Source organism: Caballeronia sordidicola (assembly GCF_001544455.2).
Taxonomy (GTDB): domain Bacteria; phylum Pseudomonadota; class Gammaproteobacteria; order Burkholderiales; family Burkholderiaceae; genus Caballeronia; species Caballeronia sordidicola.
Genome location: NZ_FCOC02000008.1, coordinates 114,952 through 172,622, shown reverse-complemented (window position 1 = coordinate 172,622; position 57,671 = coordinate 114,952). Strand labels below are relative to the sequence as shown.

The window sequence follows — 57,671 nt, the reverse complement described above, 5'->3', positions numbered from 1 at the left end:
CCCCGTGCGATGGACCGAAACAATGGCGCGCGGCATTGCACGCGAACACAAGAGCAGTCAAGGAATACGCTGGGCATGAGCTATCACGAAGAACAAGAGTCACTTGAAAACCTGAAGGCCTGGTGGGCCAAATGGGGCAACTCCACGACCTGGATCGTGCTCGCGGTACTCGTGGTCGCGGCAGGCTGGAACGGCTGGAACTTCTGGCAACGCAGGCAGGCCGCCGAAGCCGCTGTCCTCTACGATCAGGTCCAGCAGGCTGTGGCCGCGGGCGACAAGACGCTGATTTCGCGCGTTTCCTCGGACATGGAAGACAAGTTCGGCGGTACCGCCTACGCGCAGATGACCGCGCTCGCCGCAGCCAAATCCCTATACATGAGCGGCGACAGCGCAGGCGCGAAAACGCAATTGCAATGGGTCATCGATCACGCAAAGGATGCTGAATACAAGCAGATCGCGAAACTGCGGCTGTCGTTGATTCTCCTCGATGAAAAAGCCTACGACGCCGGCCTGAAAGTGCTGGCCGACGAACCGCTCGACGCGTTCAAGGGCGTGGTGGCGGACCGTCGCGGCGATTTGCTGGCGGCGCAAGGCAAGCGCGACGACGCGCGCACCGCCTATAAACTGGCGCTCGATTCGCTGCCGCAATCCGACTCGTCCGCGCGCCAGTTGATCCAGTTCAAGCTCGACGCGCTGGGCGGCTAGCGCTGGATTGAGTCACGCATCAACCGTGGTCTTTATGCGAGTGCGTTGCTCAATGGGTTAAAGTCGCGGGTTCCCGGCTATTTCAAGCGGGTTTCGCGCAGCACACCGATCAACCGATTTCACCTTATCCATGTTGCGTCCACCGATGAATTTTCTGAAACGCTACGCTCTGCCGCTCGCCTGCGCGATGTCGGTCATGCTCACGGCCTGTGCCACCAAGGACGAGCGCCGGGTGCCGACTCCGCTTGTCGAGATCAAGCCCGTTCTGAATGTGGAGCAGGCCTGGAAGGCGAGCGTCGGCAAGGCTGGACGCTACATGTTCTCGCCGGTTGCCGTCGGCGACGCTGTGTTTGCGGCGGGTGCGAACGGCACCGTTGCGAAGATCGATGCGAAGACGGGTCAGGATGTATGGCGCGTCAAGCTCAAGGACGATCTGTCGGCGGGCGTGGGTACCGATGGCAACCTGACCGCGGTCGGTGGCCTGAAGGGCAGTGTGTTCGTGCTCGGACCTGACGGCAAGCAACTGTGGACGGCTACGGCGCCGGGCGAAATCATCTCGCCGCCGCTCGTGGGCAACGACCTCGTGATCGTCCGCACCATTGACGGCAAGATCGTGGCGTTCAATTCGCAAACGGGCGAGCAGAAGTGGATGTTCCAGGCGCGCGCGGTGCCGCTGAACCTGCGTGTTGCGGCCGGCATGACGTTCGCGGCATCGCAGGCGGTGTTGGCGGGTTTCCCGGGCGGCACGTTCGCGGCAATCAACCTGCAAACCGGCGACGCATACTGGCAGACGCCGGTTTCATTCCCGAAGGGCGTGACCGAAGTCGAACGTATCAACGACGTGACGGGTGCGCCGACGCTGGTCGGATCGGAGACCTGTGCGGTGACGTTCCAGGGCCGCATCGGCTGTTTCGATGCCAACTCGGGCCGTCCGCAATGGGAAAAGAACTTCTCGAGCGACAGCGGTCTCGCGCAGGACAATGAAGTCGTGGCGGCGGGTGACGACTGGTCGGTGGTCAACGCATTCAGCGCGATCGACGGCACCTCGCTCTGGAAGAACGACAAGCTGAAGAATCGCACGGTCAGCGTGCCGTTCATTCTGGGTCGCGCGGTCGTGATCGGCGACTATCAAGGTTTTGTACATTTCCTTTCCACGACCAATGGCGAATTTGTCGGCCGCGCCAAGACCGACGGCAGCGCAATCACGGCTGCACCGGTTCTGGCCGGCGACACGCTGGTGATCCAGACGCATGACGGCGGCCTGTACGGTTTCCGTCCGCGCTGAGGGTCTGGATTGAGCTGACGAGCGGGCCGGTTTTGCCGGCCGCTCGTGTTTCTACGGACTTTTTGTTTTTTTAAGTCCGCGCCGTGCGAATAGAATCGATTCATCAACGCTGCACATGACGAATCTGTCGTGCGGCAAATAAGCGCACAAGCAGCATTGGCAACGGCACACCGTTTATCCCGGCATCTGCATTCCTGCCGCTGGGCGCGCAAATTCATGTTTTCGACGGAGCGCTCAACGCGTTCCAGATGCGCCTCGAACGGGCCGGCAGGACCGATCAGCAGGAAGTTAAAAACAACCGCACATGCTGCATCCAGCGACCGATCCGCTGGAACCGTGCTAATTTTCGACACACCGCCGGATCGCGCACTCGCGGTTCGCCGTTTCCGGAGTGACATCCGGCGCACGCTGGGCCGGAATGATCCGCCTTGCGTTCAACCAAGAACACCATCTGATGAAACCCGTAATTGCCCTCGTGGGGCGCCCCAATGTGGGGAAATCGACGCTCTTCAACCGCCTGACGCGTTCGCGCGACGCCCTCGTCGCCGACTTGCCCGGTCTCACACGCGACCGCCATTATGGCGAAGGCCGCGTGGGCGACCGTCCGTATCTGGTCGTGGATACCGGCGGTTTCGAGCCGGTCGCGAAAGACGGCATCCTGCATGAAATGGCTCGTCAGACGCGTCAGGCGGTGGAAGAGGCCGACGTGGTCGTGTTCATTACCGACGGCCGCAACGGCCTCGCGCCACAAGACAAGGCGATTGCGGACTATCTGCGCAAGACGGGCCGGCCGCTCTTTCTCGTCGTCAACAAGGCCGAAGGCATGAAGTACAGCGCAGTGGCCGCTGACTTCTATGAGCTTGGCCTCGGCGACCCGCGCGCCATTTCGGCAGCGCACGGCGACGGCGTGACGGAAATGATCGGCGATGCACTCGAGATCGCGTACGCCGGCCAGCCGGAAGAAGACCCGGAGGAGAAGGCTGCGCGCGGTGTGAAGATCGCCATCGTCGGACGTCCGAACGTCGGCAAGTCCACGCTGATAAACGCACTGGTTGGCGAGGAGCGCGTGATCGCGTTCGACATGCCCGGCACCACGCGCGATTCCATCTATGTTGATTTCGAGCGAAGTGGCCGCAAGTACACACTGATCGATACAGCGGGTTTGCGTCGTCGCGGCAAGGTGTTCGAAGCGATCGAGAAGTTCTCGGTGGTGAAGACGCTGCAGTCGATTTCAGACGCGAACGTGGTGATCCTGCTGCTCGATGCGCAGCAGGACATCTCCGAGCAGGACGCGCACATCGCGGGATTCGTGGTTGAACAGGGGCGTGCGCTGGTGGTCGGCGTGAACAAATGGGACGGGCTCGATTCCCATGTGCGCGAGCGCACCAAGGCTGACCTGACACGCAAGCTCAAGTTTTTGGACTTTGCTAAATTTCATTACGTGTCGGCGCTGGAGAAAACCGGTATTAGCCAGTTGATGAAATCTGTCGACGACGCTTACGCCGCCGCCATGGCAAAGCTGCCAACGCCGAAGCTCACGCGCGCGCTGATTGACGCCGTGGAGTTCCAGCAGCCGCGGCGTCGCGGCCCGATCCGTCCGAAGCTGCGTTATGCGCATCAGGGCGGGCAGAATCCCCCGATCATTGTCGTGCACGGAAATGCGCTCGACGCGATCACCGACACCTATAAACGCTACCTCGAAGGGCGCTTCAGAGAAACTTTTGGGCTGGTTGGGACTCCATTGCGCATAGAGTTTCGTTCGAGTGCGAATCCTTACGCGGATAAGGGCTGAAGTCTGGCTGAATCCCGCGTGCATCAAGCGTTTCGCCGGGTTTTGGGCGGCCGGCGCGCGCTGGTGCGAAAATGAAAATCGGCTATAGTGTAGCGATTGACGGCGGATCTCTTTTTCTTCGTCGCAATCACGTTAACCTGCAAAAATAATACGGAGTTTGCTATGAGCAACAAAGGGCAATTGTTACAAGACCCGTTTTTGAACGCACTGCGAAAAGAGCATGTGCCGGTGTCGATCTATCTGGTCAACGGCATCAAGCTGCAAGGCAATATTGAATCGTTCGACCAGTACGTCGTGTTGCTCCGGAATACAGTTACCCAGATGGTCTACAAGCACGCCATTTCCACGGTCGTGCCAGCGCGTCCGGTGAATTTCCACCCGGATGCCGAAACGCCCTAAACCTCGCAGCGTCCGGTGCGACGGCATGAATAAACATGCTAATTCACCGGTCGCTTCAAAATGAAAACATCAATTTGATCAACGCAGCGCTTGTGGGTGTCGACTTCGGGAAAATCGATTTCGACGCCAGTCTCGAAGAACTCAGTCTGCTCGCACAAAGTGCGGGCGCCCATCCCGCCGTTACCCTGACCGGCCGTCGTTCCAGCCCTGATGCCAAGATGTTTGTCGGCAGCGGCAAAGTCGAAGAGCTGCGCCTCGCGTGCGTTGCCAACGACGTGGAACTCGTCATTTTCAATCACGCCTTGGCGCCCGCGCAGCAGCGCAATCTGGAAACCGCGCTGGAACTGCGCGTGATCGACCGGACCAGTCTTATCCTCGATATTTTTGCGCAGCGTGCCCGTAGTCACGAAGGCAAGCTGCAGGTCGAACTCGCGCAACTCCAGTACTTGTCCACGCGGTTGATTCGCGCGTGGACTCACCTCGAGCGGCAGAAGGGCGGTATCGGTTTGCGCGGACCGGGTGAAACGCAGCTTGAAACCGACCGCCGGCTGATTGGCGAGCGGATCAAGGCGTTGAAGGCGCGGCTGGCGAAGCTGCAGCGCCAGCACGGCACGCAGCGCCGCCAGCGCGAGCGCAACCGGACCACGTCGGTGTCGCTCGTGGGTTATACGAATGCGGGCAAGTCAACGTTGTTCAATGCGTTGACAAAGGCGCAAGCCTACGCGGCGGACCAGCTGTTCGCCACGCTCGATACCACTTCGCGCCGGATCTATCTCGGTGAGGAAGCGGGGCAGGCGGTGATATCGGATACGGTGGGTTTCATTCGCGACCTGCCTCACCAGCTCGTCGCGGCGTTCCGCGCGACGCTCGAGGAAACCGTTCAGTCCGACTTGCTGCTGCACGTGGTGGATGCGTCGAGCATGGTGCGGCTCGATCAGATCGAAGAAGTGAACAAGGTGCTGAGCAGCATTGGCGCCGACGGCGTTCCGCAGATTCTCGTGTTCAACAAGATCGATGCGGTGCCTGAGCTCGCGGCCCGCAACGATGCGGTTGAAAGGGACGAGTATGGTAATATTTTGCGCGTCTTTTTGAGCGCGAGAACGGGTCAGGGACTCGACGCGCTGCGCGCGGCAATCGCCGAATTTGCGGCTTCCGAACCTAAAGATAACAACGAGTACACGGAACTTCCGGACGGCACAATCGTGCCGGAGTCCATGGATAGCACATCCGACGACGGAACCACGCTACCGGAAGACCACCGGCCAGCCGACGAAAGTGAAGACCGCAAGGTCCCCGAGCACGGGCACTGATTTGTTCCGATTTGCATTGACCCGGCTGTCTAATGGTGAATCACCGAGTGAACGACTACAACGAGCGGAGTACCCGGCAGCTTTCGCATGCCGTCTTTTCGATCAACGATCCGCGCTGGGGGCGGGGCGACGGCAATGGCGACACTAAAGGCCAGGATCCGAAGCGTCCGCAGGAACAGAAGCGTCCATCGAAGGACAAGGACGGTGAGGGACCGCCGGATCTCGACGAGATGTGGCGCGACTTCAACAAGAAGCTCGCGGGCCTGTTCGGCAAGAAGCCGGCGGGCGGCGGTCCGCGTCCAGATAACGGCCGTGGCGCGAAGATCGGCTTCGGGATTGTTGTCGGTGCGTTGATTGCGATCTATCTCGGCAGCGGCGTGTTTGTCGTGCAGGACGGCAATGTGGGCGTCGTGTCGCGCTTTGGCAAGTACGAAGGCCAGGCCGAGCAGGGCGTGCACTGGCGCCTGCCATATCCGTTCGAGTCGCACGAGATCGTCAATACGTCGCAGATCCGTTCGGTGGATATCGGGCGCAACAACACGCTCACACATGCCAATGTCCGCGACGCGTCGCTGCTTACGCACGACGCGGATATTGTCGACGTTCGCTTTGCCGTGCAGTATCAGATCAAGTCGGCAACGGATTACCTGTTCCGCAATCTCGATCCCGAACAGAACGTGACGGAGTCGGCGCAGGCCGCCATTCGCGAGATCGCCGGTACGCACAGCACGGACGAGTTGCTCTTCAAGGATCACGAAGCATTGCGCGCAAAGCTGGTCGATCGCATTCAGGCATCGCTGGATGCTTACCAGACCGGCTTGCAGGTGACCGGCGTGACCATTCAAAGCGTGCAGGTGCCGGCTCAGGTTCAACCCGCGTTCGAAGAAGCGGCGAAGGTGCGCCAGGACAACGAACGCGCGGTGGATACCGCCAAGGCCTACGCTGACCAGCTTCTGCCGCGTGCGAAGACCGACGCGGCGCGCATGATCGACGAAGCCAAGGGCTATAGCAACCGGGCCGTTTCGCAGGCGCAAGGCAATGCCGAGCGCTTCAAGCAGGTTTATGCAGAATATTCGAAGGCGCCGGCAGTGATTCGTCAACGCATGTATCTGGAAACAATGCAGCAGATCTATTCGCGGGCGACGAAGGTATTCGTCGACAGCAAGAGTTCCAACAACGTGGTCTATCTGCCGCTCGACAAGCTCGTCGATGCAAACCGCCAGCGCGCGAATGCGGCCGCGCCGGCAAGCGGCGCGCCGGAGGCATCGGCTGCCGCGCCGAATCAGCCGGTTGGCGCTGCGCCCGCAGGTGTCGCCGGTATAGGCGGCTCGATCACGCAGGACGCGCGTGCCGAAAGCGCGCAGGCCGCGTCAGCGGTCGCGGCGCAAACCGCGTCCGCCAGCATCGCGGCGAGCGCGGCGGCTTCTTCCCCGGCGTCGGCATCGGCGAAAACGACCGGTGGTGATCCATTGCGCTCGCGCGACGCGTTCCGTTCGCGTTCGCGTGAAGACGACACGCAATGAGGGGCGCGATCATGAATCGAATCGTGGCTCTCGTAGTTGCCGTGGTGGTCGTGTTGTTCATCGGCTCTTCCATGATGTTCGTGGTCGACGAACGCCACGCCGGCGTGGTTACCGCGCATGGTGGCGGCGAGCCGAAGCTCGTCACGCCCGGCCTGCATTTCAAGCTGCCGCCGCCGTTCCAGACGCTTACGCTGATCGACACGCGCACGCTCACGCTCGATGAAGCGGGCACGGACCGTTTCAATACGTCCGACCAGAACGAGGTGATTGCCAATACGGTCATCAAGTATCGCGTCGCGGATCCGCTCAAGCTTTTTGAAAGCAACGAGAAGAACACGCAGACAGCGCAGGACCGGCTGGCCGCGCTCACGCGCACCGCGCTGACCTCGTCGTTCACCAAGCGGACACTTGGCGACGTGCTCGGCGAGCAGCAGGCTATTGGCACGGAAGCGCAGAAGGCGATCGAGCAGCCGGCAGCGGCGTTCGGCGTGGAACTCGTGGACGTGCAGCTCACGCGCATCGACTTCCCGGCCGCGGTGGCGGATTCGGTCTACAAGCGCATGATCGCGGCGCGCCAGCAGGCGGCGGCTGAAGAGCGCGCGAAGGGCACGGCCGACGCCGACGCCATCAAGGCCAATGCGGATCGCCAGCAAGAAGCCATTCTCGCCGACGCCTACAAGGAAGCGCAGACCATCAAGGGCGAGGGCGACGGCCGGGCTGCGTCGATTGCCGCCGACGCGTACGGCGTCGATCCGCAGTTCTACCAGTTCTATCAAAGCCTCGAAGCGTATAAAAAGACGTTCAATGCCGGCGACGTGATGGTTGTCGATCCGAGCAGCGATTTCTTCCGCTTCATGCGCAGCCCGAATGGCGCTGCGCCGAGCGCCGCCGATGCCACCACCCCGGCGCTCGCGCGCAAGCGCTGAGCTTCCGAAGCGCCGCGGTGCGAGCCGCGGCGCAATTTATCGAATGGACATGGCTGCATCGTTACTGCTCGCGATTGCGTTGATGCTGATTATCGAAGGGATGTTTCCGTTCGTCTTCCCGAACTCCTGGCGCGACACGTTCCGCCGGATCGCCCAGCGGCCGCCGCATCAGATTCGCATCGGCGGTCTGATCGCGATGGTGCTTGGCGTGATTCTGCTGCTGATTGCGACCTGAAATGCCGCCGGGCGAGCCGGCCCGAAACCGCCAGTAGCCGCCCGCAGATCAAAAGATTATCCTGACCGACCGGCGATGCCACGTCCACCCGCACCGCCGCGCTCAAAACGTTCCGTAGGAAACGCCCCGATGTCCACCTGGTTACTCCCTGAGAATATTGCCGACGTCTTGCCGTCCGAGGCGCGCAAGATCGAAGAATTGCGCCGCCGGCTGCTCGACCGTTTTCGTTCGTATGGCTACGAGCTCGTGATGCCGCCGATGCTTGAGTACATCGAGTCACTGTTGACGGGCGGCGGCCGCGACCTGGACCTGCGCACGTTCAAGCTTGTCGACCAGTTGTCCGGACGCACGCTCGGCATGCGCGCTGACATTACGCCGCAGGTATCGCGTATCGATGCGCATTTGCTCAACCGGCAAGGCGTGACGCGCCTTTGCTATGCGGGCAACGTGCTGCATACGCGGCCGCGCGGCTTGCATGCGACGCGCGAGCAGATTCAGATTGGCGCGGAAATTTACGGTCATGCGGGTCTTGAGGCGGATCTCGAAATCCAGCAGTTGATGCTCGATTCGCTGCATCTGAGCGGCCTGAACAAAGTGCGCCTTGACTTGTGCCATTCAGGTGTTCTGCGGGCTTTGCTCGAACTGGAACCCGCCGCCGCCGCGCTTGGTGAGTCGCTCTACGCCGCACTCGCGGCCAAAGACGTGCCGCGCCTGAACGAACTGACGGCGAAGCTCGGCGATGTCACCCGCGACGCCCTGCGCGCGTTGCCGTCGCTGTACGGCGATGCGTCGGTGCTCGAAGACGCGCGCGCCCGACTGCCAAACCTGCCGGCGATTTCCCGTGCACTCGATGACCTCGCGTTCCTCGCGCATCAGGCCAATGGCGCCGAACTGATGATCGATCTCGCCGATCTTCGCGGCTATGCGTATCACAGCGGCGTGATGTTCTCGGCTTATGTGGACGGCGTGCCGAACGCGGTGGCGCGCGGCGGGCGTTACGACGACGTGGGCCTCGCCTACGGACGCGCGCGTCCGGCGACGGGTTTCTCGCTGGACCTGCGCGAAGTTGCGCGCATTTCTCCCATCGACGCCCGCGGCAGTGCGGTACTCGCCCCGTGGAATCACGACGAGCCGCTGCGCGCTGCGGTTGCGCAACTGCGCGATGCGGGCGAAGTGGTGATCCAGGCGTTGCCTGGACACGACCATGATCTCGACGAGTTCGCATTCGACCGCGTGCTGGTCGAGCGCGACGGGAAATGGGTCGTCGAGGCCCGTTCCTAGCGGCTCCGGCGTTTGCCCACGCGATTCAGGGCGGCAAGCGTCAGACAAGACTCCAGCCTCATCCAATCGACACAAAGTCGATAAGCGTTCGCAAATACCGGGAAAAACTCGGAACCTTCGGCGAACATAGGTAAAATGCTTTTTTAACCAGCTATCAAATTGACATGTCTGCCAGCGCAGTGAATGTGAACCCGGGGCGCAACGTCGTCGTGGTCGGCACCCAGTGGGGTGATGAGGGCAAGGGCAAGATCGTCGACTGGTTGACGGACCACGCCCAGGGCGTCGTGCGCTTCCAGGGCGGTCACAACGCCGGCCATACGCTGATTATCGGCGGCAAGAAGACCATCCTCCGCCTGATTCCGTCGGGCATCATGCGCGCCGGCACGGCTTGCTACATTGGCAATGGCGTGGTCTTGTCGCCGGAAGCGCTGTTTAAGGAAATCGGCGAACTGGAAGCGGTCGGTGTCGACGTCCAGAAGCGCCTGTTCATTTCCGAAGCCGCCAACCTGATCCTTCCGTATCACATTGCCATTGACCAGGCGCGCGAAGCACGCCGCGGCGCGGCGAAGATCGGCACGACAGGACGCGGCATTGGTCCGGCGTATGAAGACAAGGTCGGCCGCCGCGGACTGCGTGTGCAGGACCTGTACGACCGTGAAGTGTTCGCCGAACGCCTGCGCGAAACACTGGACTTCCATAACTTCGTGCTGACGGGTTACCTCGGCGCGGCCGCCGTGGACTATCAGGAAACGCTCGACACCATGTTCGGCTATGCCGAGCGCCTCGCGCCCATGGTGACGGACGTTTCGCGCCGTCTTTACGACGAAAACCACGCTGGCCGCAACCTGTTGTTCGAAGGTGCGCAAGGCACGCTGCTCGACATCGACCACGGCACGTATCCGTATGTCACGTCGAGCAATTGCGTGGCGGGCGCTGCAACGGCGGGCGCGGGCGTGGGTCCGCAGAAGCTCAATTACATTCTCGGCATCACGAAAGCGTACTGCACGCGCGTGGGCGCGGGACCGTTCCCGAGCGAGTTGTACGATGCGGACAACATACATCGTCAGGAACAGATCGGCCTGACGCTTGCGACGGTTGGCAAGGAGTTCGGCTCGGTCACGGGGCGTCCGCGCCGCACCGGCTGGCTCGACGCCGCCGCGCTGCGCCGTTCCATCCAGATCAATGGCATCTCGGGCCTGTGCATGACCAAGCTCGACGTGCTGGACGGACTGGACGAAGTGAAGCTGTGCGTGGGCTACAAGCTCGACGGCAAGGACGTCGACATCCTGCCGCGCGGCGCGTCGGAAGTGGCGCGTTGCGAGCCGGTGTACGAGACGTTTGGCGGCTGGAAGGAAAGCACCATCGGCATTACGCAATGGGACAGCTTGCCGGAAACCGCGCGCAAATATCTGTCGCGGGTGCAGGAAGTGGCGGGCGTGCCTATCGACATGGTGTCGACAGGTCCGGACCGCGACGAGACCATCCTGCTGCGTCATCCGTTCAAGGTTTAAGACCTTGAGCGTCTAGCCAAGACCCAAGTGGCCGCGAATGTGCGGCCACTTTGCATTTTCAACCGCTTTACGTATTCATAGAACATTGACCATGATCGCGATGAAAGACCCGCGCAACGACGACCGCAACCTTTGGGTGGGCTGGGACGAATATCACCGCCTGATCGAGTTGCTGGCGCTTTCGGTGCACGACTCGGGCTGGAAGTTCGACAATATCCTGTGTCTCGCGCGTGGCGGACTGCGCGTGGGCGACCAGCTTTCGCGCATCTACGATCTGCCGCTCGCCATCCTGGCGACGAGTTCCTACCGTGAGGCGGCGGGCACGGAGCAGGGCGCGCTCGATATCGGTCAATACATCACGATGACCCGAGGCGAGTTGTCCGGTAACGTGCTGCTGGTCGACGATCTGGTCGATTCGGGGGTCACGCTTTCGCGCGTTCAGCAGCATTTGAAGGAGCGTTATCCCGCGGTGACGGCGGTACGCTCGGCCGTGCTCTGGTACAAAGGCTGTTCCAAGGTCAAGCCCGACTATTACGTTCAGTTTCTTGAAACGAATCCGTGGATTCATCAGCCGTTCGAGGAGTGGGACACGGTCCGGCCGCACAACCTCGGTGCGTGGATCAAGCGCGGCCTGCACGACGAGCGCAACTGATTCTTCCACTTCCCTTTCTGCACCAAAATCAAAATGCCGTTCGATAGCCTGTTAGCATGCTCGGACGGCATTTTCACGATCATCGCCCATGCATCTTAGTGACTTCACCGCAATGTCAAATCGCTTCATCTTCATGGTCGTCGCGGTATCACAACACGACGGTGGGACAGCAGGCCCGGCGTTAGAATGGCGTTCGTTTTTTCCGATCAGGACGGCTCCCCCGCGTTTATGACAACAATGACCCACGCGCACGAGCGCAAACAACCGCTGCCTGCCCTGGCGCTCGCCGCTATTGGCGTAGTGTTCGGCGACATTGGTACGAGCCCGCTCTATGCGCTGAAAGAGGCGTTCAGCAAATCACACGGCATCGAGCTCAATGAAGCTGCCATCCTTGGGGTTATTTCGCTGCTGTTCTGGGCGATCGTGATCGTGGTGGGCATCAAATATGTGCTTTTCGTCATGCGCGCGGACAATAACGGCGAAGGCGGCGTGCTCGCGCTCATGACGCTGGCGTTGCGCACGCTGAAAGAATCTGGCCGGGCGACCGGCGTGCTGATGATGCTCGGCATTTTCGGCGCCTGCATGTTCTATGGCGACGCGGTGATTACGCCTGCGATGTCGGTGATATCGGCGGTGGAAGGGCTGGAAATCGCCTCGCCGAAGCTCGCGAATTACGTGATCCCGATCACCATCGTCATTCTCGTGATGCTGTTCTGGATTCAGCGGCGCGGCACGTCGGTGGTGGGCAAGCTGTTCGGCCCGATCATGCTCGTGTGGTTCGTCACGCTTGCCGTAATGGGCGTCTTTCATATCGTGCAAATGCCGCGCGTGCTGGTCGCGCTGAATCCGTATTACGCGTTTTCGTTCATGCAGGCGCATGTGTTGCAGGCGTATATCGTGTTGGGTTCGGTCGTGCTGGTGCTGACCGGCGCCGAGGCACTCTATGCCGACATGGGCCACTTTGGCGCCAAGCCAATCCGATACGGCTGGTACGGCCTCGTCATGCCCTCGCTGCTGCTCAACTATTTCGGCCAGGGCGCGCTTCTGATGCACTCGCCCGAAGCGCGTGAAAGCCCGTTCTTCCTGATGGCGCCTGACTGGGCGCTGCTGCCGCTTGTGATCTTGTCGACCATCGCGACTGTGATCGCGTCGCAAGCCGTGATTTCGGGCGCGTATTCGCTGACGAGCCAGGCCATTCAGCTGGGTTACGTGCCGCGCATGAAGATTCTGCATACCTCGGATCTGGCCATCGGGCAGATTTATATTCCGGTCGTGAACTGGATGCTGCTGTTCATCATCCTGTGCATCGTGATTGGCTTCAAGAGCTCGGAGAATCTCGCCGCGGCATATGGGCTTGCCGTTACGGCGACCATGCTGGTCACGACCATTCTTGCGTCGGTCGTGATGACCAAACTGTGGGGCTGGAACAAGTTCCTGGTGGGCGGAATCATCAGCGTGTTTTTTATTATCGATGTTGGATTCTTCGGCGCGAGCCTGCTCAAGATCGAGCAGGGCGGCTGGCTGCCGCTGGGTATCGGCGGCGTATTGTTCTTCCTGCTGATGACGTGGTTCAAGGGCCGCATGATCGTCAAGGACCGGACCGCCGCCGATGGTATTCCGCTCATGCCGTTTCTGCAGGGCCTGCTTGCGCACCCGCCGCATCGCGTATCCGGCACGGCGATCTACCTGACCGGCAGCGATTCGCTTGTGCCAGTGAGCTTGTTGCATAACCTGAAACACAACAAGGTCCTGCACGAGCGCACGATTTTCCTGAATTTCGCGACGCGCGATGTCCCGTATGTGGACGACAGCACGCGCGTGGAAGTAAAGGACGCGGGCGGCGGGTTGTTCCTTGTAAAAGCTCAGTATGGGTTCAATGAAACGCCGGATGTGAAAGCCGTATTGCACGAAATCGGGCGTACACACGACATGACGTTCGAGCTCATGGATACGTCGTTCTTCATGGCGCGCGAGACCGTCGTGCCGACGCAGTTGCCGGGCATGTCGGTGTGGCGCGAGCGCGTGTTTGCGTGGATGCACCAGAACGCCGCGAAGCCCACGGACTTCTTCAGCATTCCGGCGAACCGCGTGGTCGAGCTTGGAACGAAGATCGAGATTTGAGCGCTGTGTTGTTGACTGATTGATGAAAAGAAACGGCCCATCTTTCGATGGGCCGTTCTTGTTTCTGCTTTGCCGATTCGTGGCGGCTTATTTCTTCAGTTTCGCGAATGCCGCCGCCATTGCGCTTGCCGCTTCCGGCTCGCGACGGCCGCCGCCGTTGCCATTGCTGTTGCCCCGTACATCGCGAGCGCTGCCGCCACCGCCCCGACGATCCTGGCCGCCGCGTTGCTGTTGCTGCGGCGAAGCGCCTTCAGGCGCGAAGTCGTCGTCCAGACGCATGGTCAGCGCGATCCGCTGGCGCTTCACATCGGTTTCCAGCACTTTCACCTTCACAACCTGACCCGCCTTCACGACTTCGTGCGGGTCCTTGATGAACTTGGTCGACATCGCCGACACATGCACGAGTCCGTCCTGATGCACGCCAATGTCGATAAACGCGCCAAACGCCGCCACGTTCGTGACCACGCCTTCCAGGATCATCCCCGGCGTCAGATCAGAAAGTTTTTCGACGCCTTCGCGGAACGTGGCCGTCTTGAACTCGGGACGTGGATCCCGGCCCGGCTTTTCGAGCTCGGCCAGAATGTCGCGGATGGTGGGAAGACCAAAACGCTCATCGACGAAATCCGCTGGCGACAGACCCGATAAAGCTTCGCGCTTGCCCATGACATCGGCGGCGTGCTTCTTGATCTTCGCCAGGATTCGCTCGACGACCGGATACGCCTCCGGGTGCACCGAAGAACGATCCAGCGGATTCACGCCGTTATTGATGCGCAAAAATCCGGCGGCCTGCTCGAAGGTTTTATCGCCGAGACGGGGGACTTTCTTCAACTGGTCGCGCGACGCGAAGGGACCGTTGGTATCGCGGAAATCGACGATATTGCGCGCCAATGTCGCATTCAATCCCGAGACCCGCGCCAGCAGCGCGACCGATGCCGTGTTCGCGTCCACGCCGACCGCGTTCACGCAATCCTCGACCACGGCGTCCAGCGAGCGCGCGAGTTCGCGCTGATTCACGTCGTGCTGATACTGGCCCACGCCGATCGCTTTGGGGTCGATCTTGACGAGTTCGGCGAGCGGATCCTGCAGCCGCCGCGCGATGGAAACAGCGCCGCGCAAGGTCACGTCGAGATCGGGAAATTCCTTCGATGCCAGTTCGGATGCCGAATAAATCGATGCACCCGCTTCCGACACCACGATCTTCTGCAACTTCAACTCGGGGTGTTTCGCAATCAACTCGCTCGCGAGCTTGTCCGTTTCGCGCGACGCGGTGCCGTTGCCAATGCTGATCAGTTCGGCTTGCGTTTGCGCCGCGATGCGCGCGAGCTTGGCAAGCGAGCCGTCCCAGTCGCGTCGCGGTTCGTGCGGGTAGATGACATCGGTTGCAAGCAGCTTGCCGGTGCGATCCACGACCGCCACTTTCACGCCCGTGCGCATGCCCGGATCGAGTCCGATCACCGCTTTCGGACCCGCCGGCGCCGCCAGCAAAAGATCTTTCAGGTTGCGCGCGAACACACGGATTGCTTCGCCTTCGGCTTCTTCGCGCAGGTTCGTGAGCAGATCGTTTTCAATATTCGGCTGCACCTTCACGCGCCAGCACCAGCGGCAGACGTCGGCCAGCCATTTGTCGGCGGGGCGGCCTTGATTGGCGATGCCAACGTGGTTCGCGATCAGCGTCTCGCCCGGGTGCGGCACTTGTGCGTCGAGTTCTCCGCCCAATCCCAGCTTGACGGACAGAATGCCCGCATTGCGACCGCGAAACAGCGCCAGCGCGCGATGCGACGGCACCGTGCGAATGGTTTCTGAGTAATCGTAATAATCGCGGAATTTCTCGCCTTCTTCGGTTTCCTTGCCTTCGACCACGGTCGATATCACGCTGCCCTGCTTGAACAGATATTCGCGCACCTTGCCGAGAATCTCCGCGGTTTCGCCAAATTGCTCCGAAAGAACGTCGCGGGCGCCATCGAGCGCGGCCTTGGTATCGGCGACGCCTTTTTCCGTATCCACATAACGCGCGGCTTCCGTTTGCGGATCGAGCTTCGGGTCGGCGAGGAGGGCGTCCGCAAGCGGCTGCAGGCCGGCTTCGCGGGCGATCATCGCGCGGGTGCGGCGCTTCGGCTTATACGGGAGATACAGGTCTTCGAGCACCTGCTTGCTGTCGGCGCCTTCAATGGCGGCGCGCAGTTCGGGCGTGAGCTTGCCTTGTTCGTCGATGCTCAGGACAATCGCCGCGCGCCGGTCCTCGAGTTCGCGAAGATAAACGAGCCGTTCCTCGAGCGTGCGCAATTGCGTGTCGTCGAGATTGCCTGTCACTTCCTTTCTATAACGGGCGATAAACGGAACGGTGGACCCTTCGTCGAGAAGTTGCACGGTGGCGGCGACCTGGCGCGGCTGCACGTTCAACTCGGTGGCGATGCGCTGGACAATCTTGAGTGCTACGGTTTCCGTCATGGGTGTCTGCGTCTGCCTGCTGGCTCATCAGGGGCTTTCGCGCGCCGCGCATTTCACTTGAATCCGCGCGAACACGTTTGCCGGGTTGGTGAAGCGGGGCATTTTGCCATAAATGCCGGAGGCCTCCGGCGCGCGGTGATAGAATTTCGCCATCGTAGAAGCTGCATTTCAATACATTGTTCAACACGCTGGCCACCACGTTGCCGACCTCCCGCCCTTTGTCCGTTTTGCCGACTGCTCCAGTCGATTCGTTGGCCGCGCGTCACACGCGTCACGTTGCGCGCTCTTACTCGCGATGGCTTCGTTCACTTGGTGCCGTGGTGGCCGTGCTGGCGTGCGCGGGTTTTGTGCACGGAGCCATGGCGCAGACGCCGAAGCCTATCAATCCGGGCACCTCGGTGACGGAATCGCCGCTTGACAACGCCAGCGCGACCGGTGCGAATGCCGCCAATGCAGCGGACGCGGACACGAACGGTTTCGGCGCGCGTCAAAAAGCGCTGGACGTGCGCAGCGAGGAAAACAACTATCGATATGCGGTCAAGCAGCACGACTGTTACAGCAACTTTTTCGTCAATCATTGCCTCAATGCCGCCCGGGCGGAGAAACGCGATGTGAGCCAGCAGATCCGCAAGGAGCAGCTCGCGCTAGACGACGAACAACGCCTGCAACACGCACAGCAGCGCGACCAGCAGACTGCGATCAAGCGCGCGCAATACGAAGCGGAAGCGCCGCAGCGCGCGGCGAGTGAAAAGGCGAGCGCGGAATCGTTCGCTGAAAAGCAGCGCCAGAACGCACTGTCCGAAGCGCAGCGCAAAGCCGAAGCACCGCAGCGTGCGCAGAACCAGGCGGATTACGACCGCAAGCAGGCTGATTACCAGAAGAAACTCGACGATGCCGCCGCGCGGGGCGTGCAGGACGCACGCAATCGCGACGAGAAGGCCGCGCGCTTCGAAGCGAAGCAGCGCGACGCCGCCGAGCACCAGGCGGAAGTTCAGGCACGGCAGAAGGAAGCGGCTGTCAAACAGCAGCAGCGCGCGCAGCAGGAAGCCGCGGATCGCGCGCATCAGGAGCAACTCAAGCAGCAGCAACAACCGAAGTAAGCTGACGAAGGTCGGAATGTGGACAGCAACCTCGGGCGATGCCGCCAGTGATTCCGAGCGGTTCGCCGCGACGAGAGGAGCCGAACATGCACGCATATCCTGCAGCAGCAGTGGACACGGGTACGATCCGCGAGCGTATCGGGCAGTTGCAGGCGGAGCATCATGGCCTCGACAGCCTGATTGGCAAGATGGCGGATGTGCCGGGCATCAACGAGCTGGAAATCAGGCGCCTGAAAAAGCGCAAGCTCAAGGTCAAGGACACGATCATCCTGCTGCAGTTACAGTTGGAACCGGACGCGCGCTGAAACGGCGTCACGCACTTCAGCGGCGCGCGCGGCAAGACACCCACGCTACAAAGCAGGAACCTTCCCTTTGAATTCGCCCGACAACGCCGTGACAGACAACGCGGAATCCGTGCTGAAGCCGGACGCGAAAGCGGGTGTCGCCGACACATCGCTTTCGCTCACGCTTGGCGCCAAACGCCGCACCGAACTCGACGCGATTTTTGCTGCCGAGGGCTTGCTGGCGCGTCAAATCGATGGTTATCGCTCGCGCGCGTCGCAAATCGACATGGCGCGCGCAGTCGCGGCCGCAATGGAAGCGTCCGGCCGCGCCATGCCCGAACCCGCCATGTTCGACGCACAACGCCGTCCCGCGCGCAAGCTGGGTCCTTCGGATGCGCCAGTGGCCGTCGAGGAAAACGGGGACGAGGTAGGCCTTGCGACCGCCTCCACGGGCGTGGATGGCGGCGAGAACACGTTGATCGTGGAAGCCGGGACAGGGACGGGCAAGACCTTCGCGTATCTCGTGCCGGCCATGTTATGGGGCGGCAAGGTGATCGTCTCGACCGGCACCAAGCATTTGCAGGACCAGCTTTTCCAGCGCGACATTCCGACTGTGCGCGACGCGCTCGCGGTGCCGGTTTCCGTTGCGATGCTCAAAGGCCGCGCGAATTATCTATGCCATTACTACCTGCAGCGCACCGCTGATAACGGCCGCTTGCCGACGCGCCAGGACACGGCGCATTTGCAGGAGATCATCCGCTTCGCGAAGATCACGCGCACCGGCGACAAAGCTGAACTTGCAAGCGTGCCCGAGAATTCGCCGGTCTGGCCAATGGTCACGTCCACGCGCGACAATTGTCTTGGCCAGGAATGCCCGCAGTACAAGGAATGCTTCGTGATGCAGGCCCGGCGCGAGGCGCAGCAGGCTGACATCGTGGTAGTGAATCACCACCTCTTTTTCGCCGATGTCATGCTCCGCGACACCGGCATGGCCGAGTTGCTGCCGACTGCGAACACCATCATCTTCGACGAAGCGCACCAGCTTCCCGAAACGGCGACGCTCTTTTTCGGCGAGACCGTTTCCACCACGCAGTTTCTCGAACTGGCTCGCGACGCGGTCGCCGAAGGCCTGAGCCACGCGCGCGACTTCTCCGACTGGACCAAACTCGGCGCGGCGCTGGAGCGCGCGGCGCGCGATGTGCGGCTTGCGTTCAAAGAAGACTCGGTGCGCATGTCGCTCGGCCAGCTCGCCGACGATCATCCTTTGTTCGATGCCCTCGACACGCTCGAAGCGCATCTCGATGCGCTCACGGCAGCGCTGAACGCTCATGCTGAACGGGCGGAATCTCTGGGTGCGTTGCAGCGGCGCGCTCGCGAACTGCAGGGTTTGCTGGGCGGCTGGACCGCGCCGCCTACGCCTGTTGAAAAAGCGGTCGCGCAGGAAAAAGACGCCGCCACGAAGGCCGATCCAAACGAAATGGTCCGATGGATCGAGGTGTTCTCGCACACGGTCCAGTTGCATGAAACGCCGCTGTCCGTTGCGCCGATTTTTTCGAAGCAGCGCGCGGGCGTGCCGCGTGCGTGGATCTTCACCTCGGCGACGTTATCCGTGCGTGGCGACTTCACGCATTACGCCGCGCAAATGGGCCTGAACGCGCGGCGCTCCATGACGCTGCCCAGTCCCTTCGATTACCCAGCGCAAGGCTTGCTGTACGTGCCGCGCAACTTGCCGCAACCGTCGTCGCCGAATTTCACCGACGCCGTATTCGACGCTGCCTTGCCTGTCATCGAGGCATCGAAGGGTGGCGTGTTTTTCCTGTGTACCACGCTACGCGCCGTCGATCGTATTGCGAACCGCTTGCGCGACACAATCGAGCGGCGCGGCTGGGATTATCCGCTGCTGGTTCAAGGCGACGCGAGCCGCACCGAATTGCTCGACCGTTTCCGTTCTTATGGCAATGCGATCCTGGTCGGCAGCCAGAGTTTCTGGGAGGGCGTGGACGTGCGCGGCGACGCGCTGTCGCTGGTGGTCATCGACAAGCTGCCGTTTGCGCCGCCCGACGATCCGGTGCTGTCGGCGAGACTGGATGCGCTGACGAAGAAAGGCTTGAGTCCGTTTGCCGTGCATCAGTTGCCGCAGGCGGTGATCACGCTCAAGCAGGGCGCGGGGCGACTGATCCGCGCGGAAACGGATCGCGGCGTGCTGATGATCTGCGATACCCGTCTCGTCGATAAACCTTATGGCCGGCGTATCTGGCAAAGCCTTCCGCCGTTCAAGCGCACACGGGAAATAGAAGTGGTGCGCGCATTCTTCACTGATCCTGAAACGGCGATAGCGCAAGCAGGCGAATAGGAAAGACGCTTCGATTCAGACGCGCACATAACAAAAAACCCGGCTTTCAAAAGCCGGGTTTTTAATTTCTACGATCAACGTATCAACGTGCTTACCAGATCTGCCACCAGGACTTGTTTTCCTTGCCCGGCCGTGACTTGCCGGTGATATACGGGCTGTCCGGGAACGTGGCGGCCAGCACGCGCTTCGTGTCGCCTTCCAGTTGCGGCTGGTCCAGCTTTCCATACGACAGCATCATGATATGCAGCGCATCTTCGGTAGCAGGCGCATTCCTGTATTCGCGAATGGCCAGTTGCGCGCGATTGATCGCGGCCACATAAGCACCACGCCGATAGTAATAATCGGCAGCGTGAACCTCATGCGAAGCAAGTGCGTTCACGATATAGCGCATGCGCTGCGCCGCATCCGGCGCGTACTTGCTTTGCGGATAACGGTCGACCACGACCTTGAACGCATCGTACGATTCGCGCAGCGACTTCGGATCGCGCTCGCTCATGTCCTGACCGGAGAAGCGGCCGAACAGACCGAGGTCGTCGTTGAAGTGGATCATGCCCTTCAGGTAATACGCGTAGGCAATGTCCGGATGATCCGGGTGCAGCTTGATGAAGCGGTCGATGGCGGCATCTGCCGATGCGGTTTCACCGTCTTTCCAGTTGCAATATGCAACGTTGATCTGCGCCTGCTGCGCAAAATGTCCGAACGGGTCGCGGCCTTCGAGGCCCTCGAAATACTTCGCGCATTTGCCAAAGTCGCCGCCGGTCAGCGCATCCTGCGCCTCCGAGTATAATTTGCCGTTATTCCACGTTGCCGTTTCGTCGGTTTTCTCGGGCAAACCATGACAGCCCGCGACAAAAACGGCACCCGCAGCCAGCGCCGCAACCCTGACAGACGAATTCGACGATAGCCTGATCAACTGGCGCACAGGGTTCAAAACGGTTTTCAAAGCTTGATTCACGGCTCGCATCAGTGCTTGCATTTTCTAGCTCATGCCTTTCTGGCTAATTCCCAGCTTTCAGTCTAAATGACCCGCTCAAGTACAAGTCGTACCAAAGATCGCAGCAAAGATTATAGCCCAAGCACATCGGCCGACGACGCACGTCCGGACGATTTGACCGCATTGGAGCGTGAAACGCAGACGCCCGATGCGCCTGTTTCTACCAACCTGCACGCGCGCCGCGCCGATGCCGAAACGCCGCGAACGATTGCTGTGCCGGACGAGTACGCCGGCGAGCGCCTCGACAAGGTCATGGCGCGCCTGTTCCCGGAATTCTCGCGCAGCCGCCTGCAGACGTGGATCGATGCACAGCGCGTACAGGTCGACGGCGCGCCGGCCAGGATCCGTCAGCCCGTGCCTTTGGGCGCCACGATCACGCTGATTCCCGATCTCCTGCCCGAGCAGCTTGCGTTCACGCCGGAACCGGTGCCGCTCGACATCGTTTATGAAGACGACGCGCTCGTGGTCATCAACAAGCCGGCCGGCATGGTCGTGCATCCGGCCGCGGGCAACTGGAGCGGCACGCTGCTCAACGGCCTGCTTTACCGATATGGCGACGCCGCCGCTGGCTTGCCGCGCGCGGGTATCGTGCATCGGCTGGACAAGGAGACTTCCGGACTCATGGTCGTTGCCCGCACGCTCGAGGCGCAAACCATCCTCACGCGCCAGTTGCAGGCGCGCACGGTGAAGCGCCGCTACGTCGCGCTGGTGTGGGGAACGATGCCGGACGAGGGCACGATCGACGCGCCCATCGGCCGCGACCCGCGCGACCGCACGCGCATGGCGGTGGTCGAAAGCGCATCGGGGAAATACGCCCGCACGCATTACCGCACCATCGACCGGGCGATGTGGAACCAGCAGCCCGTGTCCGCCGTGCATTGCGATCTCGATACCGGCCGTACACACCAGATTCGCGTGCATTGCGCGCATATCCGCCATCCGTTGCTGGGCGACCCGATCTACGGCCACGCGCGCGGCAAGCGCTCCGTGCAGCCGCTTCCCGACGGCTTCAACCGGCAGGCGCTGCACGCCTGGCGGCTCGGCCTGATTCACCCGACCACGGGGCGCGACATAAGCTGGCGCGCGGACGTGCCTGACGACATTGAAGCGCTGGCCGCGGAACTCGGGCTTGGCCGGGATGAATCGACGGATCTCGATCCGGAAGACGAGGATTTCATCGAGGAAGAAGGTTACGACACCCGGGCGCGCGGCGGCTGGGATGAGTCGCAGCCGATTGAATACGACGAAGATGACGACGAGGAATGAGCGCGATGAGCCAATCTTCCCGGGCCGCTTTCGCGGACCACGCGCCGCTTCGTCACGACGATTGTCTCTGGCCTGACTGGTCGAGCGGACCGGCGGCGGTATCGAAGCGCGTGCATGCGCTTGCGACCACGCGCAATGGCGGCGTGAGCCGGGCGCCGTTCGGCGGGGCCAACGGCCGGGGCGGCTTGAATCTTGGCTTGCACACCGGCGACGCGCCGCAAGCGGTGCTTGAAAACCGCCGCCGCGTGGTCGAGCTGACGGGGGCGCCTATTGCGTGGCTTACGCAGGTGCATGGCGTCGATATCGAAGAAGCGGGCAAGGTGATCGACCGCTGTGCGGGTTCTCCCGCATCGGAGGTCAAGGCGGACGCCGTCGTGACCGATCGCGCGGGCGCTGTGTGCGCGGTGATGGTGGCGGATTGCCTGCCGGTGCTTTTCTGCGATACCGCCGGCCGCGCGGTAGGCGCGGCTCATGCGGGGTGGCGCGGACTTGCTGGCGGTATCGTGGAAAAGACTGCGTTACGAGTGGCACGTCTCGCTAGCGCGCGCATGGAAACATTGCATGCATGGCTTGGACCGGCGATCGGACCGGCGGCTTTCGAAGTCGGCGAGGATGTGCTCGAAGCTTTCGCGAGTGCAGCCGATCCCGCGCACCGAGACGCCGTGGCCGCCGCGTTCGTTGCGCGCGAGCAAAAGGGCAAATACCTTGCCAATCTTTACGCGCTCGCGCGTCTGCGACTGGAACTGGCGGGTGTCTTGCCGCAGAACGTGCACGGCGCAACGCACTGCACGTTTAACGAAGCCGAACGGTTCTATTCGTACAGGCGGGAGCGGACAACCGGCCGCATGGCCGCGATGATCTGGCTCGCCGATTGAACTTCGCGGCGCTGCCCCGGAGCGCATGCATGGCATTTATGTTGCGCAACAAATTTCATCGGCCGATCGTTTGATTACATCGGGAAAACGATGATGAAAAAAATATCGCACTGCGTCAAAATCAAGGCGACGCATTGACACGCCTTGCACCGTGGAGCAAGAATGTTTCACAAAGCGCACGGCGTAAGCAAGGTCACATCATCGCGGTCGGACGCTCACGCGCGCGGCACTTCATTCGCGATGATTCCCGACGCGGCTCCACGTCACGCCTCTCTCAGCAACTCAGTCTTTCGGGACGCTTAGGTCAAACGCGGATATGGCTGCCTCCAGATCGTCTTCTTCATCCTCACCGGGTTCGTCGCCAGATTCGTCACGTCAGTCGGCTAAAGCCAAGGCTGCCACGGACGCTGCACCGAACTCTCCGTTTGGCATGCCAGGCGCGGATCCCGCTGGCGTGCAAAAGATGTTCGAGCAGTGGCTCAATACATGGCGCTCGGTCGCCGATCCTGCTCTGTGGCAAAAGCTTGTCGCACAAGCCAATCCGGGCCAGGGGTCGCCGGCTTCTGCAAATCCGTTCGCCACCATGAGCGCGATGCCGGGCTTTGCCGGGTTTCCGGGTTTTTCCGGCAGCAATGGCAACCTCCAGTCGATGTTCCCGCCCGTGTCCGGCATGCCCGCCATGCCGAAAATCCCGATGGCCGCCATCCCCGCACAGCGCCTGCAGGAACTGCAGTCCGGTTTCTCGCGCGACGCCACGGAACTCATGAAGCAGGCGAGTGCGCAGAGCATCGATTTGTCGGCGTTGAAGGACCGGCGTTTTAGCGGGGGCGCATGGCAATCCACGCCCGGCTTCGCGTTTGCCGCCGCATGGTATGTGCTGAACGCGCGGTATCTGCAGGAACTCGCGGAAGCGGTCGAAGGCGACGCCAGGACGCGCGAACGGATTCGCTTTGCCGTGCAGCAATGGGCGGCTGCGGCGTCGCCGAGCAACTACATTGCATTGAATCCGGATGCACAGAAGGCATTGATCGAAAGCCGTGGAGAAAGCCTGCAAAAGGGCATGATGAATCTGCTTGCCGACATGCAGCGCGGCAAGATCCAGCAAAGCGATGAATCCGGTTTCGTGGTGGGCAAGAACATCGCCACCGCGCAAGGCTCGGTCGTGTTCGAAAACGACCTGCTGCAACTGATCCAGTACACGCCGCATACCGCGACGGTTCGCGAGCGGCCGTTGTTGATCGTGCCGCCTTGCATCAACAAGTTTTATATCCTGGACTTGCAGCCGGAAGGCTCGCTCGTCGGTCATGCGCTCGACGCCGGCCATCAGGTTTTCATGATCTCGTGGCGTAATGCGGATGCGACGATCGCGCACAAGACGTGGGACGATTACATCGACGAAGGCGTGCTTACGCCTATCGATGTGGTCAAGCAGATCAGCGGGCGCGAGCAGATCAACACGCTCGGCTTCTGCGTGGGCGGCACCATGCTCGCGACCGCGCTGGCCGTGCTGGCCGCGCGCGGAGAACATCCGGCGGCGTCCATGACCTTGCTCACCGCCATGCTCGATTTCTCGGACACGGGCGTGCTGGATGTGTTTATCGATGAACAGCACGTGAAGATGCGCGAGCAGACTATCGGCGGCCAGGACGGCGCGCCTGTGGGTCTCATGCGCGGCGTCGAGTTTGCGAACACCTTCTCGTATCTGCGCCCGAACGACCTGGTGTGGAACTACGTGGTGGACAACTACCTGAAGGGCCGCACGCCGCAGGCGTTCGACCTGCTCTACTGGAACAGCGACTCCACCAATCTTCCCGGACCGATGTTCGTCTGGTATCTGCGCAACACGTATCTGGAAAATCGCCTGCGCAACCCCGGCGAACTTACGACGTGCGGCGAACCGGTGGATTTGTCGCTGATCGACGTGCCTACGTTCCTGTACGGATCGCGCGAGGATCACATCGTGCCGTGGACGGCGGCTTACGCGTCCGCGCCGTTGCTGACCGGGCCGCAGACGTTCGTGCTCGGCGCGTCGGGACATATTGCGGGCGTGATCAATCCGCCGTCCAAGAACAAGCGCAGTTTCTGGAAGCTGGACACGGACGGCAAAACCCTGCCTGACTCGTCCGATGACTGGTTCGAAGGCGCGACCGAGCATCCGGGCAGCTGGTGGACGACGTGGACCGCGTGGCTCGATGGTTACGGCGGCAAGAAAGTGAAGCCGAAGCCGGAACTCGGGTCGGAGGATTTCCCGGTGATCGAGCCGGCGCCGGGGCGGTATGTCTTGCAGCGGGATCAGTGATCGGCGTGGGAGCGGGCGAACGAGCGCGGGAAGGCCGAATGCGGACCAGACCTGATTGCAATTCGTCCGCGACGGGTCAACAGTAAGCGGGTAATGACGCAAGACCCGGATACGGTCGAGAGCGCTGCCCGCATTGCCTGATACACATCGCGTGATGCATCGAGCCGGCAAGTTGTGAGCCGGCGCACACCCGGCTATTACTTTCGATACTCATAGGGAACTGAAAATGACAGACGTAGTGATCGTATCGGCCGCACGAACGGCCGTCGGCAAATTCGGCGGGTCGCTGGCGAAGATCGCCGCGCCTGATCTTGGCGCAGTCGTGCTGCGCGCGGTGCTGGAGCGCGCCAACCTGAAACCCGAGCAGATCAGCGAAGTGATCCTCGGCCAGGTGCTGACGGCGGGTTCCGGCCAGAATCCGGCGCGCCAGGCGCTGATCAAGGCGGGCTTCCCGAACGCGGTGCCCGGCATGACCATCAACAAGGTGTGCGGCTCGGGCCTGAAGGCCGTCATGCTCGCGGCGAACGCGATCATTGCCGGCGACGCCGAGATCGTGGTCGCCGGCGGCCAGGAAAACATGAGCGCGGCGCCGCATGTGCTGCCGGGTTCGCGCGACGGTTTCCGCATGGGCGACGCCAAGCTGATCGATTCCATGATCGTCGACGGCCTGTGGGATGCGTTCAATTCCATCCACATGGGCGTCACGGCAGAAAATGTCGCGAAGGAATATGGCATTTCGCGCGCGGATCAGGACGCGTTTGCTGCGTTGTCGCAGAACAAGGCGGAAGCGGCGCAAAAATCCGGCCGTTTCGACGATGAAATCGTGCCTGTCGAGATTCCGCAACGCAAAGGCGACCCCGTGCGCTTCGCCACCGACGAATTCGTGCGTCACGGCGTGACGGCGGAATCACTGGCGTCGCTCAAACCGGCGTTTTCGAAGGAAGGCACGGTGACGGCCGCCAACGCATCCGGATTGAACGACGGCGCCGCGGCCGTGATCGTGATGTCGGCGAAGAAAGCCGATGCGCTCGGCCTGACGCCGCTCGCGCGGATCAAGGCGTACGCGAACGCGGGCGTCGATCCTAAGGTGATGGGCATGGGCCCGGTGCCGGCATCGAAGCGATGTCTCGAACGTGCCGGCTGGTCGGTGGGCGACCTCGACCTGATGGAGATCAACGAAGCTTTCGCGGCTCAGGCGCTGGCGGTGCATCAGCAAATGGGCTGGGATACATCGAAAATAAACGTGAACGGCGGCGCCATCGCCATCGGCCATCCGATTGGCGCGTCCGGTTGCCGGATTCTCGTCACGCTGCTGCACGAGATGCAAAAACGGGATGCGAAGAAGGGGCTGGCGTCGCTGTGCATTGGCGGCGGCATGGGCGTGGCGCTCGCACTCGAGCGCCCTTGAGGGAGACCGTGCGAACGAGCACGGCGCGCTGTTCCAGCGCGCATAACGATAACCGGAGCGAGCAATGACTAAACGAGTAGCGTACGTAACGGGCGGCATGGGCGGCATTGGCACGAGCATCTGCCAGCGGCTGCATAAGGACGGGTTCACGGTTGTCGCCGGCTGCGGGCCGAATTCGCCACGCCGGGTCAAATGGCTCGATGAACAAAAGGCGCTCGGCTACGACTTCATTGCCTCCGAGGGCAACGTGGGCGACTGGGAGTCGACCAAGAACGCCTTCGACAAGGTCAAGGCCGAAGTCGGCGAGATCGACGTGCTGGTGAACAACGCCGGCATCACGCGGGACGTCGTGTTCCGCAAGATGACCCACGAAGACTGGACGGCGGTCATCGATACCAACCTGACGAGTCTCTTCAACGTGACCAAGCAGGTGATCGACGGCATGGTCGAGCGTGGGTTCGGGCGCATCATCAATATTTCGTCGGTGAACGGTCAGAAAGGGCAGTTCGGCCAGACGAACTATTCGACGGCGAAGGCCGGCATTCACGGCTTCACCATGGCGCTGGCGCAAGAAGTTGCGACCAAGGGCGTGACGGTCAATACCATTTCGCCGGGGTATATCGGCACCGACATGGTGAAGTCGATCCGTCCGGACGTGCTGGAGAAAATCGTCGCGACCATTCCTGTACGCCGGCTCGGCCGGCCGGAGGAAATCGGGTCGATCGTGGCGTGGCTGGCATCGGAGGAATCGGGTTTCTCGACCGGCGCCGACTTCTCGCTGAATGGCGGCCTGCATATGGGCTGAGGGCGCGAGGGCGCTCCGGGCGGCGTGAAAGATCAGGGAGACCTTTCTGCGCCGTTGCCCGTGACCCTCGGCGCCCACTACGAACCGGTGGCTTCCGTTGCTGGAAGCACATGAAGTCCGCCGGCACAGTTCGAGTTTTGCGTTTAAAGGCGTTACATGACCACTACAAAGAAATCCGCCGAACGGCTCATAAAAAAATATCCGAATCGCCGGCTCTACGATACCGAAACCAGCACCTACATCACGCTTTCCGACGTCAAGCAGCTCGTGCTCGACCAGGAAGACTTCAAGGTGATGGACGCCAAGTCGTCCGAGGATCTGACGCGCAGCATCTTGCTGCAGATCATTCTGGAGGAGGAGAGTGGCGGGCTGCCGATGTTTTCATCGGTCATGCTTTCGCAGATCATTCGTTTCTACGGCAACGCCATGCAGGGGATGATGGGCACGTATCTGGAAAAGAACATCCAGGCGTTCATCGATATCCAGCACAAGCTCACCGACCAGTCGAAGGGCCTGATCGAAGGCGGCAATGGCACGCAGTTGAACCCGGAAGTGTGGTCGCAGTTCATGAACATGCAGGCGCCCATGATGCAGGGGATGATGACGAGCTATATCGAGCAATCGAAGAACATGTTCGTGCAGATGCAGGAGCAGATGCAGAACCAGGCGAAATCGATGTTCAGCACGTTTCCGTTTCCAAATCCGAATCCAACGGGGACGGGTGGCCCGGGGGAGAAAAAGTAGGGGTGGACGGGTTGGCTCCGCCAGGCTGTCGACCCGTCAACTCCGCCTTGCCCGTTCCACGCCATTCCTCCCCATCCGCCTCACGGTACAATACCGCTTTGCAGCGCAGCGCCCACGGCGAATAGTCGCCCTGTGGCGGATGCCGCGCCGGTTATTGCCTCTCCAAGCGTCTTTTGTCCTGCTTTTCAGCGGTGACGCTCACGGCAGCTCGCGCGCCGCTGCGCTCGTTAGCTTCGTGCCCGCCGGCTCGCCCAAGCCACGCGGCACTCACATCGCCAGAACACACTATGTCCCTGATCACCACGCCCACAGCCCCCAAAGTGGGGTTCGTAAGCCTTGGATGCCCGAAAGCCCTGGTCGACTCCGAACAGATCATCACGCAACTGCGCGCTGAAGGTTACGAAATTTCGAGCTCCTACGACGGCGCTGATCTCGTCGTCGTGAACACCTGCGGTTTTATCGATGAAGCCGTGCAGGAAAGCCTCGACGCCATCGGCGAAGCGCTGCACGAAAACGGCAAGGTGATCGTGACCGGTTGTCTCGGAGCGAAAAAAAGTGCCAGCGGGACGGGCCTGATCGAGGAAGTGCATCCGAAAGTGCTGGCGGTGACCGGTCCGCATGCAACTGCCGAAGTCATGATCCACGTGCATCAGCATTTGCCCAAGCCGCACGATCCGTTCGTCGATCTCGTGCCGCCCGCCGGCATCAAGCTCACGCCGCGCCATTATGCGTATCTGAAGATATCGGAAGGCTGTAATCATCGCTGCACGTTCTGCATCATCCCGTCGATGCGCGGCGATCTGGTCTCGCGTCCCATCGCCGACGTGATGCTCGAAGCCGAAAACCTGTTCAAATCCGGCGTCAAGGAATTGCTCGTGATCTCGCAGGACACGAGCGCATATGGCGTCGATGTCAAATACCGCACCGGTTTCTGGAACGGCAAGCCGGTCAAGACGCGCATGACCGATCTCGTCGGCGCGCTTGGCGAACTGGCGGCGCAGTACGGCGCATGGGTGCGCCTGCACTACGTTTATCCGTATCCGAGCGTGGACGAGGTCATTCCGCTGATGGCCGAAGGTCCGCTCAAAGGCCACGTGCTGCCGTATCTCGATGTGCCATTCCAGCACGCGCATCCTGAAGTGCTCAAGCGCATGAAACGCCCGGCGAACGCCGAAAAGGTGCTCGAACGCGTGCAGAAATGGCGCGCCATGTGTCCGGATCTGACGATCCGCAGCACGTTCATCGCGGGCTTTCCTGGTGAGACGGAAGAGCAGTTTCAAACCTTGCTGGACTTTATTCGTATCGCCGACCTGGATCGTGTGGGCTGTTTCGCCTATTCACCGGTCGAAGGTGCAACGGCGAACGAACTCGATGGCGGGTTGCCCGACGAAGTCCGCGAAGAACGCCGCGCGCGGTTCATGGAACTGGCCGAGGAGTTGTCGGCCGCGCGCATGAAGCGCAAGGTGGGCAAGACGCTGAAAGTGCTGGTCGATGAAATCAGCGTCGAGGGTGGCGTCGGACGTACCGCGGCGGACGCGCCCGAGATCGACGGCGTGGTGTATATCGAGCCGGCGAAGAAGGCGTCCAAACGCTACAAGGCGGGCGACTTCGTTTCGGTGAAGATCACCGGCGCCGACGGCCATGACCTGTGGGGCGAAGTTTAAAAAGCGGATCAAGGAGCTTTCATGACGCAGCGTGAAGTGGTGGTGGTGAGCGGTGTGCGCACTGCAATCGGCGATTTCGGCGGCGCGTTGAAGGACTTCAGTCCGACCGATCTCGGCGCGCGCGTGGTGCGCGAGGTTTTATCGCGGGCGGATTTGTCCGGGGACGACGTCGGTCACGTCGTGTTCGGCAACGTGATCCAGACCGAACCGAAGGACATGTATCTCGCGCGTGTCGCGGCGCTGAACGGCGGCGTGACGCAACATGCGCCGGCGTTGACCGTCAACCGTTTGTGCGGCTCGGGGTTGCAGGCGATCGTGTCCGCGGCGCAATCCATCCTGCTTGGCGATACGGATATCGCAATTGGCGGCGGCGCGGAAAGCATGAGCCGCGCGCCGTATCTTGCGCCCGCCGCGCGTTTCGGCCAGCGCATGGGCGACGCCCGTCTTGTCGACATGATGCTCGGCGCGCTGCACGATCCCTTCGATTCCATCCAATGAAGCGTTCGCGGCGCAAGCTTGCGCGGTATCGAAGGAACTGGCGCTCGATCAGGCATTGGTGAACCCGAACGGTTCTGGCATTTCCCTGGGTCATCCGATTGGCGCGACAGGCGCGTTGATCACCGTGAAAGCGTTGTACGAACTCCAGCGCACGGGCGGACGATATGCGCTCGTGACGATGTGTATTGGCGGCGGGCAGGGTATCGCGGCAATTTTCGAACGTGCATGAGAAACCAGGCAGAGATCATTCGATGACGCAATTGAAAGTGGCGGCAGTGGCGATGGCAGCGCTGGTGCTCGCCGGATGTAATTCGGCCATGCCGCCCGATGGCTCGCGCCCGGTCGCGGCGGCGCGTGCCGCGAGCACGCCGGGCGATCTTGGCCTGCGCGCGCCGGGAACGTCGGAGGCTATCGAAACGCTGGCGTTGCCGCCCGCCAAACCTTTGACGCCCGATCCCGCGTTCGCGCGGTTTCCGGTGTACGTTGGCACGCTCGGCGACAGGCAGATCGAGATGAAACTCGGTGCTAAGACCGACGAAGCGTCGGGCGTGCACGGTGAATACCGGTTTGCGGGAAGTGCGACGGTAATCGTGGTGGCGGGTGACCGTGACGGCGATACGCTCGAGATCGAAGAATCGACCGACGGCACGCACATTACCGGGAACTGGGTCGGCAAGTTCGCGGCCGATGGCAGCGTGTCCGGCGAGCGCATGAATGCCGACGATTCCAATCCCGTGCCGTTTGAACTCAAGCCTGTCGGCGCGGGATTGCCGCCCGCTCGCGCGAGTGGCGCGCTTGCGCCGCAAGCGCCGCAGTCCGCCGCGCCATCGCTCGAACCTGCACCGCCGCGCAATGCGGTGGGCGGAGTGAGCAATGTGATCATGGGCGAGTAAGTGCGTTTAAACCTCCCCCGTTCCGCATGACATTTTTTCTTATGGCTCCGCTCATGGAGCCCGATAAGCAGGACATTTCATGACCGATTCCAGCCATTCGTCGAAAGAACGCAGCTTGCAGACCCGCATCGTCCATCCCGAGGACAAACTCACGCCCGGTTTCCAGTCGTTTTCCGTCCCGGTGGCGCGTGCATCGACGGTCGTGTTCCCGGATCTCGCCACCATGCGCGCGCTCGTCTGGCACGACGACAGTCAGTGGCGCTACGGATTGCACGCCACGCCTACGTCGCTTGCTCTCGCGCAGCGGCTCGCGGTGATCGAAGGCGGCCAGCACGCGCTGTTGCAGCCGTCGGGGTTATCGGCGATATCGAATGTGTACTTCGCGCTCGTCAAGTCCGGCGATCACGTGCTGATTCCCGATAACGCATACTCGCCCAATCGCGAGCACGCGGACTGGCTCGCCGAGGATTTCGGCCTGGAAGTGACGTATTACGATCCGTTGATCGGCGCGGGCATCGAAGCGTTGATCCAGCCGAACACTAAGCTGATCTGGCTGGAAGCGCCGGGTTCGGTGACCATGGAAGTGCAGGACGTGCCGGCAATCACGCAGATCGCGCGTTCGCACCAGGTGCTGAGTGCTATCGACAACACGTATTCGGCGGGTCTTGCGTTCAAGCCGTTCGAACACGGCGTCGATATTTCGGTGCAGGCGTTGACGAAGTATCAGTCGGGCGGCAGCGACATTTTGATGGGCGCCATCATCACCGCCGATAAAAACCTTCACGCGCGTCTCAAACGTGCACGCATGCGCATGGGGCTTGGCGTGTCGTCGGACGATTGTTCGCTCGTGCTGCGAAGTTTGCCGAGCATGAAGATTCGCTTTGACGCGCATGACCGGACCGCGCTTTCGCTCGCGCGCTGGCTGAAGACGCGGCCGGAAATTACCACGGTGTTGCATCCGGCTTTGCCGGATTGTCCGGGACACATGTTCTTTGAACGCGACTTCACGGGCGCAGGCGGCCTATTTTCGATGGTCTTCGACAAACGCTATAGCCCGGCGCAAATCGACACATTCGTCGAGGCGCTCGAAAACTTCGCGATTGGCTGGAGCTGGGGCGGCGCGAACAGTCTCGCCATGCCGTACAACATCAAGTCGATGCGCACCGCCAATGTATGGCCGCACGAGGGCGTGCTGGTGCGCTTGTATATTGGTCTGGAAGACGAAGCGGATCTGCGCGCGGACCTGGAGCGGGCGCTGGATGGGCTGAGCGGCTGAAACGTTTTAAAGGTGGCCTGTAAAACCGCCTTTAAAATAGCTTCAACAATCCGTCCAGTCCTACAAAGTTCAACGCCAGCGTCGCTGCTTCCCGCACGACCGGCTTCGCCCGGAACGCCACCGATAACCCCGCCTCCGCCATCATCTTCAGATCGTTCGAACCATCGCCCATGGCGATGGTTCGCCCCGGATCGATGCCTAGCTGAGCGCAGGTTTCGCGCAACGTGCGTGCTTTCACCTCGGCGTTGACGATCTCGCCAATCACCTTGCCGGTCAGTTTCCCATCGACGATTTCGAGCGTGTTCGCGCGCGTGAAATCGAGTCCGAGGCGTGCTTTCAATTTTTCGGTGAAGAACGTGAATCCGCCGGAAACCAGCAGCGTTTTCAGACCGGCGGCGCGGACCTCGGCGAGCATTGTTTCCGCCCCCGGCGACAGACGCAGCCGTTCCTCGTACACGCGTTCGAGCGCGCTTGCATCAAGTCCCTTCAGCAGCGCGACGCGACGCGTCAGGCTTTCGTTGAAGTCCTTGATTTCGCCACGCATCGATGCTTCTGTGATCGCCGCGACTTCCGCCTTCAGGCCGCAAAAGTCCGCGATTTCGTCGATGCATTCAATCGTGATCAGCGTCGAATCCATGTCCATTGCAACGAGACCGAAGTCGGCAAGGCGCGCGCCTGGCGCCATGAACGCGTAGTCCAGCCGATGCGTGCCGCAATACGCATCGATGTCCGGCCGTTGCAGCGGATCAGCGCCGCTTAACTTAAGCACCGTGCCATCCGCTGCCGCACGTTCCGTTTGCCGCGAGCGGGCGAGGGCGGCGAGCGGTTTCAGATGGGTATCGGCAATCGGTTCCAGGCTTTGGATGACAAGGTTCATGACGGGCGGCGAAAGAGTTTGACGAGAGGAAAACGCGCGAAAGACCGACATTGTAATGGTCCCGACCGATGGCGGATGCACGCGCAGCGCCGTTATCATCAACGTCGGAATATAGACCGGAGACCCGCATGACCCCGACCGAACGCGCGCGTGCCTTCGACCTTCGCCAGCTCGACGCTGCGTTCTACGCCGATCCGTATCCGGTCTACGACGCGTTGCGCGCCGCCGAGCCAATCAGGAAAATGCCCGACGGTTCGCTCTTTCTCACGCGATACAAGGACGTACAGGCCGTCTATCGCGATCCGAAGACCTTCAGCTCGGACAAGACTGTGGAGTTTGGTCCGAAGTACGGCGTTGACACACCGCTTTTCGCGCACCACACGACCAGCCTCGTCTTCAACGACCCGCCGCGCCACGCGCGCGTGCGCAAGCTCATTTCAGGCGCGCTGACAGCACGCGCGATCGCCGCGATGGAACCCGGCCTCGTGCGCCTGGTGGATGGCTTGCTCGACCGGGCGGCCGCGCGCGGCGAAATAGACCTGATCGATGGGTTTGCATCGGCGATTCCAGTCGAGGTGATCGGCAATCTGCTCAATGTGCCTCACGACGAACGTGCACCGCTGCGCGAATGGTCGCTCGCGATTCTCGGCGCGCTCGAACCGGCGCTCACGGCGCAGCAGCATGAAACGGGAAACCGCGCGGTGACGGAGTTCATCGATTACCTCGTGACACTGGTCGCGCGCCGACGCGAAAAACCAGGTGATCCGCAGCATGATGTTCTGACTCGGCTCATTCAAAGCGAGTCTGACGGAGAGCGGCTGAATGAGGCGGAACTGCTGCACAACTGCATCTTTATCCTGAACGGCGGTCACGAAACGACTACCAACCTGATTGGTAACGGCATCGTCTTGCTCGCGCAATGGCCGGAGCAACGCGCGCGCCTCCTTGCTCAGCCAGCGCTGATAGAAAGCGCAATCGAGGAATGCCTGCGTTACGAGAGTTCAAATCAGCTAGGTAACCGGATAGCAACCGTGGACACACAGATTGCGGACGTTGCGGTGGCGCGCGGGACGCCCGTGACGCTTTGCATTGGCGCGGCGAACCGCGACCCCGAGCAATTCGATCACGCCGATAAGTTCGATATCACCCGAGCGCCGAACCGGCACCTCGCGTTTGGATTCGGCATTCACCAGTGTGCGGGGTTATCGTTGGCGCGTCTTGAAGCCCGGATTGCGATCGGGCGATTCGTGGCGCGCTTTCCTGCGTATGGGCTGGCTAGTGAACCATCACGCGCTGCCCGCGCGCGATTTCGAGGATTCGTGACGGCGCGGGTACGTGTGGAATGACGGGATGGGCGGCACGTTTTCAGCGCATCAACCCGTGAGACTTCGCGTAGTGACGCAACGCGGCGTTCATGCGCGTTTGCCAGCCATCTCCCTGCGCTTTGTACGCGTCGACCACGTCTGGATCGATGCGCAGCTTGACAGGCAGTTTCGGATTTTCGAGCTTCGGCCGTCCGCGCGGACGCATCAGTTCCCGGGCGCGTTCCTGTCCATATAGCTCCGGCAACACCTCGGCAGCGGGACGCGCCTGGGCGAATTCCGCGTCGGTCCATTCCGGGTTGTCGTCCAGCGCTTCTGTCTTACTGTGCTTGTTCATATCTCTTGATCTCACGTATGTTCGCTTTTCGCAGGCTGATGACGTGCATTTTGTTGCCCCGCGGTGTGAATACCAGCATGTGAAGCCGGGCTTCGATCAAACCGAGCGCCTGAAAACGCCGCTCTTCATAACCCTTCCGGGTGTCTTCGACAATCAGCGCACTCGACATGTCCAGGTCGCGTACCGCCTCGAAGGACAAACCACGGTCCCGGATATTCATCTCATTCTTCAACGCGTTGTATGAGATCGGCATTAATAATGTACCCCCAAAAAACGGATTGTACAAGGCTTATTTTGTACACCCGTAAATAGTGAATCGTGCTATTCAAAAATCGGTTTCGCGGTCGGTGCATTCAGATAATCAAACCAGCCGAGACGCTCAAAAATAAGCAAACTCCTATTTCTATTCTTTCGAGATGAACTCCTGACTTGTCCTATGCGCATCGGTCAGGAATGTCTGGTAGCTTTGACGATTTTCGTGCTCTGGCTGAAGATGTTTTATTGATTACCGTGGTTCTCTGCGAAGCTGCATTTCAATAAGATGGGTTCATGCCTTGCAGTCCATGCTCAACCTTGAAGGAGCTACCCATGAAAGCCGTTGCCCTGACTCGTTACCTTCCAATTTCCAATCCCGAATCGCTGACGGATGTCGAGATCGACAAACCCGCGCCAACCGGTCACGACCTGCTGGTGAAAGTTGAAGCGATCGGCGTAAATCCCGTCGATACAAAAGTCCGTGCGCCCAAGGACAAGGTTGAAGAGTCGTCGCGCGTGCTGGGCTGGGATGCATCGGGCACGGTGGAAGCGGTTGGCCCGGACGTCACGCTTTTCAAGGTCGGCGACCAGGTGTTCTATGCGGGCAGCATCACGCGGCCCGGCACGAACAGCGAATTCCATCTCGTCGATGAACGCATCGTTGGCAAGAAGCCGGCGTCGCTTGATTTCTCGCATGCCGCCGCTTTGCCGCTTACCACCATCACTGCCTGGGAAGCGCTGTTCGACCGGCTTGGGGTATCGGCGCAAGGGCAGGATGCGGGCAAGTCCGTGCTGATCGTGGGCGGCGCGGGCGGCGTGGGTTCCATCGGCATTCAGCTTGCGAAGAAAGTGGCGAAGCTGAAGGTGATCGCAACCGCGTCGCGGCCGGAATCGGCGAAATGGGCGACGGAACTGGGCGCGGATCACATCGTGGATCATTTCGGCGACATGCCGAAGCAATTGAAAGACGCCGGCTTCGAGCAAGTGGACTACGTGCTCATCTTTAACGATACCGACAAGCATTTCCCGGCCGCCGCCGCGGTCATCGCGCCGCAAGGCGGTATTTGCACGATCGTGGAAAACAGCAAGCCGATTGCGGTCGAATTGCTGAAGGCAAAGAGCGCTGCGTTCCACTGGGAATTCATGTTCACGCGCGCCATGTTCGGTACGCCGGACATGATCGAACAGCACAAGCTGCTGACGGAAGTGGCGCGACTGATCGACGCAGGCACGATCAAGACGACGCTCGGCCGTGATCTCGGCAAGATCAACGCGGCGAACCTGCGCGAGGCGCATCGCCTTCTGGAAGAAGGGCGCGCGATCGGCAAGCTGGTGCTGACGGGCTTCTGATTCGCCGCCTGAACCGATGCGCTGTTGCGTTGCACGCCGAGTGCGCCGCGGGTTTCCCATGAGAAGCCCGCAGTGCGCGTCGCGCTAGACTGGACGCGCCTTGCGCGCGGTCCGAGCTTCCTCGGGCGCCGTTCCTGGTCTCTCCGGGATTCGTGCTTTTCGCGTGACGGCTGCAAACGGAGGGCAACGCATGATCGATCGTCTGGATTTCGTTCGGTTTCACCGGGTTGCCAGCGTGGCCCTGGCGCTGGGCTTTCTTGCTTCGTCGGCGCATGCGACGCCGGGCATCAAGGTGATGTCGGAAGTCGCCAACGACGGCCCGATCAAATACACGGTCAAGATGGTGTCGAAGGCGTGGGGCAACGAGCAGGAAACGCGCACGATCCGCTCCGGACAGACCGATGACTTCACGTGGCAAAGCAAACCTGCCGGCGGTGCGCAAAACGTCCCGGATACATGCCCGGACGTGGGCTCCATCCGCAACGCCATTGGTGTGACGGTGCGCCAAGTGAAGATCCGCTTTTCCGCGGTGATTGCCAGTAACGGCGACGCCGATGTCCAGTTGAACTTCCAGGGCCACGCGCCGCGCGCGGCGACAACAGTCACGGTAGCGGGCAAGAAACTGCAATGCCCCACCGACAATTCCTTCAGCCAGATGGTGCATTTCACGATGCCCACCGGCGGTGCGGAAAAATCGCTGACGCTCAGCGACGGTACAAGGCTCACCGTCAGCGCGAGCCGCAAGTAAAACTCCGGCTCGCAGCGTTTTCCATCTGGCACGTTTTCTGCGACGCAATGACGGTCCGCGCTCCTTGCGCGGTTCATGAACCGTCGACTGCAACGCCGATACCAGCCAGAAGGTCACAGCGCAATGCCACACATGATCTGGAAAGGCGCGATCAGCTTCGGGCTGGTCCACGTCCCCGTACAGCTTTATCCGGCTACACAGTCGGAGAAAGTCGGCTTCAACCTGCTCGATAAACGCTCGATGGATCCCATCGGCTACAAGCAGTTCAACAAGAACACGGGCAAGGACGTCACGCGCGAGAATATCGTGCGCGGTTTTGAATACGAGAAAGGGAAGTACGTCGTGATGAGCGACGCAGAGATCCGCTCGGCCAATCCCGAATCGACGCAAACCGTCGATATCCTCGCGTTCGTCGAGGCGCCCGACATTTCGTTTCTTTCCCTCGATACGCCGTATTACCTCGCGCCCGACCGCAAGGGCGAGAAGGTCTATGCGCTCCTGCGCGACGCGTTGAAGGCGTCGGGGAAAGTCGGTATCGCGAGTGTGGTGCTGCATAACAAGCAGCATCTGGCGGCGCTGATTCCGGTCGGTCCGGCGCTGGCGCTCAACACCTTGCGCTGGGCCGACGAAGTGCGCGATTTCGATCAGTTCAAGCTGCCCGACGAAGACCCGAAGAAAGCCGGCGTGACGCCGAAAGAGCTGGAGATGGCGCAGCGGCTGATAGACGACATGAGCGATACGTGGAACCCGCACGACTACCACGATACGTTTCGCGAAGACATCATGGCGCTGGTCGAGAAGAAGGTGAAGGAAGGCAAGACGGAGGAAGTGTCCGAGGTCGAGGACGGCACGCCGCGCAAGTCGTCGGCGGAGATTCTGGATTTGTCGGAGTTGCTCAAGCGCAGCTTGAAGAAGGGCAAGCCCGCGGCCAAGCGTGGCTCGAAGGCGACAGCGTCCGGCAGCGACGACGATGCATCGGATGCGGAGGAACCGGCTGCCGCGGCGAAACCCGCGCGCAAGACGGCCACGCGCCGCAAACGCGCCTGAAGAACGCACCACCCAAGCGGACCCGCCGATGGCCGGAAAACTCGAAACCTATCAGCGCATGCGGCGTTTCAATCAGACGCCCGAGCCTTCCGGCGACGCCGCCGAGAAGGCCAGGGCCAGACGCGCATCGAAAAAGGCTCAGGCGAGCGCGCTTTCATTCGTCATCCAGGAGCACGACGCGCGCCGCCTGCACTACGACTTCCGGCTCGAACTCGATGGCACCCTCAAGTCCTGGGCCGTGCCGAAGGGTCTGAGCCTGGATCCGTCGGTGAAAAGGCTTGCCGTGCATGTGGAAGACCATCCGATCGATTACGGTTCGTTCGAAGGTGATATTCCCGAGGGCAATTATGGCGCCGGCAGCGTGATCGTGTGGGATCGCGGGACGTGGGCGCCGCAAAGCGGGAGCATTGACGAAGCGCGCGCCACCTATGAAAAGGGCAAGCTCAAGTTCGTGCTTCACGGCGAAAAGCTGCAGGGCGGCTGGACGCTCGTTCGCAGCCACATGCGCGGCAACAGCGACAAGGAACAGTGGCTGCTCATCAAGGAGCGCGACGACGAAGCCCGCAGCGAAGCCGACTACGACGTACTGGTGAAGAAGCCCGGCAGCGTGATGAGCGATTCGCTTGGCGCGCGTACGAAAAGCGGTGAGGTGCGCGAGCGCGCCGAGCGCAAGAACGCCGCCAGGACCACGAAAGCCGCGCCATCGCCGAAACGGCCGGCCGTCAAGGATCAAGGCAAGAGTCCCGAGCGGCCGAGGCCGGATATCGTGGCGAACAGGAGCGGTGAGTCGCTCCGAACGCTCGCCGATAACCCGGCCATCCAGGACGCGGTCAAGGCCAGGCTTCCGGCCACCATGAAGCCGCAACTCGCGACGCTGGTTGACGCGCCGCCATCGAGTGGCGACTGGACCTACGAGATCAAGTTCGACGGATATCGGGTCATGGTTCGCATCGACCGCGAGGCTGGTGGGAAGGCGGAGAAGGTGCGATTTTTCACGCGCAACGGCCACGACTGGACCGACAAATTCAGCCGTCAGGTCAAGGCGCTCGACACGCTGGACGTGCAGAACGCGTGGCTCGACGGCGAAGCCGTGGTGCTTGACGACAACGACTTGCCGAACTTCCAGAAACTGCAGAACGCCTTCGATACGAATCGTCCGCAAGACATCGCCATCTATTTCTTCGATATCCCTTACCTGAACGGCTACGACCTGCGCCACGTGCCGCTCGTGCAACGCCGGGCCATCCTGCAAGCGCTGCTCGAACCGCTGGATGACGACGTGCTGCGCTTTTCCGCCGACTTTGAATTCGGCGCCGACGATCTGCTGAAAAGCGCTTGCGACATGGCGCTGGAAGGCATTATCGGCAAGCGTCGCGACAGCGGTTATACGCCGGGCCGCAGCAGTAGCTGGATCAAGCTGAAATGCAGGCGGCGTCAGGAGTTCGTGATCGGCGGATATTCGGAGCCGACAGGCAGCCGCGGCGAGTTCGGTGCCTTGCTGCTCGGCATTCATGACGCGAAAGGCAAGCTGCACTATGCCGGGCGCGTGGGCAGCGGTTTCGACGCGAACACCCTGCGTGATGTCAAGAAGGCGCTGGACAAGCGCGAGACCGCGAAGATGCCGTTCGCGTCAGCGCCGAAAGAACGCAGCCGCACGCCGGTGCATTGGGTGAAACCTGAGCTTGTCGCCGAATGCAACTTTGCTGAATGGACTTCGGAGCGGATCGTCCGGCAGGCATCGTTCGTCAGCCTGCGAACCGATAAACCCGCAAAGGAGATCGTGAAGGAAGAGCCGAAATCGACGGAGGAGGTCGTGTTGAACGACGAAGACGAAGCCGCCCCGGCGGCCACGAAAAAAACCGCGAAAAAAACCGCGGCGAAGTCTGCGAGCAAAACCAGTGCCGCCGCCAGGAAAGCCGCTGCGAAAAAAGCACCCGCAAAAAAAACCTCCCGCGGTTCGGCCGGAACCGAGATGGTCGCCGGCGTGAAGGTCAGTCATCCGGATCGCATACTCGACCCGTCGACGGGCACGAGCAAGCTCGACCTCGCTCTTTACTACGAAGCTGTCGCGCCGTGGATGTTGCCGCATTTGAAGGACCGGCCGGTATCGCTGGTGCGGGCGCCAGGGGATATCGGCGGAGAACTGTTCTTTCAGAAGCACAGCGAAAAGCTCACGATCCCGAATGTTACCCAGCATCCCGGTATTGATCCTGGCCATCCCGCGCTCATCACGATTGAAACAGTCGGTGCGCTGGTGGGCGCCGCGCAAATGGGCACGATCGAGATGCATACGTGGAATGCGCTCGCGGCAAAGCTGGAAAAACCGGACCGCATGGTGTTCGACCTTGACCCCGGCGAAGGACTCGGCTGGGACCGGATGAAGGAAGCCGCGCGCCTCACGCGCGAACTGCTCAAAGAACTCGGCCTCGTGTGCTTTTGCAAGACGAGCGGCGGCAAGGGATTGCACGTGGTCGTGCCGCTCACTGCGCAAGCCGGTTGGGACGAAATAAAAGGTTTCTCGCAAGCGGTCGCGCAACATATGGCCAGCGCGTTGCCGAAGTATTTCTCGGCGAAGATGGGCAAGCAGAATCGCCAGGACAAGATATTTGTCGACTACTTGCGCAACAACCGCGGCTCCAGCACCGTCGCGGCATACTCGTTGCGCGCACGGCCGGGGATGGGGGCATCGGTGCCCATTGGCTGGGATGAACTCGAGACCACCACGGCCGGCGATCAATGGAATATCGGCAACCTGCATGAGCGTCTGGATGAACTCGAGGCCGACCCGTGGGCCGACTACGCAAAGACCAAGCAACGCATCACCGCTTCCATGAAAAAGCGGCTCGATATCAAGTGAACCGCGAGCTTGAAACACACGCTTGAACTGCGGAGGCAGCAATGACGCAACAACGCACGACATCCCACGACGACGCCACGCGCAGTGGTCCCACGAAAAATGGCCGCGAACTGGAAAGCAAACGCGCCGCCCAGCAGAAACACGACGACGGGACTGTCGCGCCTCTTCCGCACGAGACCGATGAAAGCCCGGCCTCGCAGGATGACGGCGAGCCGCGCCGGGTCGGTGAACAGGCGCATGAAGACCTGGAGCGCGGGCTGGAAGACACGGACCGGCGAGGCGGCGCTGACTATCAGGAGCGTACGCAAACGGACGAGCACGCGAACACGAACAGCCCGCGCAAGCCCTGATTCGTCATCGCCAGGAATGCTGCCCGTGGTCAACAAAGCGCCTCTTGCGTAGAATGGGCCCGCGGAATCGAAAACCGGTGTGATCGGCGCGTAAGCCAAGCTGGTAAAGGCGTTCAAGGGAGTTCGCGGCAGTTATTCCTACCTTTTCAGCGTGGCCGATGCCCGGGTTCCGGTAATCCTTGCCGATATCCGCGCTTACGCAAATCAACCTCTCAGTTCCATCGAGGCGGCCGCTGCAGTGCTGCGTGTCTCACGCGGCGTCGCAATGCGGCATTGAGCCAGGCGCTGCACGCCGTGCAGCGAACCCATGGAAAAACCATGAACGGACCATGCAATACGATCTTCTGTCCCTTCTGAAAACCGCAACCGCCGAAAGTCATACCCGGCTTGAGAATGAGTTGGACCTGATGCGCACCGAGTGGTCTCGTGAAGACTACGTCGCGCTGCTGGACGGCTTTTACGGTTATGTCACCCCGTGGGAAGAAGCGGTGGCGATCTCCATGCCGACGCATTTGCGCCCGTTTTTCGAAGCACGCCGGAAAGCGCGGCTCCTAGAAGCGGATCTGGCGTTTCTAACCGGTGATGCAACGCATGCTCAACAGGCGCCCAGGGTTAGCCATCTGCCGCTGATGAACACCATGGGCCGCGTGTTCGGATCCATGTATGTCATGGAAGGTTCGACGCTTGGCGGGCGGTTCATCGCACCGCATGTCGCAAAGCTGTTCGATTTCGAAGCGGGCTTCGGCAACGCTTATTTCGATGGCTACGGCGCACGGACCGGCAGCATGTGGAATGCATTTCGCGAGACGGCGAGCGCCACTGTGCCACGCGACCAGTACGACGCTGCAGCGGAGGCTGCCATTGCCACTTTCGAGGGCTTGCACGACTGGCTGGGCGCGGTTCGCGCAGATTCGGGGGCAACGGCATGAGCAGTGGATCAGAGCCTACGCAAGGTATGAGCGTGACAGCGCGTATGGCGGATGGCGAGATCCCGTATTCCTCGGCCTTGCCCGACGCGAAGGCGCGTCATCTCACGCTGGCTTCGGGCGCGGCCAATGCGCAATGCGACGCCGAGCCGATCCACATTCCCGGCGGTATCCAGCCTCATGGATATTTGCTGTGCCTGTCCGATACCTTCACGATCCTCCAGGCGAGCGAAAATCTTGCGGTGCTCGCGGGCCGGCCGGTTGAACAGTTGCTGGGCGAGCCGGTCGATGTGCTGCTTGGCGCTGATGTTGCGGCGCGCATCGCGCACGCGAAGGCGACCGCGGTGCTCGACCGGACGCCGCTTTACATCGGCGTGGCGGAGAACGTGCTTTACCGGCCGCAGACGAAGACGGAGACAGACCCGGCTGCGCCCGCCGATGGAGCCGAATTCGATATCACCGTTCATCGGCACGATGGCAACCTGATTGTCGAGCTGGAAGTCGCGCGCCATCCGAACGCGGATGTGTTTGCATCGATCTATCCGCTCGTGCGCACTTTCACGCGCAGCATGCAGGACGTCGAAACGGTGGCCGAACTGGCGGAGCTAAGTGTGCGCGAGGTCAGGCGCATCACAGGTTTTGGCCGCGTGCTTTTCTACAATTTCGACGAGGAAGGCCGCAGCCACGTATTGGCCGAAGACAGGGACGACAGCTACGCATCGTTCCTGCACCAGACCTTTCCCGCCTCCGATATCCCGCGCCAGGCACGCGCGCTTTACGTCAAGCAGCGCGCGCGGCTGGTCGCGAACGTCGACGCCCGCGCCGCCCGAATCGTGCCGCCCCTCAGCCCCGTCACGGGACGGCCACTCGATCTGACCTATACGTCGCTGCGCAGCTTTTCGCCGATCCATCTCGAATACATGCGCAACATGGGCACGTTTGCGTCCATGTCGGTGTCGCTGGTCGTGCGCGGCAAGCTCTGGGGCCTGATTTCCTGCCACGACCATGACGCGCAACTGGTGCCGTTCGAAGTGCGCATGGCGGTCGAGCATCTTGGGCAGCTCGTTTCGCTGCAGATCGAGGCGAAGGAGGAACGCGCCGAGGCCGCTTATTTGCTGAGCTTGCGCGCCACGATGTCACGGCTTATAGCGAGGCTCTCGGATCACGACGACTACCGCGTGGCCCTCGAATCGGCGCCCGACGAATTGTTGTGCTTCGCCGGTTCGCGCGGTGCTGCGATCGTCGCGGACGGCCAGGTTTCGCTCGTGGGCGCAACGCCCGACGCCGAGACCGTGCTCGCGTTGGCGCAATGGCTCGAATCAAGCACCACGGGCGTCTATGCGACCGACTCGCTGCCGGAAGAGTGGCCGCGCGCGTCCCTTCACATCGATACCGCGAGCGGCATCCTGGCGGTGCCCATCTCGCAGATTTTCCGCAATTACGTGATCTGGTTCCGGCCGGAAGCCACGCGCACCATCAAGTGGGCCGGCGAGCCGGTCAAGCGTGTATCGAATCAGGATGGCAGCGTGGCGCCGCGCAAGGACTTCGCGCCCTGGCTCGAAATCGTGCGCAACCGGTCGCTGCACTGGCGTCCGGTGGAACTTGAAATAGCGGCTGAATTCCGTGCATCGATGCTCAACATCGTGCTGCGCCGCGCCGAGGAACTGGCGGAACTGGCAAACGAACTGCGCCGCGCGAACAAGGAACTCGAAGCCTTTTCATATTCGGTGTCGCACGATTTGCGCGCGCCGCTGCGTCACATCGCGGGATACGGCGATCTGCTGCGTGAGACCGAGGGCGACAAGCTCTCCGAGCGCAGCCGGCGCTTTCTTACCAACATGCTGGACTCGGCGCGGCTCGCGGGCGTGCTGGTGGACGACTTGCTGACGTTTTCGCAGATGGGCCGTGCGGCGCTGCGTCCGGTGCAAGTCGACCTGAACCAGTTAGTGCAATCCGTCATGCAGGAGTTCGGTGCCGAAACCGCCAACCGGAAAGTCGAATGGATCATTCCAGAGCTGCCGAGCGTCACCGGCGACCCAGCGTTCCTCCAGATCGCATTGCGCAACCTGTTTTCGAACGCCGTGAAATACACGCGCACGCGAGAATCGGCGAAAATCGAACTGTCGGTCAATTCGACGGCCGACGAATACATCCTGAGCGTGCGGGATAATGGCGTCGGTTTCAACATGAAGTATGTGAACAAGCTGTTCGGGGTGTTCCAGCGGCTGCATCGCGCGGAAGAGTTCGACGGCACCGGCATAGGGCTCGCCAATGTGCGCCGGATCATCGAGCGGCACGACGGCCGGACGTGGGCCGAAGGCCGTGAGGGCGAAGGGGCCGCATTTCATTTCTCGCTGCCCAAGGTGTTCAGGACGGATTCCGTGAATACCGATGGCAAGGAGCGCAAGCCCGGAGCCGCGCCGTCATCGAAGTGAACATGTTTGGGCGGCCCCGTCGGACCCGCGTTATTTAAAAAATCAGTCCAATTCAGACCATGCTGAAACCCATCCTGCTTGTGGAAGACAATCCCAGCGATCTCGAACTGACGCTCGTCGCACTCGATAAAAGCCAGCTCGCCAATGAAGTGATCGTGGCGCGCGACGGACAGGAGGCGATCGACTACCTGCGCTGCGAAGGCGATTGGAGCACGCGCAACCCCGGCAATCCGGCGGTCATCCTGCTCGACCTGAAGCTGCCGAAGATCGATGGCCTGGAAGTGCTCGAGACCATTCGCACGAGCGAGACGCTGAAGTCCATTCCTGTTGTCATGCTGACTTCGTCGCGTGAAGAGCAGGATCTCGTGCGCAGCTACGCGCTCGGCGTGAATGCCTATGTGGTGAAGCCGGTCGAGTTCAACGAGTTCGTTGAAGCCATCGCGGATCTGGGGGTGTTCTGGGCCGTGCTGAACGAGCCGCCGCCCGGTTCCATGCGGGTGCGCCGTCAACCGGCTCCAGAATGAACCACACGCGCTATTTCGTCTGTCCGGCGCCTTGCTGCGCGCGCCGGTTCGCCTGAGACATAGACCATGCAGCCTTTACACCTGCTTCTCGTAGAAGACAACGCGCTCGACGCGGAACTGACCCTGACTCAGTTGGAGCGTGCCGACTACAAGGTCGACGTGCAGATTGTCTATACCGAACAGGATTTCATCGCGGCGCTGGAGACGTCTGATTTCGATGTCATCCTCGCCGATTTCGTCATGCCGGTGTTTTCCGGCGTGGAAGCGCTCGCGATCGCCCGTGAACGGGTGCCGAATACGCCCTTTATCTTTGTCTCCGGCGTGCTCGGCGAGGAACACGCCGTCGATATGCTCAAGCGCGGCGCCACGGATTACGTGCTCAAGCAACGTTTGCAGCGCTTGCCGGCGGTCGTGCGCCGCGCGATGACGGAGAGCGCGGAGCGCGCGCAGCGCATTGCCGTCGAACGCGCGCTGCGCGAAACGGAGACGCATTTCCGGCTGCTGGTCGACGCATTGAAGGACTACGCCGTCATCACGCTCGACCAGGAGGGCAGAATACGGACGTGGAACGCGGCATCGGAGCGCATTCTGGGGTTTTCGGCGCATGACGTGGTTGGCCGGTCCGCCGAAGTGTTCTACGGCCCGGAAGATCGCGAGGCCGATATATTTGGCGCCGAACTGGCGACGGCACAAGCCGAGGGCAGCGCAAGCGACGACCGCTGGTTGTGGCGCAACGACGGCCGCTCGTTTTTCGCATCGGGCGTGACCACTGCCATCCGTGCGGAAAATGGCGACCTGATCGGCTATTCGAAGATCATTCGCGACGTCACCGAAGAACACATGGCCGCCGACGCCTTGCGTGTCGCGAAAGAACAGGCGGAAACAGCGAATCGGGCGAAGGACCACTTCCTTGCGGTGTTGTCGCACGAATTGCGCACGCCCTTGACGCCTATCGTGGCCGCCGTCCGGCTGCTCGAAATGCGCCACACGCTGCCGGCCGAAGCCCAGCCCACGCTCGAATTGATCCGGCGCAACGTGGAGCTGGAGGCGCGCCTGATCGACGATCTGCTTGATCTGACCAGCATCGCGCGCGGCAAGCTGTCGCTGAATTTTGCGAACGTGGTGCTCGAGACGCTGATGTCGAGCGCGCTCGACATGTCCGAGTCGGATTTGCGCGGCAAGGGACTGACGCTGGAAACCACCCTCGGCGCAAGCTCGACGCTGGTTTTCGGCGATGCCGCGCGCCTGCAGCAGATCGTCTGGAACCTGATGAAGAACGCGGTGAAGTTCACGCCGGCGGGCGGGCGTATTGCGGTGCGGATGTGGAATCCGGATGCATCGACCATTGCCATTTCCGTGACCGACAGCGGGATCGGCATCAGCGCCGAGGCATTGCCGCGCATCTTTTCGGCCTTCGAGCAAGCCGACGATTCCATTACCCGCGCGTTCGGCGGATTGGGACTGGGACTTGCCATCGCGAGCACGCTGGCTTTGAAGCACGGCGGCACGCTGACCGCTCAGAGCGACGGACGCGACAAGGGCGCGCGTTTCACGCTGACGCTGCCGCTGGTCAAATCCGGCGCGCAGGACGAGGCGTCGCCGAGCGCGGCTCAGGATCCCGATGAAATCGTGCGCTCGCTGAAGGTCTTGCTGGTCGAGGACAACGAATATACGTCGTCGGCCATGGCGCAGGTTCTGGAAGTGCTCGGTCATCAGGTCACCGTTGCCACGACCGTTGCACAAGCGTTGTCGGTGGCGGCATCGGATACGTTCGACCTGCTTGTCAGCGACATCGGCCTGCCTGACGGCAGCGGCCTCGACGTCGCGCGCGCATGGGCGGGATTGCAGCCTGGCAAGCCATCCGTTGCGATCACCGGTTACGGCATGGACGAAGATATCCGTCGATGCCACGAAGCAGGTTTTCTCGATCACCTCACGAAGCCGGTGAATTTTGCGCGGCTCGAGTCGCTGATCCATACGTTCGCGCGGCGGCCGGGCGCCGCATGAAGCGGCTGGCCGCTCATCTGCGGCTGGTTTTTCTCTCGGCCAGCTTCGACGCCATGAAGCGGTGTTCCGCCGAAAACAGCCGCCGGTAAGTCATCAGCACCGCGCCCACCGTGCCGAGCGCCGACGCGGCCGCGATGAAGAACATGATCACGATTTGATAGCGCACCGCCTGCAGCGGCGATTGCCCGGCGAGAACCTGGCCCGTCATCATCCCCGGCAAACTCACAAGTCCGACCACGGTCATCTGGTTCAACGTTGGAATCATGCCCGCGCGCACCGCCTGCCGCGCCGGACCCTGGGCCGCTTCCCAGCGCGTCGCGCCAAGTGCGAGCGACATTTCCACGACGCCGCGTCCCGCCGTCAGTTCTTCCGTCATCCGTTCGATGCCGAGCGACACGCCCGTCAGCGTATTGCCGAGGATCATCCCGAGAATAGGAATGGCGTACTGAGGTTCGTACCACGGATGAATTCGGATCACGACGAACAATCCCACCGCCGCCACGAGCCACGAACTCACCCAGATCGACACAATGCTGTCCGCGCGCTGCCCGGCGTACGTGCGCCGTCCACGGTTCGACGCCGACAGCCCCGCGATCAATGTCATCAATGCCATCAACGGGAGCACGACGTACCAGCGCGCGTGCTGAAAAACCCAACCAAGCACATAGCCAATGGCCAGCAACTGCACGACGGTTCTCGCCGCCGCCCACGCGAGCTTGCGTTCGAGGTCGAGCTTCAGCAGCACGGACAACACGCCGTTCACGAGGACCAGCGCCGCCGCGATCCCGATATCGGCAAGACTCAGCGTCTGGTAGCCGCTCATGACAAGACCCCGGCGGTCATGACGAGGTGGCGTTCGCCCACACGTTTAGCCTGGGCCGGATCATGCGATACCCAGATGCTGGCGCGTTCGCCGCGGCCATCGTTGAACCATGCGTCGACCAGCGCTTCTATTTCCAGCGCCGAGGCCGGATCAAGGGACGCGGTGGGTTCGTCGAGAAGCAGGATGTCGGGGGCGACTTGCAGCACGCGGATCAGCGCGGCTATCTGCGCTTCGCCACCCGATAAATCGCTCGCGCTTTTGTCGAGGAAATCGGCTTCGCGGCCGGCGCGCCGTGCGAGTTCGACCACACGCTCACGATCGAAGCGCACATCGCGATACACCTTCAGCGAGAACGGGTAACGCAAGTTGTCTTCCACGCTGCCGTCGAGCATGGCGGGCCGCTGTGCAATGTAGGCCACGCGCCGCCTGTACGAGGGAATGCCGCCGCGCGCGACCGGCCGTCCGCGCCACTGGATCACGCCGTCATCGACCGGATCGAGCAGCGCGAGCGCCCGCAGGAGCACGCTCTTGCCTGACCCCGATGGTCCTGTGACGACCGCGCGCTGTCCCGCGGCAAGGGCAAACGTAGTTGGGTGCAGAAGGAGGACGTTGCGCGCGGGATCGCGGCGTGTGAGCGCAATGGCGCGCAGCGGCGGCGTGTCGGCTTGTGTGGGCATTGCGTTGACGGATCGGATTGTTATTTGAGCGCAATCATAAAGCACGCCGGGCACGCGATGTGCTGACCCCTAATCCAAGAGAAAAATGAGGATGCCACGATGGCAATTGGCCGGAAAATCGGAAAAATAGTGGGTTGGACCGTCGCGGTTCTGCTCGTGCTGATCGCCGTTCTGGTGATCGTGTTCCTGACTTTCGACTGGAATCGCGCGAGACCGTGGATTGACGACAAGGTTTCGCAAGCCATTGGCCGGGAGTTTCAGATCACCGGCGATCTGAAGGTCGGCTGGCAGCGCCCGCCCAATGAAACCGGCTGGCGCCGATGGGTTCCGTGGCCCCGTTTTTCCGCCGAAAAGATCACGGTCGCCAATCCGGACTGGACCAAACAGAAATACTTCGCGACACTGGACGAAATCGATTTCCAGGTCGAGATATTGCCGCTGCTCGCGCGCAATATCGTTATTCCATCCATCAATCTGGTGAACCCGTCGGTTGATCTCGAACGCCTGAAAGACAACCGCAATAACTGGACATTCAAGTTCAAGCAATCCACGGAACCGTCCACGTGGAATCTGCAGCTTCACGATATCGCGCTGAATAAAGGCAATATCGCCTACGCCGATGAAATCACGAAAGCGGACATGCAGGCGGTCGTAAACACGCTTGGCCAGATGATTCCTATTGGCGACGTGATGAAGCAGCAGGAAGCTGCATCGCAGAAATCGTCCGCGGAGCAGGTGGGCAAGAGCGGCGCGAAAAAGCTCAACCAGCAAGTCGATAAAGCCGCGGCATCGGAAGCGGCAGCGGCCTCGGCGGCGTCCGCCGCAGCCGCCGCCAACGCGAGCGCGCCGAACCCCGCGAGCGTTTCCGCCAACACGAGCATCACGACCAAGGACGCGCCCAAGCCCCCGGTGCCGCCGTATGGCATTGGCTGGTCGGTCAAGGGGAAGTACAACAACGTAGCGGTATCCGGCGATGGCAAGGTGGGCGGCGTGCTGGCCTTGCAGGACGCAATGCGCCCGTTCCCGGTGCAGGCGGACGTTCGTATCGGCGACACGCATATTGCGTTTGTGGGCACGGTGACGGACCCGGCGCATCTGGCCGCGCTCGACCTGCGCCTCTGGCTGCAAGGCGTGAGTCTCGATCACCTCTATCCGATTGTTGGCGTAACCTTGCCGACCACACCGCCATACGCCACGGAAGGGCGTCTGGTCGGCCAGTTCCGCGAGGACGGCAACGTCTTCAAGTACGAAAACTTCACCGGCCGGGTGGGCGGCAGCGATCTTAACGGATCACTGACGTTTGTCGGGCGCAAGCCGCGTCCGTTGCTTTCGGGCGAGCTTGTGTCGAACCTTCTTCAATTCTCGGATCTTGCGCCGATTATCGGTGCCGATTCCAACGCAAACAAGGCCAAGCGCGGCGAAACCGAGAAACAGCCTTCCGCGAAAGCATTGCCGACCGAAGAATTCAAGACGGACCGCTGGAAGGCCATTGACGCCGACGTGAAGTTCACCGGCCGCAAGATCGTCAAGGATCCAGCGCTGCCGATCTCGGATCTTTACACGCATGTCGTGATGAAGGACGGCGTGTTGTCATTCGAACCGCTGAAGTTCGGCGTGGCGGGGGGAACGTTGTCATCGGACATTCATCTGGATGGCAGCGGCGTGCCGCTCAAGGGCCGTTTCTCGACATCGGCGCGGCATCTGAAGTTGAAGCAGCTCTTGCCGACCGTCAAGACGATGCAATCGGCTTTGGGCGAAGTGAATGGCGACGCGGCGCTGTCCGCGACCGGCAATTCTCCTGCCGCGCTCGCCGGCACGATGAATGGCGAGGTGAAAACGCTCATCACCGATGGCACCGTCAGCCGGCTTTATATGGAGGCGGCTGGCCTGAACGTGGCGAACGCGGTGTACGAGAAACTCTTCGGCAAGCGTGACGTGAAAATCAACTGCGCTGCGGCTGATTTCGTGGCGACCAACGGCGTGCTTGAATCGCGCGTATTCGCCCTCGATACCGACGACGCCGTGATCAACATGGACGGCACCATCAATCTCAAGACCGAGGAGATGAATCTGGGCATTCATCCGCATACGAAGGGCTTCCGGGTGTTTTCGCTGCGCTCGCCGCTTTATGTGAAGGGAACGTTCAAGGACCCGCATGTGGGCGTGGATGCGGGTGCGCTGGCAGCGCGTGGCGCAGCGGCGGTTGGGCTCGGATTGTTGAATCCATTCGCCGCACTGATTCCGTTGATCGCGCCGAGTAACAACAAGCCGTTGCCGTGTACGCAAATGCTTACGGACATGCGGCAAGCGCCATCCGCGCCGCCGCCCGGGCAAAAACAAAAAGCGAAGGGCGCGCCCGGATATATGGAACCGGGTGTGTCGAATCCGGCGGCGGCATCGGCTCCGGCATCCACCGGCGCGAAGGGCGCGAAGGCCCAGCCGGCAGCGCCGTCGCCAGCTAGTGCGGCGGCGTATCGAGGAAGCTGAAGGTCGGCTGAAGCTAGCCGCTATAACAAGAAATGCGCATCAAGATGCGCATTTCTTGTATTTTATCGACATAAGCGCAGAATTATGCGCAAAACCGTTTTCTGAAAACATCTACAAAAAATTTAATTTGAGCAATATAGTGCTCAAATTAAAGATGCTGACTATAATTGCGCATTATGACGCGCAAAAATCCCAACCCTATTGGAAATGGTGAACGAGTCGCGGGCGAACTACGTACGCTTCGTCGCGAGCACCGCATGAGCCAGCAGACGCTTGCTGAACGCGCAGGCGTGTCGCGGCGCACGATCACCAATGCGGAAACCGCGCAGAACGTCGGACTTCACGAGTTCTGCAGGATGGCGAATGCGCTCGGTTACGACCTGACCTTGCGACCCAAGGACACGGTCGTCTACGAAGACCTGGACTTCTTCTTCCGGGAGGAGGAATGAGCACGCCTCCCGCAGGGGTCGACCTCGAAACCCTCTTCGACAAAATTCGTCAACTCGATGTACACACGCCTCAAGGCATCGCGGGATTGCTGGCGAAAGAAAGCACCTTCGTTTTCAACTACGGCGACGTCGAGGCAAGCGCCGCCGTGTCGCTGACCATGCCCGTGCGCCGCAAGAGCTACAGCAGCGGTGCGTTGATGAGCGTATTCGCAATGAACAGGCCGGAAGGTTATCTGCGCTACATCATCGAAGAACGGCTGGCGAGGTTTGGCACGCCGAGCGATATGTTCCTGCTGTTTCTCGCCGGCCGGAACCAGATTGGCCGCCTGACGTATGCGCTGCGCGGCGAATCGGTGCCCGAAGGCGAGGGCGAGCGGCTGGACGAATTGCTGTCGTCGCCGTCGGGTCAACTCTTCGAGCGGCTGGTGAGCAAGTACGCATTGGGTTCCGGCATTTCGGGCGTGCAGCCCAAGACCGTCGTGCCGCTGTTGCCGGCTTCCGGGGTTGCATCCGCCGAAGCAGCCACCATCGATTCGCATGCAGCACTGCCCCTCAAGACGGTCATCGTGAAATCGGAGGGCGACGATTTTCCGGGCATCGCGCGCAACGAGTTTCTTTGTATGTCGGTCGCGCTCGAAGCAGGCTTTGAAGTGCCGGATTTCTGGCTCTCCGACGACGGCCTGCTGTTTGTCATGGCTCGTTTCGACCGCACGCCGGATGGCGCCGCGCTTGGTTTCGAAGATATGAGCGTGCTGACAGGCAACGATAAATATTGCGGCAGCTACGAAATGATCGCGAGGGCGGTCGAGGTTTACACCGGCGCTGATTTTCGCGCGCAGGCCATCCGGCTGTTCGAACGCGTTGCGTTGTCGTGCTTTCTTCGCGACGGCGATGCCCATATGAAAAACATCGGGATCGTGTATGAGAATCCGACCGGAGCGCGCCGGCTTTCGCCAATTTACGACGTCGTCTGCACAGGGATTTATCCGTCACTCGATGGCCGCATGGCATTGAACCTGAATAAATCCAAAGTGTTTCCTGTGCCCGCACAACTTGTGGCGTACGGCGAGCGCCTTGGTCTGAAGGGTGCCGAGGCGCAGGCGGTGTTGTTGCGTATCGACGCCGCATTTGAAACGGTCGTCAACCGGCTCACCGCCGACGAACGGTATCAAGACGATCTGCTCGCGCGCATTCATGGCGAGGTTCGCCGCACAGGTCCGTTGCCGGTCACGAAGCCAAAACGGCCGGCTGGCGGCGCTCACTGAACGCAAGCGCTTGGCTTGAGATCGGCGTTTTTAAATCGCCCCTATTTTGAGGCTGCGTTCAGTAAGTCAGGTGCCGAGCTGCGCCAATCACCACGCCCATGAATATTTCTTGGGTATGACACGTGCGGTCACGACTCGCGAATCTGTCCCACGCTTCGTGTATCAAAACGAATCGCTCTCGTTTTTCTGCAAAAAATCAAAGAGTTGCGGACATAGGCCCAGGGTTGTCCACAGGGCCGTCCACAGTTTGTGTGTACAACCTGGCGTGACACCGATCTCCGAATGCTTTTTTCGAACACTTTGAAGCGGTGACTGAAAACCGTTTGTTTTCAATATGGGCCGCCGCTTATCAGCACGTTATCAACAGAGTGCTCCCCAATTTCTGTGTATAAGTTTTGTCCGCGCTTCGAACGCTTGCTCGATATAAACAAAACCCGCATTGGCAGATAACCAACAAATATCTCCATATCAATTCGCAGGTTGTTTTGTTTTCCGTCTTAAAATTGCGCCGGCGTTTCTTTGTCCGGACGCGGACTCAACCATAAAGGTTCATGCGTGAGGCAGTTGACCATTCGAAATCGAATACTTGCGAGCTTTGGCTTGATCCTGGCGTTGATGCTGGTGATGGCCGTGGTGTCCTACGCGTTGTTCCGCGACATCGATCGCGACGCACAGAGCCAGGAAGCCGATTTTTCACCGGGCGTATATCTCGCCACGACCATCCGCGCGTCCTGGTTCGAGAACTACACGGTGACGCAGCGCCTGATATACATCGACGCCGAGCCCGACCAGATCAAGCGTGACACGCAGCGTGCAGCAGAAACCAAGGAGTCGCTCGACAAGCTGATGGACAAGTACGCCGCGACCATTTTCGATGACGACGACCGGCGTCTCTTCAACGATTTCAAGCAGCAACGCACGCTCTACGCACCGATCCAGGCGCAAATCCTCGCGGACTTGCCTGCATCGAAGGCCGCGGCTGCGACAGCCTTCAACACACAGCTCACGCCGATCTGGGAGGCGGGACGGACGGCCGTTCGCGAGCTGGTGGAACTGAACAATGCGCAGCAGATCAAGTCGGCACAGAGCATTCGCCATTCGGTCACGAAAGCTGAAATCACGTTGCTCGTCGTGTTGCTCGTGACATTTTTCGTGGCGGCGTGGGCGGGCTTCCTGTTGCTCAAGGCCATCACGATCCCAATGCAGCGTCTGGTCGAAGTCGTCGATGCAATGCGGACCGGCGATCTTTCGCAACGGCTGCACCTCGATCGCGGCGATGAATTCAGCACGCTCGGCGCAGGTTTTAACCGCATGACCGACGAACTGACCGGCCTGGTCGGACAGGCGCAGAAGTCGGCGCTCCAGGTGACGACCTCGGTGGCGGAAATCGCCGCGACCGCTCGGGAACAGCAAGCCACGGCAAGCGAGACCGCAGCGACAACCACTGAAATTGGCGCGACGTCGCGGGAAATCTTCGCGACCTCCCGCGATCTCGTGCGCACCATGAACGAAGTCTCGGGCGTGGCCGAGCAGTCCGCGCAACTCGCCGGCACGGGGCAAATCGGCCTCACGCGCATGGAAGACACCATGCGCCTCGTGATGGAAGCGGCCGGTTCGGTGAACGGCAAGCTCGCGATCCTCAACGAACGCGCGAGCAACATCAATCAGGTGGTCGCCACCATTACGAAGGTCGCCGACCAGACCAACTTGCTGTCGCTGAACGCGGCTATCGAAGCGGAGAAGGCGGGCGAATACGGGCGCGGTTTCGCGGTGGTGGCGACCGAGATTCGCCGGCTTGCGGACCAGACGGCGGTCGCCACTTTCGATATCGAACAGATGGTGAAGGAGATCCAGTCGGCGGTGGCCGCGGGCGTGATGGGCATGGACAAGTTTTCGGAAGAAGTGCGGCGCGGCATGACCGACGTGCAGCAGGTGGGCGGTCAGTTGTCGCAGATCATCATGCAGGTCCAGACGCTCGCACCGCGTTTCGTGATGGTCAACGAAGGCATGCAGACGCAGGCGAGCGGCGCCGATCAGATCACGCAGGCGCTCGCGCAATTGTCCGAGGCCGCGCAGCAAACAGCGGAGTCGCTGCGTCAGTCGACCCAAGCTATCGATGATCTCACGCATACCGCCAACGGCCTGCGCACGGGTGTATCGCGTTTCAAAGTGGCGACCTGAAGACCTGAAACGGCCATGCTCTTCGTCCAGTTCACGCTCGATCACGACCGCTACGTCCTCGACAGTTCGCAGATCGAACGGATGTTGCCGCTCGTGCCACTGAAAACCATGCCGGGCGTGCCGGCCTGGGTGGCGGGCATTTTCGAGCATGAGGGTGCGCCGGTGCCAGTCATCGACCTGGCGGCGCTTGCGCTCGGGCGCCGCTCGCTCGAACGTTTATCGACACGCCTTGCGCTGGTGTATTACCCGCACAAGACGCCTGCGGGCGTGGAGCAGCGGCGGCTTGCAATTATGCTTGAGCGCGCCATCCGCACGCTTTCCCTCGATGCAACCGCGTTCAGCCACTCAGGTGTGGAAGCGGCGCAAGCCCGGTATCTCGGGCCGCTTGCGCGCGACGCGCAAGGTTTCGTGCAGTGGGTCCGGGTCGAACATCTGCTGCCGGATCACGTACAGGCGCAACTCTTCACCGAAAGCGCGGCATGAAACACGACCTCATCCCCAGCCCAATCCGCCGGCCGCTCGACGCGCTTCACGAAAGCACGCGCGAACCGTTGCCGCGCGAGCAGGTCGCGCGCTTTGCGGCGTTGCTGCATCGGACCATCGGGCTGGATGCGGCGTCCATTGGCGAAAACGCGATCGAGCGCGCCGTGGCGGACCAGTTCGCCGCGTGGCGCGCGATCAACGCTTCGAACGTCGACGCCTTGGGTATCGATGATTTCTGGGTTGCCGTGAACGGCGTACCGCAGCAGATGCAGGCGTTGATTGAGTCGGTGGTCGTGCCGGAGACGTGGTTTTTCCGCGATGGCGAAGCATTCAACGCGCTCGTCACGCTCGTGCGCACGCGACTTGCTGAGCAGCCGTTCAAGCCGGTGCGCATCCTGAGCATGCCGTGCTCGACGGGCGAGGAGGCGTATACCATTGCCATGGCGCTTCTCGACGCGGGCATTGCGCCGGAGCGCTTTACTATCGACGCCATCGACATCAGCGGCCACGCGCTCGATTTCGCGCGCGCGGCAAGCTACGGCAGCAATGCGTTCCGCAGCCGCGCGCTTGGATTTCGCGACCGCCACTTCAAGGCATCGGGAGATCTTTGGCGGCTTTCGCCCGACGTCGCGGAGCGCGTGCGCTTTCGCCAGGCGAACCTGCTCACGCTCGATGCGAAGACGCTCGAACCGTTCGACTTCGTGTTTTGCCGCAATGTGCTGATCTACTTCGACCGCGAGACGCAACGCAACGCGGTGACTGTGCTGGATGGGCTGCTCGCGCCCGGCGGAACGCTCTTTGTCGGACCGGCGGAAACCGGCTTGATGATGCGCGAAGGAATGGCGTCGGCGAAACTCGCGCTTGCGTTTGCGTTCCGGCGGCCGGAGAAAGGCCGCACACCGTTCGACAACACCCAAAGCCCTGGCCTGCAGGACACGGGGACGCTGGCGCTGTACGGCGCCATTGCGAAGGCGGAACGTGAAATGGAATTCCAGGCGCAATACGGCGCGCCACGACACGCCTCCGCAAGCTTGAATCTCGCCGCGGCGAACACCTTCACGTTGCGGGCGGGCGCGCTGCTGAGCGAATCAAGCGGACTGGGCAGATCCCAGCCCGGCGCGACGCGTCCGGTGTTAGTTCCCGCTTCGAGGACGCAACCGCCGCGAGCGTTGCAAGCGTCAACACTGATGCAGCAAAAACACGGCACGCTGGAGCAGGCGCACGCCCTGGCCGATGGCGGCTCCTTGTCCGAAGCGTCGGCTGTCGCGCAAACGTATCTCAAGGCCAATCCGTCGAGCGCGGACGCGTATTACCTGCTGGGCGTGCTCGCCGATGCACAAGGCGCGCAGACCGAGGCGCGCGGCCACTACAAACGCGCGCTGTATCTCGATCCCGGGCATGCCGAAGCGTTGACGCATCTGGCTGCCGTACTGGGGCTGGAGGGCGATCGCGCGGGCGCCCAGTTGCTGCTGGCGCGCGCAGGACGGGCATTGGGAGGACGCGATGCGTGATGTCCATGCTCCGGTCCCGGATGCACTTCGCGAGACCGCTGGAGCCGCGCCCATTGACGATTGCTGGAACCGCATTGGCGTGCGAGGTGACGGCTCGTGTTCGCGCCTGCCGG

At 61.4% G+C, this 57,671-nt stretch carries 49 protein-coding genes and 1 pseudogene (1 of these 50 running past the window's edge); 42 read left to right on the top strand and 8 right to left on the bottom strand.

All coding sequences use genetic code 11. The features are described 5' to 3' along the window. Window positions 1-75 precede the first annotated feature (75 nt). The 12 genes from AWB64_RS15430 (at window position 76) to AWB64_RS15375 (ending at window position 13,740) form a co-directional block, all read left to right on the top strand. Window positions 76-705, top strand: coding sequence for a tetratricopeptide repeat protein (locus AWB64_RS15430; protein WP_060856286.1), 630 nt, complete (start codon window positions 76-78; stop codon window positions 703-705). Between the two features lie 145 nt (window positions 706-850). Continuing rightward, window positions 851-1,990, top strand: a complete 1,140-nt coding sequence (gene bamB, locus AWB64_RS15425) for an outer membrane protein assembly factor BamB (RefSeq protein WP_060856358.1) — start codon at window positions 851-853, stop codon at window positions 1,988-1,990. 454 nt (window positions 1,991-2,444) lie between these two features. Next, window positions 2,445-3,782 (top strand): ribosome biogenesis GTPase Der, encoded by a 1,338-nt coding sequence (gene der, locus AWB64_RS15420; protein WP_056364601.1) that lies wholly within the window; start codon window positions 2,445-2,447, stop codon window positions 3,780-3,782. A 162-nt stretch (window positions 3,783-3,944) separates the two neighbouring features. Continuing rightward, window positions 3,945-4,181: an RNA chaperone Hfq gene (gene hfq / locus AWB64_RS15415; RefSeq protein ID WP_031356421.1), complete on the top strand. Its 237-nt coding sequence runs from the start codon at window positions 3,945-3,947 to the stop codon at window positions 4,179-4,181. 35 nt (window positions 4,182-4,216) lie between these two features. After that, window positions 4,217-5,491 (top strand): GTPase HflX, encoded by a 1,275-nt coding sequence (hflX, locus tag AWB64_RS15410; protein ID WP_060856285.1) that lies wholly within the window; start codon window positions 4,217-4,219, stop codon window positions 5,489-5,491. A gap of 47 nt (window positions 5,492-5,538) precedes the next feature. Continuing rightward, on the top strand, window positions 5,539-7,014 hold the full coding sequence (gene hflK / locus AWB64_RS15405; protein WP_060856357.1) for an FtsH protease activity modulator HflK: 1,476 nt from the start codon (window positions 5,539-5,541) through the stop codon (window positions 7,012-7,014). A gap of 11 nt (window positions 7,015-7,025) precedes the next feature. Then, window positions 7,026-7,940: a protease modulator HflC gene (hflC, locus tag AWB64_RS15400; protein WP_060856284.1), complete on the top strand. Its 915-nt coding sequence runs from the start codon at window positions 7,026-7,028 to the stop codon at window positions 7,938-7,940. Between the two features lie 43 nt (window positions 7,941-7,983). Further along, window positions 7,984-8,175, top strand: coding sequence for a DUF2065 domain-containing protein (locus AWB64_RS15395; protein ID WP_047897627.1), 192 nt, complete (start codon window positions 7,984-7,986; stop codon window positions 8,173-8,175). A gap of 129 nt (window positions 8,176-8,304) precedes the next feature. Beyond that, entirely contained in the window at window positions 8,305-9,456 is a 1,152-nt protein-coding gene (locus AWB64_RS15390) for an ATP phosphoribosyltransferase regulatory subunit (RefSeq protein WP_060856283.1), read from the top strand. A gap of 164 nt (window positions 9,457-9,620) precedes the next feature. Next, window positions 9,621-10,967, top strand: a complete 1,347-nt coding sequence (locus tag AWB64_RS15385) for an adenylosuccinate synthase (RefSeq protein ID WP_060856282.1) — start codon at window positions 9,621-9,623, stop codon at window positions 10,965-10,967. A 91-nt stretch (window positions 10,968-11,058) separates the two neighbouring features. Next, window positions 11,059-11,619 (top strand): phosphoribosyltransferase, encoded by a 561-nt coding sequence (locus AWB64_RS15380; protein WP_060856281.1) that lies wholly within the window; start codon window positions 11,059-11,061, stop codon window positions 11,617-11,619. A gap of 228 nt (window positions 11,620-11,847) precedes the next feature. Continuing rightward, window positions 11,848-13,740: a potassium transporter Kup gene (locus tag AWB64_RS15375; protein ID WP_060856356.1), complete on the top strand. Its 1,893-nt coding sequence runs from the start codon at window positions 11,848-11,850 to the stop codon at window positions 13,738-13,740. Window positions 13,741-13,827: 87 nt separating this feature from the next. Here AWB64_RS15375 and AWB64_RS15370 read toward each other — a convergent pair whose 3' ends face one another. Both AWB64_RS15370 and AWB64_RS32555 read right to left on the bottom strand, forming a co-directional pair. Further along, window positions 13,828-16,188: a Tex family protein gene (locus AWB64_RS15370; protein WP_060856280.1), complete on the bottom strand. Its 2,361-nt coding sequence runs from the start codon at window positions 16,186-16,188 to the stop codon at window positions 13,828-13,830. A 27-nt stretch (window positions 16,189-16,215) separates the two neighbouring features. Further along, entirely contained in the window at window positions 16,216-16,341 is a 126-nt protein-coding gene (locus AWB64_RS32555) for a hypothetical protein (RefSeq protein WP_279616264.1), read from the bottom strand. 206 nt (window positions 16,342-16,547) lie between these two features. On the opposite strand from AWB64_RS32555, the gene AWB64_RS15365 reads away from it, so the two are divergent. The 3 genes from AWB64_RS15365 (at window position 16,548) to yoaA (ending at window position 19,925) form a co-directional block, all read left to right on the top strand. Further along, window positions 16,548-17,288, top strand: coding sequence for a flotillin family protein (locus tag AWB64_RS15365; RefSeq protein WP_060856279.1), 741 nt, complete (start codon window positions 16,548-16,550; stop codon window positions 17,286-17,288). An 86-nt stretch (window positions 17,289-17,374) separates the two neighbouring features. Continuing rightward, window positions 17,375-17,593: a DUF465 domain-containing protein gene (locus AWB64_RS15360; RefSeq protein WP_060856278.1), complete on the top strand. Its 219-nt coding sequence runs from the start codon at window positions 17,375-17,377 to the stop codon at window positions 17,591-17,593. 112 nt (window positions 17,594-17,705) lie between these two features. Further along, complete coding sequence (gene yoaA / locus AWB64_RS15355) at window positions 17,706-19,925, top strand: DNA repair helicase YoaA (protein ID WP_075643289.1); 2,220 nt, start codon at window positions 17,706-17,708, stop codon at window positions 19,923-19,925. 91 nt (window positions 19,926-20,016) lie between these two features. Here yoaA and AWB64_RS15350 read toward each other — a convergent pair whose 3' ends face one another. Then, a complete protein-coding gene (locus AWB64_RS15350; protein WP_060856354.1) occupies window positions 20,017-20,889 on the bottom strand; it encodes an outer membrane protein assembly factor BamD in 873 nt (290 codons plus the stop codon). A gap of 57 nt (window positions 20,890-20,946) precedes the next feature. On the opposite strand from AWB64_RS15350, the gene AWB64_RS15345 reads away from it, so the two are divergent. From AWB64_RS15345 to AWB64_RS15300, 10 genes and pseudogenes are all read left to right on the top strand, one after another. Then, complete coding sequence (locus tag AWB64_RS15345; RefSeq protein ID WP_060856277.1) at window positions 20,947-22,185, top strand: RluA family pseudouridine synthase; 1,239 nt, start codon at window positions 20,947-20,949, stop codon at window positions 22,183-22,185. A 5-nt stretch (window positions 22,186-22,190) separates the two neighbouring features. Beyond that, window positions 22,191-23,060, top strand: a complete 870-nt coding sequence (pgeF, locus tag AWB64_RS15340) for a peptidoglycan editing factor PgeF (RefSeq protein ID WP_060856353.1) — start codon at window positions 22,191-22,193, stop codon at window positions 23,058-23,060. Window positions 23,061-23,376: 316 nt separating this feature from the next. Then, window positions 23,377-25,359: a class I poly(R)-hydroxyalkanoic acid synthase gene (gene phaC / locus AWB64_RS15335; protein WP_082850497.1), complete on the top strand. Its 1,983-nt coding sequence runs from the start codon at window positions 23,377-23,379 to the stop codon at window positions 25,357-25,359. Window positions 25,360-25,585: 226 nt separating this feature from the next. Beyond that, the gene (locus AWB64_RS15330; RefSeq protein WP_060856276.1) at window positions 25,586-26,767 is read left to right on the top strand and encodes an acetyl-CoA C-acetyltransferase; all 1,182 of its coding nucleotides are present in this window, start codon (window positions 25,586-25,588) and stop codon (window positions 26,765-26,767) included. Window positions 26,768-26,831: 64 nt separating this feature from the next. Further along, window positions 26,832-27,572 carry a 3-ketoacyl-ACP reductase gene (locus tag AWB64_RS15325; RefSeq protein ID WP_060856275.1) on the top strand — a complete coding sequence of 247 codons (741 nt, stop codon included), beginning with the start codon at window positions 26,832-26,834 and terminating at the stop codon, window positions 27,570-27,572. A 156-nt stretch (window positions 27,573-27,728) separates the two neighbouring features. After that, window positions 27,729-28,316: a polyhydroxyalkanoate synthesis repressor PhaR gene (gene phaR / locus AWB64_RS15320; RefSeq protein ID WP_060856274.1), complete on the top strand. Its 588-nt coding sequence runs from the start codon at window positions 27,729-27,731 to the stop codon at window positions 28,314-28,316. Window positions 28,317-28,603: 287 nt separating this feature from the next. Then, the gene (gene rimO / locus AWB64_RS15315) at window positions 28,604-29,980 is read left to right on the top strand and encodes a 30S ribosomal protein S12 methylthiotransferase RimO (RefSeq protein ID WP_060856273.1); all 1,377 of its coding nucleotides are present in this window, start codon (window positions 28,604-28,606) and stop codon (window positions 29,978-29,980) included. Between the two features lie 21 nt (window positions 29,981-30,001). Beyond that, window positions 30,002-30,707: pseudogene (locus tag AWB64_RS15310) on the top strand (thiolase family protein). A 22-nt stretch (window positions 30,708-30,729) separates the two neighbouring features. Continuing rightward, a complete protein-coding gene (locus AWB64_RS15305) occupies window positions 30,730-31,371 on the top strand; it encodes a hypothetical protein (protein WP_244164073.1) in 642 nt (213 codons plus the stop codon). 79 nt (window positions 31,372-31,450) lie between these two features. Continuing rightward, a complete protein-coding gene (locus AWB64_RS15300; protein ID WP_060856272.1) occupies window positions 31,451-32,647 on the top strand; it encodes a cystathionine beta-lyase in 1,197 nt (398 codons plus the stop codon). Window positions 32,648-32,678: 31 nt separating this feature from the next. On the opposite strand, the gene serB is transcribed toward AWB64_RS15300, so the two are convergent. Further along, window positions 32,679-33,524 carry a phosphoserine phosphatase SerB gene (gene serB, locus AWB64_RS15295; protein ID WP_060856350.1) on the bottom strand — a complete coding sequence of 282 codons (846 nt, stop codon included), beginning with the start codon at window positions 33,522-33,524 and terminating at the stop codon, window positions 32,679-32,681. Window positions 33,525-33,652: 128 nt separating this feature from the next. On the opposite strand from serB, the gene AWB64_RS15290 reads away from it, so the two are divergent. Beyond that, window positions 33,653-34,870, top strand: a complete 1,218-nt coding sequence (locus tag AWB64_RS15290; protein WP_060856271.1) for a cytochrome P450 — start codon at window positions 33,653-33,655, stop codon at window positions 34,868-34,870. A gap of 19 nt (window positions 34,871-34,889) precedes the next feature. On the opposite strand, the gene AWB64_RS15285 is transcribed toward AWB64_RS15290, so the two are convergent. Further along, a complete protein-coding gene (locus AWB64_RS15285; protein ID WP_060856270.1) occupies window positions 34,890-35,183 on the bottom strand; it encodes a BrnA antitoxin family protein in 294 nt (97 codons plus the stop codon). After that, on the bottom strand, window positions 35,167-35,403 hold the full coding sequence (locus tag AWB64_RS15280; protein ID WP_374728627.1) for a BrnT family toxin: 237 nt from the start codon (window positions 35,401-35,403) through the stop codon (window positions 35,167-35,169). Before AWB64_RS15280 ends, AWB64_RS15285 begins: the two co-directional genes overlap by 17 nt. Before the next feature lie 368 nt (window positions 35,404-35,771). Here AWB64_RS15280 and AWB64_RS15275 point away from each other — a divergent pair, with 368 nt between their 5' ends. The 9 genes from AWB64_RS15275 (at window position 35,772) to AWB64_RS15235 (ending at window position 47,682) form a co-directional block, all read left to right on the top strand. After that, window positions 35,772-36,788, top strand: coding sequence for a zinc-binding alcohol dehydrogenase family protein (locus AWB64_RS15275; RefSeq protein ID WP_060856268.1), 1,017 nt, complete (start codon window positions 35,772-35,774; stop codon window positions 36,786-36,788). 190 nt (window positions 36,789-36,978) lie between these two features. Further along, complete coding sequence (locus AWB64_RS15270; protein WP_060856267.1) at window positions 36,979-37,536, top strand: DUF6013 family protein; 558 nt, start codon at window positions 36,979-36,981, stop codon at window positions 37,534-37,536. Window positions 37,537-37,659: 123 nt separating this feature from the next. Continuing rightward, window positions 37,660-38,583: a non-homologous end joining protein Ku gene (gene ku / locus AWB64_RS15265; RefSeq protein WP_060856266.1), complete on the top strand. Its 924-nt coding sequence runs from the start codon at window positions 37,660-37,662 to the stop codon at window positions 38,581-38,583. 28 nt (window positions 38,584-38,611) lie between these two features. Continuing rightward, entirely contained in the window at window positions 38,612-41,440 is a 2,829-nt protein-coding gene (gene ligD / locus AWB64_RS15260) for a DNA ligase D (protein WP_060856265.1), read from the top strand. Between the two features lie 41 nt (window positions 41,441-41,481). After that, the gene (locus AWB64_RS15255) at window positions 41,482-41,790 is read left to right on the top strand and encodes a hypothetical protein (protein WP_060856264.1); all 309 of its coding nucleotides are present in this window, start codon (window positions 41,482-41,484) and stop codon (window positions 41,788-41,790) included. A 329-nt stretch (window positions 41,791-42,119) separates the two neighbouring features. Beyond that, window positions 42,120-42,719: a biliverdin-producing heme oxygenase gene (locus tag AWB64_RS15250; protein WP_060856263.1), complete on the top strand. Its 600-nt coding sequence runs from the start codon at window positions 42,120-42,122 to the stop codon at window positions 42,717-42,719. Further along, window positions 42,716-45,151, top strand: a complete 2,436-nt coding sequence (locus tag AWB64_RS15245; protein WP_244164072.1) for an ATP-binding protein — start codon at window positions 42,716-42,718, stop codon at window positions 45,149-45,151. The genes AWB64_RS15250 and AWB64_RS15245 overlap by 4 nt, the downstream gene beginning before the upstream one ends. Window positions 45,152-45,210: 59 nt before the next feature. After that, entirely contained in the window at window positions 45,211-45,675 is a 465-nt protein-coding gene (locus AWB64_RS15240) for a response regulator (protein WP_060856261.1), read from the top strand. 66 nt (window positions 45,676-45,741) lie between these two features. After that, complete coding sequence (locus AWB64_RS15235; RefSeq protein WP_060856260.1) at window positions 45,742-47,682, top strand: hybrid sensor histidine kinase/response regulator; 1,941 nt, start codon at window positions 45,742-45,744, stop codon at window positions 47,680-47,682. A gap of 13 nt (window positions 47,683-47,695) precedes the next feature. On the opposite strand, the gene AWB64_RS15230 is transcribed toward AWB64_RS15235, so the two are convergent. Then, the gene (locus AWB64_RS15230) at window positions 47,696-48,505 is read right to left on the bottom strand and encodes an ABC transporter permease (protein ID WP_060856259.1); all 810 of its coding nucleotides are present in this window, start codon (window positions 48,503-48,505) and stop codon (window positions 47,696-47,698) included. Then, a complete protein-coding gene (locus AWB64_RS15225) occupies window positions 48,502-49,182 on the bottom strand; it encodes an ABC transporter ATP-binding protein (protein ID WP_060856258.1) in 681 nt (226 codons plus the stop codon). Before AWB64_RS15225 ends, AWB64_RS15230 begins: the two co-directional genes overlap by 4 nt. Window positions 49,183-49,281: 99 nt before the next feature. On the opposite strand from AWB64_RS15225, the gene AWB64_RS15220 reads away from it, so the two are divergent. From AWB64_RS15220 to AWB64_RS15190, 7 genes are all read left to right on the top strand, one after another. Continuing rightward, entirely contained in the window at window positions 49,282-51,669 is a 2,388-nt protein-coding gene (locus tag AWB64_RS15220; RefSeq protein ID WP_060856257.1) for an AsmA family protein, read from the top strand. Between the two features lie 176 nt (window positions 51,670-51,845). Next, complete coding sequence (locus AWB64_RS15215; RefSeq protein WP_060856256.1) at window positions 51,846-52,118, top strand: helix-turn-helix transcriptional regulator; 273 nt, start codon at window positions 51,846-51,848, stop codon at window positions 52,116-52,118. Beyond that, entirely contained in the window at window positions 52,115-53,383 is a 1,269-nt protein-coding gene (locus AWB64_RS15210; protein ID WP_060856255.1) for a type II toxin-antitoxin system HipA family toxin, read from the top strand. The genes AWB64_RS15215 and AWB64_RS15210 overlap by 4 nt, the downstream gene beginning before the upstream one ends. 555 nt (window positions 53,384-53,938) lie before the next feature. Then, a complete protein-coding gene (locus tag AWB64_RS15205) occupies window positions 53,939-55,564 on the top strand; it encodes a methyl-accepting chemotaxis protein (protein ID WP_060856349.1) in 1,626 nt (541 codons plus the stop codon). A 15-nt stretch (window positions 55,565-55,579) separates the two neighbouring features. After that, window positions 55,580-56,047 (top strand): chemotaxis protein CheW, encoded by a 468-nt coding sequence (locus tag AWB64_RS15200; protein ID WP_060856254.1) that lies wholly within the window; start codon window positions 55,580-55,582, stop codon window positions 56,045-56,047. Beyond that, complete coding sequence (locus AWB64_RS15195; RefSeq protein WP_063493220.1) at window positions 56,044-57,558, top strand: CheR family methyltransferase; 1,515 nt, start codon at window positions 56,044-56,046, stop codon at window positions 57,556-57,558. Before AWB64_RS15200 ends, AWB64_RS15195 begins: the two co-directional genes overlap by 4 nt. After that, on the top strand, window positions 57,551-57,671 hold the 5' portion of the coding sequence (locus tag AWB64_RS15190) for a chemotaxis protein CheW (RefSeq protein ID WP_060856253.1). Its footprint extends 659 nt past the window's final position; only the first 121 of its 780 coding nucleotides appear in the window; the start codon lies at window positions 57,551-57,553; the stop codon falls past the right edge of the window. The genes AWB64_RS15195 and AWB64_RS15190 overlap by 8 nt, the downstream gene beginning before the upstream one ends.

Bases quoted from the DNA above. Each gene is read 5' to 3' on its own strand.
- AWB64_RS15430 (WP_060856286.1), top strand. From the start codon at position 76: ATGAGCTATCACGAAGAACAAGAGTCACTTGAAAACCTGAAGGCCTGG.
- bamB (WP_060856358.1), top strand. From the start codon at position 851: ATGAATTTTCTGAAACGCTACGCTCTGCCGCTCGCCTGCGCGATGTCG.
- der (WP_056364601.1), top strand. From the start codon at position 2,445: ATGAAACCCGTAATTGCCCTCGTGGGGCGCCCCAATGTGGGGAAATCG.
- hfq (WP_031356421.1), top strand. From the start codon at position 3,945: ATGAGCAACAAAGGGCAATTGTTACAAGACCCGTTTTTGAACGCACTG.
- hflX (WP_060856285.1), top strand. From the start codon at position 4,217: ATGCTAATTCACCGGTCGCTTCAAAATGAAAACATCAATTTGATCAAC.
- hflC (WP_060856284.1), top strand. From the start codon at position 7,026: ATGAATCGAATCGTGGCTCTCGTAGTTGCCGTGGTGGTCGTGTTGTTC.
- AWB64_RS15395 (WP_047897627.1), top strand. From the start codon at position 7,984: ATGGACATGGCTGCATCGTTACTGCTCGCGATTGCGTTGATGCTGATT.
- AWB64_RS15390 (WP_060856283.1), top strand. From the start codon at position 8,305: ATGTCCACCTGGTTACTCCCTGAGAATATTGCCGACGTCTTGCCGTCC.
- AWB64_RS15385 (WP_060856282.1), top strand. From the start codon at position 9,621: ATGTCTGCCAGCGCAGTGAATGTGAACCCGGGGCGCAACGTCGTCGTG.
- AWB64_RS15380 (WP_060856281.1), top strand. From the start codon at position 11,059: ATGATCGCGATGAAAGACCCGCGCAACGACGACCGCAACCTTTGGGTG.
- AWB64_RS15375 (WP_060856356.1), top strand. From the start codon at position 11,848: ATGACAACAATGACCCACGCGCACGAGCGCAAACAACCGCTGCCTGCC.
- AWB64_RS15370 (WP_060856280.1), bottom strand. From the start codon at position 16,188: ATGACGGAAACCGTAGCACTCAAGATTGTCCAGCGCATCGCCACCGAG.
- AWB64_RS32555 (WP_279616264.1), bottom strand. From the start codon at position 16,341: ATGGCGAAATTCTATCACCGCGCGCCGGAGGCCTCCGGCATTTATGGC.
- AWB64_RS15365 (WP_060856279.1), top strand. From the start codon at position 16,548: ATGGCGCAGACGCCGAAGCCTATCAATCCGGGCACCTCGGTGACGGAA.
- AWB64_RS15360 (WP_060856278.1), top strand. From the start codon at position 17,375: ATGCACGCATATCCTGCAGCAGCAGTGGACACGGGTACGATCCGCGAG.
- AWB64_RS15350 (WP_060856354.1), bottom strand. From the start codon at position 20,889: ATGCGAGCCGTGAATCAAGCTTTGAAAACCGTTTTGAACCCTGTGCGC.
- AWB64_RS15345 (WP_060856277.1), top strand. From the start codon at position 20,947: ATGACCCGCTCAAGTACAAGTCGTACCAAAGATCGCAGCAAAGATTAT.
- pgeF (WP_060856353.1), top strand. From the start codon at position 22,191: ATGAGCCAATCTTCCCGGGCCGCTTTCGCGGACCACGCGCCGCTTCGT.
- phaC (WP_082850497.1), top strand. From the start codon at position 23,377: ATGGCTGCCTCCAGATCGTCTTCTTCATCCTCACCGGGTTCGTCGCCA.
- AWB64_RS15330 (WP_060856276.1), top strand. From the start codon at position 25,586: ATGACAGACGTAGTGATCGTATCGGCCGCACGAACGGCCGTCGGCAAA.
- AWB64_RS15325 (WP_060856275.1), top strand. From the start codon at position 26,832: ATGACTAAACGAGTAGCGTACGTAACGGGCGGCATGGGCGGCATTGGC.
- phaR (WP_060856274.1), top strand. From the start codon at position 27,729: ATGACCACTACAAAGAAATCCGCCGAACGGCTCATAAAAAAATATCCG.
- rimO (WP_060856273.1), top strand. From the start codon at position 28,604: ATGTCCCTGATCACCACGCCCACAGCCCCCAAAGTGGGGTTCGTAAGC.
- AWB64_RS15305 (WP_244164073.1), top strand. From the start codon at position 30,730: ATGACGCAATTGAAAGTGGCGGCAGTGGCGATGGCAGCGCTGGTGCTC.
- AWB64_RS15300 (WP_060856272.1), top strand. From the start codon at position 31,451: ATGACCGATTCCAGCCATTCGTCGAAAGAACGCAGCTTGCAGACCCGC.
- serB (WP_060856350.1), bottom strand. From the start codon at position 33,524: ATGAACCTTGTCATCCAAAGCCTGGAACCGATTGCCGATACCCATCTG.
- AWB64_RS15290 (WP_060856271.1), top strand. From the start codon at position 33,653: ATGACCCCGACCGAACGCGCGCGTGCCTTCGACCTTCGCCAGCTCGAC.
- AWB64_RS15285 (WP_060856270.1), bottom strand. From the start codon at position 35,183: ATGAACAAGCACAGTAAGACAGAAGCGCTGGACGACAACCCGGAATGG.
- AWB64_RS15280 (WP_374728627.1), bottom strand. From the start codon at position 35,403: ATGAATATCCGGGACCGTGGTTTGTCCTTCGAGGCGGTACGCGACCTG.
- AWB64_RS15275 (WP_060856268.1), top strand. From the start codon at position 35,772: ATGAAAGCCGTTGCCCTGACTCGTTACCTTCCAATTTCCAATCCCGAA.
- AWB64_RS15270 (WP_060856267.1), top strand. From the start codon at position 36,979: ATGATCGATCGTCTGGATTTCGTTCGGTTTCACCGGGTTGCCAGCGTG.
- ku (WP_060856266.1), top strand. From the start codon at position 37,660: ATGCCACACATGATCTGGAAAGGCGCGATCAGCTTCGGGCTGGTCCAC.
- ligD (WP_060856265.1), top strand. From the start codon at position 38,612: ATGGCCGGAAAACTCGAAACCTATCAGCGCATGCGGCGTTTCAATCAG.
- AWB64_RS15255 (WP_060856264.1), top strand. From the start codon at position 41,482: ATGACGCAACAACGCACGACATCCCACGACGACGCCACGCGCAGTGGT.
- AWB64_RS15250 (WP_060856263.1), top strand. From the start codon at position 42,120: ATGCAATACGATCTTCTGTCCCTTCTGAAAACCGCAACCGCCGAAAGT.
- AWB64_RS15245 (WP_244164072.1), top strand. From the start codon at position 42,716: ATGAGCAGTGGATCAGAGCCTACGCAAGGTATGAGCGTGACAGCGCGT.
- AWB64_RS15240 (WP_060856261.1), top strand. From the start codon at position 45,211: ATGCTGAAACCCATCCTGCTTGTGGAAGACAATCCCAGCGATCTCGAA.
- AWB64_RS15235 (WP_060856260.1), top strand. From the start codon at position 45,742: ATGCAGCCTTTACACCTGCTTCTCGTAGAAGACAACGCGCTCGACGCG.
- AWB64_RS15230 (WP_060856259.1), bottom strand. From the start codon at position 48,505: ATGAGCGGCTACCAGACGCTGAGTCTTGCCGATATCGGGATCGCGGCG.
- AWB64_RS15225 (WP_060856258.1), bottom strand. From the start codon at position 49,182: ATGCCCACACAAGCCGACACGCCGCCGCTGCGCGCCATTGCGCTCACA.
- AWB64_RS15220 (WP_060856257.1), top strand. From the start codon at position 49,282: ATGGCAATTGGCCGGAAAATCGGAAAAATAGTGGGTTGGACCGTCGCG.
- AWB64_RS15215 (WP_060856256.1), top strand. From the start codon at position 51,846: ATGACGCGCAAAAATCCCAACCCTATTGGAAATGGTGAACGAGTCGCG.
- AWB64_RS15210 (WP_060856255.1), top strand. From the start codon at position 52,115: ATGAGCACGCCTCCCGCAGGGGTCGACCTCGAAACCCTCTTCGACAAA.
- AWB64_RS15200 (WP_060856254.1), top strand. From the start codon at position 55,580: ATGCTCTTCGTCCAGTTCACGCTCGATCACGACCGCTACGTCCTCGAC.
- AWB64_RS15195 (WP_063493220.1), top strand. From the start codon at position 56,044: ATGAAACACGACCTCATCCCCAGCCCAATCCGCCGGCCGCTCGACGCG.